The sequence below is a fragment of the Acinetobacter sp. ANC 3929 genome (assembly GCF_000369405.1).
Lineage (GTDB): Bacteria > Pseudomonadota > Gammaproteobacteria > Pseudomonadales > Moraxellaceae > Acinetobacter.
The window spans coordinates 403,699-461,369 of sequence record NZ_KB850000.1 but is presented as its reverse complement, the minus strand read 5'-3'; the positions used below and the strand labels follow the sequence as shown (position 1 = coordinate 461,369).

The window sequence follows — 57,671 nt, the reverse complement described above, 5'->3', positions numbered from 1 at the left end:
ATACATCTCGTATCGCTTCCATATCGAGGGTTTTATGTTGGAGATAGCAGTAATCTGGTAACTAAATTTCAATAACACATTGAAATTGGTTATCTACGCAAATTTTTTGGCTTCATGCCTAACTTTGCCTGTGATTATTTCTATCGGGATAACAACATGAACTTATCTAAGTCCGAACAACGGACACTACACGTCTTAGCTAAAGGCGGAAAAATCGTAAAACTTCGCAATGACCTTGGTCAAATCATCGCTGTAGAGTGCTACAGCCGAGAAGGTTTCCTGCTGTCCGATTGTAGCCTCGAGGTTTTTAACAAGCTAAGAAAGAAAAGATTGATTAAATCCATCAATGGACAGCCCTATCAGATCAATTTACAAGGGCTGAGATCCGTGCGCCCACAGTTAGACAATCGTTAACAAACAACCATCGCTTTGGATGAGCTCTGGTTGTGTATAGATGATGTCTGACACAAGCTGAGAACGGGTTTGTCCAAATTACAGATGGTTTATTTATGAGAAATAAAATGGAACTAGATGTCATTCAAACCCGCTTAGCATTTTTGCGCGAAGCAGAAAAATTGAAAAATGTGATCCGCTTTTCACACACCTCTAATGGCCGTCAAGAAAGTACAGCTGAACATAGCTGGCGTTTATGCTTGATGGCGATGATTTTTGCAGATCAATTTAAACAGATTGATTTTGAGAAGCTGCTCAAAATGTGCCTGATTCACGATCTAGGTGAAGCAATCCATGGTGATATTCCAGCCATTCTGAAAGATCAATTTCCTGATAAGCATCAACAGGAGAAACTAGATCTTTATCAATTGACAGAATATCTAGACCAACATCCACAGACATTGATTCGAACACTTTGGGAGGAATACGAAAATGCATCGACTCCTGAAGCAAAACTTGTCAAAGCTCTGGATAAGTTAGAGACCATTTTGCAGCACAATCAAGGCATTAATCCTGCTGATTTTGATTATGCCTTTAATCTCACTTATGGTGAAAAATACACAAATGCCTCACCCTTACTCAAACAGATTCGAGGCATTTTAAATCAAGAAACACAAGAGAAAATAAAGATGAACATACATATTCGAGATGAGAAACTTTCCGATATTCAAGCCATTTTTGACTTAACGCAAGCGGCTTTCGCAGACGCTGAACATTCGAGTCATACGGAACAATTTATTGTCGATGCTTTACGTAATTCAGGCCAATTGGGTTTATCTTTAGTTGCCATCAGCAATAACAAACTGATTGGACATATTGCATTTTCACCTGTCCAAATTTCTGATGGCACAGCAAGTTGGTATGGGCTTGGCCCAGTCTCTGTACTGCCAGAATATCAGAGTCAAGGTGTGGGTTCCAAACTGATACGTACTGGTATTGAAGCGCTTAAAGATTTGGATGCAGTGGGTTGTGTTTTATTGGGTGAGCCAGAATACTATGGTCGATTCGGCTTTAAACCCGATGCAAGACTCTTTTTAGCAGATGTCCCTGCTGAGTATTTTCAGATCTTGCCTTTCACTGAACATGTCCCGACTGGTGAAGTTGTTTATGCTGATGCATTCCATGCCACGGCATAGGCTTCTAGGCTAAATCACATTGAAATAGAAGTTCATATCAAATGGTGTGGGCTTCTCCTGCTTTAATGGGATAAAGCAGCTACTTCAGAAGCGTGTAAAGCTGTCTCAAATATCTCTGCATACCCAGCAATCAACTCAGCCTTATCCGTTCCATTAATAATTCTCCGAGCACCGATATAATCTTTGTGATTTTGATGGATGTAATCTGACAATTTTTTACCCGTAAACATGCCCTTTTTCATTCCAACAATCATGACACGGGCAGCGATATCCGCTTGTAAAGCCAGTTTTGGATTTTTGACCAGATCAACTTTGAGATAATCCCCCATTCGCTTATAGTTTGACAACCAAGTTAACTGTACATAACCATAGCCAATATAGGGATAATATTGCTTAGATCTTAAATATTTTTCGGAACCGTACTCAATCACAGGTTGCATGGTGTGTGCAGTTTCATGCCAAGCCGTTGCCAACATATAGGCAGCTTGGGGGCGTGTGATACCCGTGTCTTCATCTAAAACCGAAACCAAGAAATTAATCCCATCTACCTGAGACTGACTAAGTTTTCCAAATGTCTGACGCAAAATATCAAAACCGTCTTGTGTTATTTTCATGTCTTTTTCCTCTTTATAATAAAAAACCGCCCGAAGGCGGCATTGGATTTTTTTAGCTAAAATTTATCTTTAAAGTCCTTCACCTCTTTGGCAACATCCAAGATGGTCGAGTCTTCTCTTGCATTAATATAATTAAAAGTCCAACGAATGATCGCCCATACTGGCAATCCACAAAGAAAGTACAGGCCACCTAAGGCAAATGCGCCATAGGGGTTTTGACTCCACTCTTGCAAACCAAAGTGCTGAATCACAAAAGCACCTCCTGCGATACTGCCAACTGCGGTCGAAATGAGTGAAACCACCCATTCACGTCGAGACTTGGGTAGCCGAGTCATAATCACCACCATCCAAGCCAAAAGCATAAAAGTAAGCGCCATCATGACAATAAAAAATACTCCATAGGATTTAATAACGGCTGCAATCCCTGCACCCGTTGAAACAAACTCTGTCATTATTTTTCCTCCATAAATAGAAAGGCCTTAACTTATTCAAAGTTAAGGCCTAGATTGACGTTTTAAGCAAAACCACATCACATACTGCTCTCAATTCATTTTTATCACCTTCGCTTATCAATTTTCTTTAAATTCATACTATTGCGGATAATGCATCATTTCACTTTGCTGATGATGAAACTGAACAAAATCGCCAGCATTCACTTGCGAACCCAAGATTTCACCTTTACTGGTTAAGTGATAATAAACACCATCTTCGAGTTCAGATGGCATTTTATAATCCAAGCTGACATAGGCTTCTCGCAGATCAAAATCCAGCTGCTGTACATCAGCTTGTGCCACGATTTGATAATACTTTGGCAATTTCAGCGCATTGGTTGAATGCCATGTTCCAACGAGCTCGTAGTCAATAAAGACTTTCATCGATTGAACACCTGTAATCTCAAATGTCACAATCGGCTTTGCTGATGGATGCGCTTGAATGAAAGTGACATTATTTAAACTATTATATTCTCCCAAAGTCACCACAAATTTTTCATCCAAAAAATAACTATGGATCACAAAGCCATTTTCAATCTGGCTTAATGTCATTTTATATTCAGGTTGCTGATCCACACCTACGATGACCATTGAGCTTTGCGCTGTATCGGCACCGCTCAACGAAAATTGACCTTTCTGGGCTTGGAAAAATGCAGATACAGAAGCCTCGCATGTGTCCTTTACTTTGACAGAGCCCAATTGATCATTTCCTTCAATATATGCAATCGCCTTTAGATCGGTTGTCGTCTGCATGATCGCGGGCACAATATCTGCATAAGAAAGAAGGTCTAGGTGTTTGATTGAGCAAGAGCTTTGCATCATTTTATTTGTACAATTCATTTTAATCACCTTCAGTTATTTTTCGGCTTTTAAGTCGCTCATAATGGATGACGACTGCTAACCCGTAGATATAAAAAAAACTCGGCATCCATAAAGAACCGAGTTTTTAGGCAATAAAAAAGCCCATCTATTGATGAGCTTTTTAGTTAAGGTCAGATATATATAAATCGACCAGTATATTAAAACTATAACTTAGTTTCCTCGAAAATGGAATTATTAAATTAAGAGATCTTTGTAAATATTTCTTACTAAAATCGATTAACTCAAACAACAATACTCACCCTTATTAATCAAAGATAAATCATCAAATATTTTATATTCAATTTTGATATCAGTCTCTATCTAGAATCAAAACGACTAACGCAATATTTATAGTTTTCCTCTTTACTTACGTGCCCACCAATATGAACGCATGAGCAAAAATTTTCCATTTCATTGTATTTTATTGTTTTAGGTACATCAACGCCATAGCATCTAGAATCTAGAATCTATCCGAACAGGTTTTCTTGGAAAGAATGAGTTTGATCCATAAATTGAATAGAAAATTCCACCCAAGACAACAAAGATTAAAGTCAAAATTGATGAATTTTTTCTGAACATATTTAGCTTCCTTATCCTTGGATATTTTTTATCGTACTTACATATTAAAAGCCCACCTTAAAATGAGCTTTTAATAACAAATATTTAAACAATAAAATAAGAATAAATATAGCGCTTATAATTATACCTATAAAACATCATACCTTCATTACTTTATAAATATTTCTTCTATATTCTTCAATTGCTGCTTCAGCCTCATTAATTGCAGTTTCCAGTAGATTCCTCATTTGAATCTCGTAACCTTTCCATGTCTTTCTATAACAATCAACACTCATCTGATGCCGACTAATACCCGCATAGGCTAAACGACCTTTGGCTGTATAATTTTCTTCCAAATCTGGATCTAAAACAAAATCCAGCACCATACGTGATATCAACCAAGCCAGATGGTACATCGCAATACGTTCAGGTTCTCGTTTTCTATCTCGTACTGCTTGTTCAACAAATGCGTTAGCCAAGTGCTGACGAACCTCTTCATAATCCTGTTTGCTTTTATGTTCAAACACAATCAATGCGGTAACCGACTTGGCCAATTGACTTTGCATTGAGGTAATCGCCCCCAAACGATCCTCATAATCCAACGGTCTCTCACCTGTACCACGAACAAAAGGCTCTAAGTTTTGCGAACGCATTGTGAGCCCACGCATTAACCATTCAAATTTTTCAAACTTTACTATATTTGCATTCATACCTTCACCTCGTACTGACTTATATATTTTGTGATTTAACGATTATTGTTTTTGTCGCGTTTAGTGATACTTTTCTCTCGCTTCAACAATCTTCATGGCCTGATAAATTTCTTCAAATCGAGCTTTTGTACATGGCCGTGTTGCGCTTTTGATTTGAGAAATATAACTATGTGCACAACCTAGAATCTGCACCAATGCTTTTGCTCGTCCCTTGTGTGCATCTAACCACTGGCTGAGCATCTGAATTTGAGCTTCAGCTGCTTGATTAGCAGCGCGTTCAATTTTCTTTAATTCTTTTTGGTTTTTTTCTGGTGATACAAACTTAACAATATGACTTGGCCTTGCTTTCAAGCGCTGCTCATATGTATTTTGAATCTTTGTAATTACATTGCCTTGTGCCAACCATGCTTCAATTTCCGTATTGAGATTTTGCTTAATATGCATGTTGGGATTGATTGACTTATTCATACCGCACCTCTCGCATTTAACCGAATGAATAGATCAAATTATATTAGTAAACTAATATTAATTCAATAAGAATACTAATTTGACTTCACATTAGCTTGCTAATATTCTTAATTTATTGATTTAAGGTGTATTAAAATGCTTAAAGATCGGCTTAAAGAAGCAAGAAAAAATGCCAGGAAGTCGCAAAAAGATGTGGTTGCTGCGGTTGGCATTACACAATCTGCGCTCAGCCAGCTTGAAACGGGACTAGTCAGTTCATCATCACATTTAGCTTCGATTGCTAATTTTCTGGGTGTAGACGCCTATTGGCTACAAACAGGTCAAGGACATGCCACGCCGAAAGAATCAAATCATGAAGATGCTTCAAACATCTCACCTGTAAAAGCCAATATGGCTCCGGTACTCTCCTGGGTCCAAGCGGGTGTTTTCACCAATGTTGAATCGGTTGATATCACACAGGTTGAGGAATGGCTTCCACTACCAGATGATTGCGATGACTGCTTCTATTTAAAAGTACAAGGTCTGAGTAATTATCCTGTCTTTCATGAAGGCGATTACATCTTGGTTGATCCAACCGTGCAATATAGTGATATGCAGTCAGGTGATATGATTGTGGTGAGGAAGCATGAAGACGCAACGTTTAAGCGTCTAGTCATCGAAACTGATAATTCGAGATATTTACAGGCACTCAATCCTGAATTCAAACCTAATATCATTCCACTGGATGAAGAATGTATTTTTGTCGGTGAAGTGGTCGATTCGATTCGCTATATCTACCAATCAAAACGCAGATCAAAGATCAAACACAGCTGATGTTTATTTTTATTAGATTACTAATTTTTTACTAATATTAGAATTTTAATAAATGTATATTATCGAAATCAAAAAAAGCCTAGATGATGTGCTCATCTAGGCTTTTCCTTGAGCTTAATATTACTTCGCAGCAGTTGCTTCAGTTGTAATATTCACTGTGATCTTGTCACCCACGTTCGGCACATAGTTCCCGATACCGAATGCTGAACGGTTAAAGCTTGTTGTTGCATTAAAACCAATCGCAGGTACTTTCGCCATTGGATGCTCGCCTTGTTTATTTAGAACAGCATCTAATACCACTGGCTTGGTTACACCTTTAACAGTTAAATCGCCTGTGATTTTGAAGTGTTTCTTGTCTTTGGTTTCTACTTTGGTACTTTTAAAAGTAATGTTTGGATATTTCGCAGCATTAAACCAAGCTTCTTGTTGGAATTCTTTATCTAAAGCAGCAACATTTGTATTCACACTGCTTAAAGGAATCGTCACTTCCACAGATGAATTTGCAGGTTTTGCAGTATCCACTTTAATTGTGCCTTGAATATCAGTGAAATTTGCGCTTGGTGTAGAGAAGCCAAAGTGATTCCAGCTAAATACTGTCGCAGTATGTGTTGGGTCAATTTTATAATCTACAGGTGCTGCCAAAGCCACTGAACTTGCTAAAGCAACTGCTAAACCGAGGCTTAATGTTTTAAATTGCATTTTTCGTATCCTTGTTTGATATAGCACTTAGTGTATAGATCAAGTATTTTTATTCACCATTCTTTATAAAACGATATGTTTCATCCATGCAACAATAAAAGCGTTACAGTTATTATTTAAAGCGCCTATGATAAGACCATTCGGTACTCGACAATTGAGCATCAAAATAACATGATCAATTGATTCATTTAGATTTAAATTCTTAAAGATAAACAACAAGGTAGAATATGACTCATACAGTACAAGCCCTCAGTACATCAACACCTTATCGCGTTAGCTTGACAGATCCTGCTGGTCATACATGGTATGCAGATGAGCCAACAGACAAAGGTGGGCAAGATACCGCACCAAATCCAGTTCAGCTATTACTTTCCGCTTTAGGTGCATGTACCACCATTACTTTAGAAATGTATGCCAAGCATAAAGGCATTAAGCTAGAGCACGTTCAAGTGGATTTAGCACTGAATCCTAATGGTGAGCCTGAGTCAGGTCAAAATAATATTGAACGTAAAATTATTCTCAAAGGCGAATTTACCGAGGATCAGCACAAACGTTTGTTAAAAGTCGCAGAAAGCTGCCCGATTCATAAGTTGTTAACGTCTAATATTTCAATTCAGAGTGAATTAAGTATTGGATGAGTGACCTATTACATTAAATTTCAATTACATCCGTATACCATTCCAATGAGCCACTCATCGAAATATCTATTGCTAGGTCGACAATATTTGTGAGCTCATTTGGAATAAATGAATATAAATTTTCTCCATCGAAATGAATCCAAAACTCAGGTGGTGATGCATCACAACCGTCGATAAAGCCACCTGTTTCACCCTCACCCAAACTATCAAACATGGTTAAATTAACATTGAAAGCTAAAATTTTGCCTTCTAATTTTAATGATGATTTATTTATATCTAGCTTAAGTCTATTTTGAATTACTTTATCAAAATAGGAATGTAATCGAGAAGAATAGTTATCAACACTCTTTTTATGCTCCTTTATCTTTGAACTTTCGTGGAGAAAACGAATCAAAAAATCATATTCAGCATGTTGCCAAAATCTTTTATCTACGTTCAAATTAAAAAAGTATAAAGATTTGACATTATTTAATATTTCCTCAAAAGCATGAAGTTCGAACTCCTTTCTCATCACAATACCTCAAGTCTTTTAAGTTTCAATAAAGTACCACTGATCAGCTCTATAATTATCTGCTTCATCCATTGGATCAATATAATGAATAAGTATTCCTTGCTCCTTGATTTTCTCAGGAACGTTCAATCCCCATCTCCGAGATAAGCTCATGTCATCCGCTAAAAGATATTGAGGATCGTAACATTCTGCCGACAAAGTATGGGAGTTAAAATAATCTTCATCTAGATACAAACAAATTTCGCTAGCAAACATATCAGGCTGAATAATGACACATACGACTTTACAGAATTTCATGCCAACAGGTTTTGCCTCAATTAAATACTGACATGCATTAATTAGATGCTGGGCACACTGTGCCTTTATTTCTTGTTGAGCATGCTTTCCCTGCACTAGATTCATAGCTACAGGTATTTTCCAATTATAATATCTCTCTTCATACCCTTCTAAATCAGGGAAATACCCTTTAAAACTTTCACTCCAATACTTAAGATTTCTTAATTTACGTGGAATTCCCCGTTCTTTTTTATTTGATAATGCAAACCTTCTCATTTTTCTATTTATTCCTTTGTTTTATCATAAAAAAAGCGCCCTAATATGAGAGCGCTTTTTTTATACCACTTAATTCAATTAAGCAGTTAATTCTTTAACCGCAGCCACAACCGCTTCAGTGGTAATACCGAAGAATTGGAACAAGTCTTTGGCTGGAGCAGATTCGCCATAAGTCGTCATACCGATCACTTTGCCGTCTAAACCAACAAACTTCCACCAGTAATCAACGTGAGCCGCTTCAACTGCTACGCGTGCACGGATATGTGCAGGTAATACCGCTTCACGATATGCAGCATCTTGCTTCATGAACTCTTCAGCACACGGCATAGACACAACACGCACACCTTCAAGTTGTGCATATGCTTCCATGGCCAATGAAACTTCTGAACCTGTCGCGATGATAATTGCTTTTAATTCGCCTTTTTCTTCAGCAAGCACATAACCACCTTTCGCAACGTTTTGAATTTGAACTTCATTACGTGCTTGGAATGGCAAGTTTTGACGAGAGAAAATTAACGCTGATGGGCCATCTTTACGTTGAAGTGCAGATTTCCAAGAAACCGCTGCTTCAACTGTGTCACATGGGCGCCATGTATTTAAGTTTGGCGTACCGCGTAACGATGCAATTTGTTCGATTGGTTGATGCGTAGGGCCATCTTCACCCAAACCGATCGAGTCATGTGTATAAACATGAATCACACGTTGCTTCATCAATGCAGACATACGCACTGCATTACGTGCATATTCCATAAACATGAGGAATGTTGCAACGTAAGGAACAAAACCGCCGTGTAAAGCCACACCATTCGCAATTGCAGTCATACCGAATTCGCGAACGCCGTAATACACGTAGTTACCCGCTGGGTTTTCTTGTACGCCTTGGCAACCTTTCCAAAGTGTTAAGTTAGAACCTGCCAAGTCAGCCGAACCGCCTAATAATTCAGGAAGCAATGGACCGAATGCTTGCAAAGTATTTTGGCTTGCTTTACGTGTTGCAATGGTTTCTGCTTTTGCATTTGTTTCAGCAATAAATGCGTCGGCTTGCGCAGCAAATTCAGCTGGTAAATCGCCATTGATACGACGTAATAATTCAGCCGCTTCCGTTGGATATTTTGCTTGATATTGAGCAAATAATTCATTCCAAGCTGCTTCAGAGGTTTGACCTTTCGCTTTTGCATCCCAAGCTGCATATACATCTTCTGGGATAACAAATGAATCTTCTTTCCAGCCTAATGCTTCGCGCGTTAAAACGATTTCGTCTTTACCCAGTGGCGCACCGTGGCAATCTTCTTTACCTTGTTTGTTTGGTGAACCTAAACCAATAATCGTTTTACAGATAATGATGGTAGGTTTATTGCTTTCAGCTTTTGCTTCAATTGTTGCTTGGCGAATTGCAGCAGCATCATGACCGTCTACACGAAGGACTTGCCAACCGTAAGCTTTGAAACGTTGTTCAGTATCATCACTGAACCAGCCTTCAACTTCACCATCAATTGAAATACCGTTGTCATCATAATAAGCAATCAGCTTACCAAGACCTAAAGTACCTGCAAGTGAACATACTTCGTGAGAAATACCTTCCATCAAGCAGCCATCACCCAAGAAACAGTAAGTGAAGTGATCAACAACATTCAAACCGTCTTTGTTGAACTGAGCAGCTAAAGTTTTTTCTGCTAATGCAAAACCAACTGCATTTGCAATACCCTGGCCTAATGGACCAGTCGTTGTTTCGATACCAGGTGCATAACCATATTCTGGGTGACCTGGTGTTTTAGAATGTAATTGACGGAATTGTTTTAAATCTTCAATAGATAACTCATAACCTGTCAAATGCAATAATGCATATTGCAACATTGAGCCGTGACCATTCGACAATACGAAACGGTCGCGGTTCGCCCATTGTGGGTTCGTCGGGTTATGATTTAAAAATTCACGCCAAACCACATCAGCGATATCTGCCATCCCCATTGGAGCACCTGGATGCCCTGAGTTTGCTTGTTGCACAGCATCCATTGCCAAGACACGAATTGCATTTGCAATACGACGTTCATTTAAAGGGGTTGTCATAAGTCAGAATCCGATTAAATCAATAATATGAGAGAAGATGAGAAATCATCTTTCAAAAACTGCGACTATTGTCTTAAAAAAACGACAGTGGGTAAAGTGCAATACACGATATTTCTTACTTTTCCCGCATTCATTTGGCATTCTGTGGGTAAATGTTCAAGTCATAAACAGAACAATGCACAATCCAGAAAATTTTTCGACCGTCAATTACAGCTTTATTCATATAAAAAGCACCAAATATCAATTTTACTGATACACATATCAATAAAAACATAATGAAAATAGAATAAATTCCTGCTTTTTAGTCAGCTTGTGCTAGTCCTATCCGCCAAGTCGATGTAACATACTCTGTCTTTTTGAAAATACCAGTGATAGGACGTTCATGCGCGAGTATGCTGTTTTTACTTCAGAATCTGTAAGCGAAGGTCATCCAGATAAAATGGCTGACCAAATTAGCGATGCAATTTTAGATGCAATCCTAAAAGAAGACCCGTATGCGCGTGTCGCTTGTGAAACATTAGTAAAAACAGGTGCGGTTGTTCTTGCTGGTGAAATTACAACGACAGCAAACGTTGACTTTGAGGCAATTGTACGTCAAACCGTAAATGGAATTGGTTACCACCACTCTGATTTAGGTTTCGATGGTTCAACTTGTGCCGTGATCAATATGATCGGTAAACAATCTCCTGAGATCGCACAAGGTGTGGACCGCCAGAAACCTGAAGATCAAGGCGCAGGCGATCAAGGGCTCATGTTTGGTTACGCAAGCCGTGAAACTGATGTGCTGATGCCTGCACCAATTTCTTATGCGCACCGCCTAATGGAGCGTCAAGCAGAGTTACGTCGTTCAGGTGCATTATCGTGGTTACGCCCAGATGCGAAAAGCCAAGTAACTTTTGCTTATGAAAACGGTAAACCAGTACGTTTAGATGCAGTTGTATTATCAACTCAACACGACCCTGAAATTTCTCAGACTCAGCTGAAAGAAGCGATTATTGAAGAAATCGTGAAGCCAATCATCCCTGCTGAAATGTTTCATGCGGGCACCAAATTCCACATCAACCCAACAGGTATGTTTGTGATTGGCGGCCCTGTAGGTGACTGCGGTTTAACAGGCCGTAAAATTATTGTCGATACTTACGGCGGTATGGCGCGTCACGGTGGTGGTGCTTTCTCTGGTAAAGATCCATCGAAAGTTGACCGTTCTGCTGCCTATGCTGGCCGCTATGTGGCAAAAAACATTGTTGCTGCTGGTTTAGCAGATAAATGTGAAATCCAAGTCAGCTATGCAATTGGTGTTGCTGAACCAACTTCGATTTCAATCAATACTTTCAATACAGGTAAAGTATCTGACGAGTTGATTATTCAACTTGTTCGTGAACACTTCGACTTACGCCCATACGGCATCACACGTATGCTGAACCTGATTCAACCGATGTACAAGCAAACTGCAGCTTATGGTCACTTTGGCCGTGAAGGTTCAGACTCTGCCTTTACTTGGGAAAAAACAGATAAAGTTGAAACGCTTAAAGATGCAGCTGGATTATAATCCGAACTATTCTTCTGTAAAAAAGCTCGCAATTGCGAGCTTTTTTATGGCCCCGACATTATTTATTCGAATTGGTATTATCTTGTTTAAACATTTCAAACAATGAATTACTTTGAACCGGCTGATCTTCTTGATGATGCTGAGTATATAAATGTGCAAGTTTAATCACGACAACAACTGCAAGACAGGCCGCTACACAAAACATCCACATCCCATACGGACTACGGATATGATGAGAGCCACAATATGGACACTCTTTATCAGTTGATGCGACGACCTTGTCACAACATGCACAATGATATTGATATAACATCATTTATTCCTCCTACCACTTATTTTTTATTTTCTTTTTACAACATTTTCAAATGTCATACTTTTATCCTATGAGAAAAAAAATGAGAATTCAATCTAGTTTTCTGACCTATTCATTCAAATTAACAAATTTTTATGACAATTTGATTAGATTCTACATCCAAAGAAAATCTTTAAGTTATTAATATTATTTTGATCTTTCACATAATTTGATAAAATAATCTTTTCAAACATGTGGAATACATCATGACTGAATTAATTAATAAAGGTGGATTTCGCGAGCGAGCAAATCGTAGTCGTAAATACAAACAATCTGAAAATGAAATCACTACGCTCCGATCAAGCCAATATCAGCCCCAAAACAAAGAAGTAGATAAGCAAAAGCCCAATTCAGAGCAGATAGCGAATCAGCAAGAACAGAATGATCAGACATAAAAAAAGCACACTATAAAGTGTGCTTTTTTAAACGCATTAGATTAATTTACATCTTTAAATTCAATTTTCTTTTGATCAGGCTTCACTTCACGCGCCTCACCATCAATAATGGTTGAATCACGATATTGACCACCACCTTGTTGGTTCTGCATATCCTGCATTTGACGCATCAGATCAGCGAATGGATTTGGTCCAGCAGCACCTGCACCGCCGCCCATACCACCCATCATTTTATCCATCATCGCTTGCTGACGTTTCGCCATAGTTTTCATCAATGCATTACGAAATGCGCTTTGAACAGGGGGAATCAGTACCAATACCGCCAACACATCAGAAATCAAACCAGGGACCATTAACAAGAAACCAGCCATCGCGAGTGCAAGTTTTTTGGTTACCGCTGGATCACCACCCAATTGTCCTGTCATTTGCATTTGTTGTAACTGCGGCATAATACCGGAGGTACTTGAACGGACAAGGTTTAACCCAATAAAGAATGCGATAATGAACCAGAAAAAGACATACCACATACTTCCAACGAGGTCACCCACGCCAATCCAAACTAAAACTTCAGCAATTGTGCCAAATACCACGATAAGAAGTAGATTCATGTCAAATCTCAAAAAATTAAAACTTTGTGCAATATTGATGAAACAATCCTGACACAACAAATAAAATAAACTCAATACATTAATTGATGGGTACATTTCTCAATTTATCAAGTCTTATACGACAGCTTGTACAAAAAAGCTCCCAATTAAATTAAATCCAATTGAGAGCCCAGTAAACCTGCTTTAAAGATTAGCCACAGCTTGCTTGAGTAATCTTTTTAGACTGAGGGTCAATGGTTACTGTAACGCGGTTTTCACGATAGTCCATGGTTACAGGCTGGTTTGGTCCAACACTGCGCACTATCTCAGACTTGGTTTTTTGCTTGATTTGCGCTTCTGTTAAGCCAGACTGTCCAACCAACTTAGCTGCTTCATCAGCGATACATTTAGGTTGGCTCGCGCGGAAAAGCTCCCACTCTTCAACCACTTGACCATTTGGTAATTTACAGTAACCTACCTGACCATTGGCTTCATTTCGAATCTCTAACTGACCACCTTGCTCAACGCAATATTTGCTAGCAGGGTTTGCCATACCAATTTTGGGTGGCGTAGTGTCTTTATTCGGTGTTGCTGAACACGCTGCAAGTGACGTAAGAACCGCAGCTAAAAGTAAGATCTTTTTCATAATTTGAATTCTGATAAAGTGAAAAGGCAAAGATAGCAAAAAAAATGAAAGATTATGTCTATGATTTGAAACAAAAACATAGATTAAGTATATCTTGCATAGAAATACGGCAGAGAGAATCCCAATCGATACTAACGTGGAACGTCAATACAAACTGAATAAATTCGGAGTAGCTTAGATAAGACTATTGAATAATGAAATATTCCAGTCGAATTGCTTCATCAACCAAATAATGTTCTTTGATCACATAGAAATAAGGACGAGTCGCAACCCACTCATCCATCTCCAGAATTGCTTGTGTATACCCTGTCACTGCAGAAAAATCTTTGACTTGTATAATATCCATAGACTTCATCCTTTTACTTCACTGCATACATGATACTTATCCATATATAGAAAAAAATCAAATCAATCAATTTAATTGGCTCATTCAATTTCTATATATCATCACCATTAATCACGAAACAAGATAAAAAATGCCTCACATATAAGAGGCATTTTTATAGTACTTAATAATAAATGGATCACTAAAACGAAACCATTTTGCCCGGATTGAGCATCCCTGTAATGCCATACCAACCTTTTGACATTGGAATTGCCAATGGTGCCAACAAACGCCCAAATAGGATATCGCTATGCTGAATTTTAGCTAACATCGCATAATCCTGATTTGAACCAACAAAATCATCCGCAATCGCCTTACCGATACGCACTGTCTGTGCCACACCATGACCACTCCAGCCATGTACCGCATAAATTGGCAGTTTATTTCCAAACTTACGGCTATCAACCGCGCCATTCATGGTTAGGTCACTGACGCCACTCCAACAGAAATCCATCTCAACATTTTTTAGCTGCGGAAACACTTTATTCACTCGGCCTAGTAAATATTGATTAATGTGCCCCACACTCCAGCTTGTACCTGTTCCTTGCCCGCCGAAAAGCAATCTATTCTTTGAAACACCACGATAATAATCAATCTGTAATTGTGTATCGTAAACGGGATGATCCTGTGGTAATAATTCAGTCAGTGGCACATCCAATGGCGCCGTCACTGCAATATAAGTATGGAACGGAATCGCGGTTTGTTTCTTTTCAGGAAGTAATTTAAACGCGTTATGGTGTACCGCAATCACCACACTTTTACGTGCTTTTATCATGCCTGTGGCTGTTTGAACATAAATGCCATCTGCTTGCTCAGAAATTGAAGTGACTTCAGTTTGTTCAAAAACTTTCCCAGCATTTTTACAAAAGCCATGTACCAAAGCACGGTTTAAAGCCAAAGGATGAATATGTCCACCCAAGTCATCCACCAGACCACCTTTATATAGGTCAGATTTGATTAATTCCTTTAATTCATACTCACCCACAACTTTCGTATGATCTTCACCCAAATATTTCCGAGCATCTGCACCTTGAGTCAAAGCAATCAAATGCCCTTCATGCACTGCAGCGGTAATATGTCCACGCTTACGTGCTAAATTTACAGCATACTTTTCTTCAATCTGATCAATCAAGCTCATCGCTTCTGTAGAAGTAAAATGCCACAGTTTTTTAGCATCTTCATAACTGAAACGCTTAATCATTTCTTCAGCTTCCCACCGCGCCAGACCTGGAGTAAGCTGCCCGCCATTTCGACCTGAAGCGGCAGAACCAATTCGATTCTTTTCAACTAAAATCGTATCTACACCTTGTTCAGCCAGATGCAATGCTGTTGACGCGCCCAACAGCCCACCACCAATTACGACTACATCACATTCTTGATCAGTATTTAGAGCATCAAAACAAAACCAATCTTCCAAAGCGCTTTCATAGTAATTTGCAGGGTGGACAAACTCCCCAAGCTTTGGGTTGACCCAACTCCACTCATTAGAATTTTTATATGCTTTACTTTCTTTAAATACAACGTCATCTAAATGAATTGGTTTTTTTATATCGCGGTACATTTGAAATTCACCTAAAAACAGTTTCTTACTCAATAATGTACAAAGCTTATCCCAACAAGAATGAACAATAAAACTAGAATCTTTCAATAATTTTGATAGGTTAACACCCCTGAAAAAACATTAATCATTGATTAGCAATACATATTATTTTTGAATCTTAAATATAGTTTTTTGAATTGAGAAATTTACGAAAACAAAATGGACCCCAATTTAAAAAAGCACCCGAAGGTGCTTTTTTCTCTCATAAGCTCGTTGCAATCAATACGACAAAGCTGAATAACAACGTACCTAAAGATCTTTTACAATGTACATGAACTTCTTGCTCAAACCCTTGAGCATACGGCTCCAAGTTTTCCATAACTCTCACGCTCATTAAATGTACTACACTGATTAATTTGCCTAACAAATTAATACAAGTAAATTAGCAAAAAGTCGTATATCTCGCTAGTGCAATTTTTCAACCAAATGGTGAATTTATGACAAAAATCGACACTTAAGGCGGAATAATTAAAAAAAGTACTTGCCGCAAAGAAAATAAAATCTGAAGACCTAAAAAAAGCCCACCAAAGTGAGCTTTTTTTAAATATCGTGCTTCGTTTTAAGCGACGACTGTAATACCACTTGCTTGAGGGCCTTTTTTGCCTTCAGTAATTGTAAAAGACACACGTTGACCTTCGTGTAGAACTTTAAAACCACTGCTTTGGATTTCGCTGAAATGAGCGAAAACGTCTTGTCCAGAGTCTGCATGAATAAAGCCAAAACCCTTAGTTTCGTTGAACCACTTAACTGTACCAGTCACAGTATTAGACATATATTTAAACCTATTTTAAAAAATTTGGGGCGCTGAGCAGCGAGCAACTTGGAATCATAAACTCTGAGAGGAAATCTGATAAAACGAAAGGTTTATCTACAACTATGAGATGCAAGATTTTCTGAATCAACAGCGTTATTCTTCTAGTTAGCTTTTACTATACACGACTTTACATTTTTCACGCAATCTCAATCTTTGTTTAAACCTTTTATTCCAATACGAGACTAGACATTTAAAACGACCAAAATATTTAACTTTTATTTTAATTTTCATACACTTAAAAACATATCTTTTCTTTTTAAATTACAAAATCAGATGCTTATATAAAATTTTAACATATTATTTCATACCATTTTGACCTCAAATAGCAAACCATATTCTCATAATCCAGTTTCATTTTATACTTTTACACATATCTCCAGCCACAAAAAAAGCCCACATGTTGTGAGCTTTTTTTTCACTGGTCTAAAGTACTTAGATAACAGTAATAAGAGTTGCTTGTGGTCCTTTTTTACCTTGACCAAGAACAAACGAAACGCGTTGGCCTTCATTCAAAACTTTGAAGCCTTTGCTTTGGATTTCACTGAAATGAGCGAAAACATCTTCACCAGAATCAGCTTGAATGAAACCAAAACCTTTAGTTTCGTTGAACCACTTAACAGTACCAGTAACTGTATCAGACATACTTTTAAACCTTTTAAACTTTGTTCATTTATGAGTTAGATCAAAATTTTTCAATAATGATCTAACACAATCTATCGTTATTAGATAGATACTACAAGTGCAAGAACTGTTTATGTTAATCGATAAAGCTGATTAACATCCGTATAGAAGCTTTTCCCGTCCAAATTAAAGTCAATTTCTTGACCAGATTCCAACAGTACTTTCTTTCCAACCTCTACCCATTTAGAACCGTTCAACGTATTTTGCTGACGTTTCAATGGGATGATTCTCACACAAATTTCGTTGCCATTGCTGGCTTTGGCTACACGCCACTCATTAATAATTTTTAACACAAAATCACTCATTCCTGAGCTCAAGTGATCGATTTTGTTTACTATAACGCTAGACAGATGAGAGATAACAACTACATTTCTAGAATCTAATAATTTTTAGCTTTATTTAGGGTTATTTCAGCTAACTTCATTACCGTCTGTTCTTTTTAGACAGTAACTTTAAATACATCACAGAGCATAACTAATTTAATTCGGTTGGTAGCGGGAGCTGGATTTGAACCAACGACCTTCGGGTTATGAGCCCGACGAGCTACCAGACTGCTCCATCCCGCACCGACGAGTTAGCTTTATACGCACATCTAACCCACAATGCAAATTATTTTTATAAAAATCGCTTAATTTATCAATTAACGCCTAAATTACACACAAATCGATCAAAACTCACGCTCACTCAATGTGTCTGAGTGAAACTTGTAGCTGAGCGCTAAATATTTAGATCTTGAATAAATCACGCCAGATTCGTTCAATAAAACAACTATTTCTTTATAATTCAAAATTCTACAAAAATATTATGCAGTGAAAAGCCCAGTATGTAACAATATCAGTACCCTTTCTTTTATATAGTGCTTCATGTCATTAATTATTGGTATTGATCCAGGTTCACGCATAACGGGTTACGGAATTATCGAAAAAGATGGCAATAAGTTACGTTTTGTCGATGCAGGGACAATTCGTACTGAAACACAGGAAATGCCTGAACGTTTGAAGCGTATTTTTGCTGGTGTCGAACGTATCGTTAAATTTCATGGCCCGACTGAAGCAGCAGTAGAGCAAGTGTTTATGGCGCAGAACCCTGATTCAGCCTTAAAGCTCGGTCAGGCCCGTGGTGCGGCAATTGCTGCACTGGTCAATCTGGATTTACAGGTTGCAGAATATACCGCACGTCAAATCAAGCAGTCCGTTGTCGGTTATGGCGCGGCAGAAAAAGAACAAGTACAGCTGATGGTGATGCGTTTACTCAATTTAACTATACAACCGCAAGCAGATGCGGCAGATGCCCTTGCTGCGGCAATTTGCCATGCCCATGCTTCAGGCAGTATGAGCAAAATGGCAGTACTCAATGCATTAGGTGGTATGGCACGTGGGCGTAGCCGCTCAAGTAGCAGACGCCGTTAGTCGCCTTGATTCACCACTTGATAAATCATTTTCCCCATGTCTTGCGCTTGTAAGCCTCTCTCTCCATTCTCAGCTAAGAGATCACCTGCCTGCGCATGTAAACTCACGATTTCATTCAATGCAACTTGCTGATGAAATTGGGCTTTTAAACTGGCAATCATCCCTGCCAATACATCCCCCATTCCACCTGTGCCCATGCCTGCATTCCCCTGCGTACAGATAAATAACTTATCTTCTAAAATCAAACTCCCTGCACCTTTCAATACCCATTGACCTGCATATTTTTGTTGCAGTTGCTGAATCGCGGCAATACGATGCTGTTCAATATCAGCAGCCGTACTTCCCAATAAAGTTGCAGCTTCACCTGAATGTGGTGTGGCGTAGATATGAGCACCCAGTTGTTCTGAACTCTTTGCTAAAAACCAAAGTGCATCAGCATCCAGCACAACTTCTAAATGTGAATTCTGATTGAGCAAATTAAACCATTGCTGATAAATATGTTCAGCCCATTGATCCCGCCCTAAGCCCATACCAAAACATACGGCATCGACCTGTTTAAGTAACTTCTCAATATCTTCTTGATCTAAGCTGTTAATATCTCGCACCATAATATTGGGTGCACGCGCCAAAATCGCTTGATGATGTTTTGCATGACAGACTACGCTAACTTTACCAGCCCCTGCATGGAAGGCAGCTTCAGCTGACATAATGACCGCACCGCCCATGTCTTCATGTCCACCAACAACCAATACATGACCATAACTACCTTTATGCCCAAAAGCCTGACGTTTCGGTAAAATGATTTTTTCGGACGACAAATAAGCAAGTGCTTTTAATTCTGGGTCAACTGGAATCAAACTTAGTAAATGTAGCTTACCCACATATTCCTTAGCTTGACCAGTAAACAAACCTGCTTTGTAGCCCAGAATCGTAAAGGTTTGATCGGCTTGTACGGCACAGGGCAAAGCTTGCCCTGTATTGGCTTGCAAACCACTTGGAATATCGACTGAAACTTTTAAACCTGTTTGTGCATTGAAGAGTTGAATAATACCTTGCCAGTTTTGATCAAGTACTCGGTTTAATCCGATGCCAAACAAAGCATCAATATGGCAATCAAAAGTGGGAAGCTCTTGATGAACGGCATTTTCAGATAAAAGATAATCAACACTTTGAATATTCACTAGATGGTGCTGTGCATAATCTGCGGCATGTTGTAAATCTACAGATTGACCCAGTTGAGTTGCATAAACAGTAATACAAAATCCCTGTTGCTTTAGAAACGCAGCAATATAATATCCATCACCCGCATTATTCCCTTGTCCACACCAAACAGCGATCTTTTGAGTTTTGCCCTGCTTAAATTGCTCGATGAGCTGCTGTGATATTGTCCATGCCGCCTGCTGCATGAGTCCTAAAGATGAATTTTGCTGAGCAAACCAACGTTGCTCCCATGCTTGAATACTTTGGCTATGGTAAACTACACCTTGCATGTTTTCCCCTTTATTATCGGTTTATGGCTTCTAGCATCCCATCTCAAACACAGTCTCAAAAAATCGAGCTACAACAGCTTGACCCTGAGGCGCTTAAAGCATGGATAAAAACTCAGGCTTTAGACTTGGGCTTTTCTGATTGTGTCATTGCCAAACCAGATGCTCAAGATCAAATGCCTCGTTTCAAAGAATATTTAGAACGGGGTTATCATGCAGATATGCACTATTTAGAAGAAAACCTAGAAAAACGTGCTGACCCAACCTTGCTTGTGCCTGGGACTAAAAGCATTATTTGTGTGCGTATGAACTATCTTGTGGCATCCCCCAAGCCCCGTTATGTACCATTTGAACCAAATTCAGCCATTATTGCGCGCTACGCACGTGGCCGTGATTATCATAAAGTCATGCGTGGACGCTTAAAAACCTTAGCGACTCGTATCAAAGAAAAAGTCGGGGATTTTGAATCGCGTCCTTTTGCCGACTCTGCCCCTATTTTTGAAAAGTCTCTGGCTGAAAGTGCCGGTATGGGATGGACGGGTAAACATACCTTATTGATCCATAAAAAATCAGGGTCTTTTTTTGTTTTAGGCGAACTGTTTACTTCCCTAGAACTTCCTTTTGATCAGCCTGCGACTGCACATTGCGGTTCATGTACGGCCTGTATCGATATTTGCCCAACACAAGCAATTGTGGAACCATATATGTTAGATGCAAGAAGGTGTATTGCATACTTAACCATTGAATATAAAGGGATCATCCCTGAAGAATTACGCTCTGGCATTGGCAATCGTATTTTTGGTTGCGATGATTGTCAGTTGATTTGTCCTTGGAATAGCTTTGCAAAAAAGGCGTCTATTCCAGATTTCGACCCAAGACATAGCTTAGATGACATCAGCTTGTTAGAAATTTGGCAATGGGATGAAGCGACTTTCTTAACCAATACCGAAGGTAGTCCAATCCGTCGTACAGGTTATCAATCCTTTAAACGCAATATTGCAATCGGTCTGGGAAATGCTCCATACTCAGCTGAAATCGTCACTCAATTGCAAGATGCAAAAACGTTGCACGATGACATCGTCAATGTACATATTGATTGGGCAATTCAACAGCAATTGCAGCAAATAAAAGTACACTGAATAGAAAAATGGTGTTTTTTGCCCTTTGGCTTTGGCACGATTTCTGTATGATGAATCTCAATGTCTGTAATCAATCATCATGGATATAACAATGACTTTACGTAATGACTGGACTCGTGATGAAATCCAAGCCTTATATGACCAACCTTTTTTAGACTTAGTTTTTCAAGCACAAGGCGTTCATCGTCAACATTTCCAAGCAAATGCGATTCAGGTCAGTACCCTACTTTCGATTAAAACAGGGAAATGTCCAGAAGACTGTAAGTATTGCTCTCAATCTGCTCGTTACGATTCTAAGTTAGAAGCAGAAAAGCGTATTGCCGTTGATAAAGTCATTCGTGAAGCACTGGCAGCAAAAGAATCAGGTTCATCGCGTTTCTGTATGGGAGCTGCTTGGCGTAATCCACATGAGCGTGATATGCCTTACGTGCTTGAAATGGTGCGTGAAGTAAAAGCATTAGGTCTAGAAACCTGTATGACTTTAGGTATGCTTAACCAATCGCAAGCTGAACGCTTAAAAGATGCAGGCCTAGATTATTACAACCATAATTTAGATACATCTCGCGAATACTATTCTCATATCATCAGTACCCGTACTTTCGATGATCGTCTCGATACACTAGATCATGTACGTCAAGCAGGAATGAAAGTATGTAGTGGCGGTATTGTAGGTTTAGGTGAAAGCCGTAATGATCGTATTGGCTTGTTGCATGAACTTTCAACTATGCCAGTACACCCAGAGTCTGTACCAATTAATATGTTGGTTCCAATTGAGGGTACACCTTTGGCGAATGTCGAAAAGCTTGATGTGACTGAATGGATCCGTACCATTGCTGTTGCACGTATTATCATGCCACACAGTTATGTTCGCCTCTCTGCTGGCCGCGAATCATTGAGTGATTCTGACCAGGCCCTTGCGTTTATGGCGGGTGCAAACTCACTCTTCTCAGGTGATAAACTCCTTACGACGCCAAATGCGGGTGAAGGTAAAGATCAAGTTCTATTTGCCAAATTAGGTTTAACCGCAGAGAAACCAAAACCGACCATTGCTGAACTTTCCGTAGATGCCATGAGTGCATAAACCCAAAAAGCCTTGTCACATGACAAGGCTTTTTCTTTAGAAATGCTTAAATTGATGTCACCAAAATGCCATATTCAGCATTTAAAAACATTCCTATACGGATGATATCAACACCCGCTGCATGTGTGACTGATAGTTCTTGGCTATGCACATCAAAATGAAATGAATCAAAAATATCCTGATGATGCATCAACCATAACACTGTATCAGCAATATTTTCATCTACCGTATAGGTTTCCGACTTAAAATCTTTATCCATAACACTATGTATATCTTCATTGGATCTATACATCATAACGGATCAAGGAGTTTAACGCAGCTTGTAAAAAACACTTAGTAAAGGACATTACTCACCAAGTGTGTAAAACGAGAATACACCATTTAAATACTTAAGCCGCTTGCGGACTCATAATCGTTTGGCCAGCTTTTAAACTTTCAACAGCCTTTGTATTAAATGCTAAGGTCAGCACATGGTTATCTAAATGAACATGATAAGACTGAATCAATGACTGCTGCCCCTCATCTGTTTCAAGCACATATTCATCTGCAATATTTAAAATACCCTCTAAATTGGTCGTACTAGAGGCACGATCGTGGCTGAATAAATCATAGATCGTCTGCAAGTTGAAACTTGTCTGCTGTTCCGTAGGATGACTTTTTAAATAACTTTCTAGGAATAAAACAAACTTGTGCGCAAAGAAATAGTAGTTTGGTTTGTGGGTATAAAGCATGTTCATTGAAAGCTCCTTTCGGCGTTTTTTTCATCTAATCATGACTAAAAAACTAAGGATTTAACCTTAAAAGATTCTTAAAAGAACTTTGAGCTTTTTGTAAATACACTTAACAATCATTCTAAAAACTTGATTATTCATCTAAATTATTTTTTCAGTTTTGTTAAGCAAATCACATAAAAATACAATTTCCGCCAAATATTGATCAAAAAATAAGCATACAACCCATTTTTTATGAAAGGAAAAAACAATCAGTCTTAAGCAATTTTAAACAAACCAGTTGGTAAAATAAGTTTTGCATCAAGCAAAAACTTTTCATATCAACAACTTATTAACAATCGGAAAATTAGATTAAAAACCACCATAAAAATGTGATGTAGTTTGCATTTTTAAAACCTAGTGATATATATTTCGCACATTACTTGTTCAGCGCAAAAATCCAACTGAGAAGTAATTTTAATTCAAACTTTTAGCCGATGTGTTCGAGAAATTATTATGAAAAAACTTGCTTTGATCGCTACTCTTTCAGTTGTTGGTATTGCTAACGCTCAAGCTGCAGACGGAACGATTACAATTAATGGTCTAGTAACAGACAAAACTTGTGACATCGTGACTCCAGCGGGTAAAGACTTTACTGTAACGCTTCCTACTGTATCTAAGCAAACTCTTGCTAACGCAGGTGCTGTTGCTGGTCGTACACCATTCCAAATCAACTTAGGTAACTGTTCAGAAGGTAAAGTTGCAACTTACTTCGAACCAGGTGCAACTGTTGATTTCAATACTGGTCGTTTACTTAACCAAAACGCTGCTGGCGCGAAAAACGTTGATGTTCAATTACTCGGTAACAACAACCAAGTAATCCCAGTACTTGCTGCTGGTAGCAACGGTGCTCAAGCGAACTCTCAATGGGTTAACGTTGTAGAAGGCGGTACTGCAGACCTTAACTACTATGCTGAATACTATGCAACTGGCGCGTCTACTGCTGGTGAAGTAAATACTTCAGTTCAGTACACTATTATTTATCAATAATCTTTGATAAATGGTGCGAATTTCTAGGTTTCTAGAAATTCGCAGTTGTACACTTCACGCAATTATAGAGTAAATTTAAATGGCACTGAACAGTTACAATTTTTTGCTTGGTTTAACGATGTCATCGGCTTTAATCGCAAGTCAAACACATGCAGAAATTATTTTGCATGGTACTCGCGTTATTTATCCATCAGATGCTCGTGAAGTGACTTTGCAAGTCAGTAACAATGGTTCTAAGCCATCGCTTGTTCAGGCATGGATTGACGAAGGTGATGCTAAAAGTACACCCGATCAGTCTAAAGTTCCGTTTATGATTACGCCCCCTATTTCGCGTGTTGATCCAACGAAGAGCCAATCTCTTCGTATTACTGCATTACCAAATGCAGCTCAATTAAATCAAAAACAAGAAACAGTTTTTTGGCTGAATGTTTTAGATATTCCACCAAGACCTACAGCGAACAGTAAAGATGCTGTTCCTGATAATTTTTTACAGCTTGCGATTCGTTCACGCATCAAATTTTTCTATCGTCCAGCAAGCATTAAAGCAGATGCCAATCTCGCTGGTGAAAAATTGCAGTGGGCTAAAAGCGGTCAAACACTGATTGTAAAAAATCCAACGCCGTTTCACGTCACGATGACTGCGGTGTACCAGCAAAATGCAGGAAAGCCTGTTGACTTGCTGCCTAAAGGTTTGATGTTACCGCCTTTTTCAGAGGATAAGATCCAATTGAAAACAGGTAGTACTGAAAAACTCAGCTACGTGAATATCAATGATTACGGTGGTCGTATCGAACACCAGATCAAGCTTCAATAACAAACAAATTTATTTCCACTCAATAAGTGATTTTGTACCTATCCTTGAATAGGCGAACGGATTATGTCAAAGAAAAATGCAACAGCTAAATTCTTGAAGCGTCGTATTTGTTATTACCTTACTTCTGGGGTGGTCACAATCACGATGCCTATGGCTGTTTATGCAGTAGAACAGACAGCAGAACAAGCTCCACCAATGGAAGCAGAATTTGACTCTGTCTTCTTGATCGGTGATGCACAAAAAGTCGATATTTCTCGTTTTAAATACGGGAATCCAGTTTTGCCTGGTGAATATAACGTTGATGTTTATATCAATGGCAACTGGTTTGGCAAAAGAAGAATGATGTTCCGTTCAACTGAACAAAATAAAAATGCTTTTACCTGTTTCACTTCTAGCTCATTGCTTGAATATGGCGTAAAACAAGACGTTCTTGTCAATCGTACTGAATCTGCTGCGCCAAATGCTTGCTACAAAATCGAAGAATGGATCGAAAACGCATACTACGATTTCGACACTTCACGTTTACGTGTCGATATTTCGATTCCACAAATCGCCTTACAAAAAAATGCACAAGGCTATGTTGATCCGAGTATTTGGGATCGTGGTGTCAATGCTGGATTTTTATCGTATAGCGGTAGTGCCTATAAAACGTTTAACCGCTTAAATGACAATAAAGAAACCACCAATGCCTTCATGGCAATTACTGCAGGTGCCAATATTGCAGGTTGGCAACTTCGCCACAATGGTCAGTGGCAATGGCAAGATGGTGCCCAAAGTGAATTAGATTCAACGACTAAAAAGAAATCAAATTACGAGTCTACAAGCACCTATTTACAACGTGCTTTTCCTCAGTACCGAGGGGTTGTTACCTTAGGTGATAGCTTTACCAATGGTGAGCTATTTGACTCATTCGGTTACCGCGGTTTAGATTTTTCAAGCGATGACCGTATGCTACCAAATAGTATGCTTGGCTATGCGCCACGTATTCGCGGTAATGCAAAAACCAACGCGAAAGTAGAAGTTCGCCAACAAGGTCAGTTGATTTATCAAACCACGGTTGCGCCGGGTAGTTTTGAAATTAATGACCTCTACCCTACAGGTTTTGGTGGTGAACTCGAAGTTTCGATTATTGAATCAAATGGCGAAATACAAAAACTTGCCGTTCCTTATGCATCTGTTGTGCAAATGCTACGTCCAGGCCTAAGCCGCTACTCAGTGACTGCGGGTGAATTTCGCGACCGTGATATTGATTTAACACCGTGGGTAACACAAGGTAAATACCAACGCGGTATTAATAACTATTTGACGGGCTATACTGGTTTTCAATTAGCGGAAGACTATAGTGCGTTATTATTAGGTGCGGCCGTTGCAACACCAATTGGTGCAGTATCATTCGATATTACCCAGTCCAATACTGACTTTGACAAGCAAGGTTCTCAATCGGGACAAAGTTTCCGTTTAAGTTATAGCAAACTCATTTCGCCGACTAACACCAATTTAACTTTGGCAGCATATCGTTATTCGACCGAGAACTATTACAAGTTACGTGATGCCCTACTGATTCGTGATCTTGAAGATAAAGGCGTGAATACTTTTGCTGTAGGTAAACAGCGTAGCGAGTTCCAAATCACCCTAAACCAAGGTTTACCTGAAGGTTGGGGTAATATTTACATGGTTGGTTCTTGGAATGACTACTGGAACCGTAATGAGACCAGCCGCCAATATCAAATTGGTTATAGCAACAATTATCATGGCTTGACTTATGGTCTTTCTGCAACCAATCGTCAGATCGAATACAATTCAAGTAGCACGCAAACACGTGATACAGAATATTTGATGACTCTTTCTTTCCCAATCAATTTCAGAAAGAATTCGGTCAACGTCAATGCAAACGCATCTGAAAACAACCGCACAGTCGGTATGAGCGGCATGGTTGGCGATCGATTCAGCTACGGTGCTTCTGTATCTCATCAAGACAGACAAAACCCAAGTTTCAACGTTAACAGTCGTTATCGCACAAACTTTGCGACGGTGGGTGGTTCTTATAGCATCGCTGATTCATATCAACAAGCCATGCTTAGTGTTAGTGGTAGCGTTGTTGCTCATTCAGATGGCATCCTGTTTGGTCCTGAACAAGGTCAAACTATGGTCCTGGTATACGCGCCAGATGCTGCAGGTGCTAAAGTCAACAACACCGTTGGCCTCAGTGTCAATAAATCTGGTTATGCAGTTATTCCTTATGTAACACCATACCGTTTAAATGACATCACACTTGATCCTCAAGAAATGTCGACCAATGTTGAACTAGAAGAAACCAGCCAACGTATCGCGCCTTTTGCGGGTGCGATTGCAAAAGTTGATTTTTCAACCAAGAAAGGTTATGCCATTTACATCAATACCAAAACAGCAACGGGTGAAAGCTTACCATTCGCTGCACAGGTCTTTAATACTAAAGATGAATCTGTTGGTATCGTGGCACAAGGCAGCATGGTGTATTTACGTACGCAAGAGCCAAAAGGTGATTTGTATGTAAAATGGGGCGATGAAGCCAATGAACAGTGCCATTTCAGTTATGATGTTACAGCACAACTTTCTAACGACCAGCAAAGCATGATCATGTCTGAGGCAGTATGCAAATGAAAAAATTACTCTTAAATAGTGTTTTGCTTACCGCAGGTCTTGGTGTCTATAGTGAAGCGAATGCAGCTTGTCGCATGCCTACCTATACTGCAAATGATGTACTGATGTCAGTGGGCCGAGTCGTTGTTCGCCCGAGTGATGAAGTTGGTAAGATTCTGCGTAAAGCTACATTTCCAATTAGTTCTGTAGGTGGCAGAAATGCAACTGTAGTAGACAATTGTAATGCTAGTGATCGCTTAATCGCAGAGTTAAGTCAGGGTTATGGCCTTAGCTCACTTGGAAATAATATTTATACAACCAATATCCAAGGCATTGGTATTCGTCTGTACCGTGAAGCTGAAAATGCCAGTAATTTTTCTGGGTATTATCCTTATAGCCGTGGTGGCTTAACTTCTGGTACACGATACAATTTAGCATCAGGTTATTTTGTGGTTGAAATTGTTAAAATTGCAGAACAAACTGGATCTGGTGCGTTAGTGCCTGGACAATATAGTAGTTACTATGTACAGGGTTATGCAAACCGTCCATTCTTGACAAGTACTGTACTTGCTAATGCAATTACCATTGCCTCTTCCTCTTGTGAATTACAAGGTAATATCAATAAAGTTGTTCAACTTCCAACTGTGATGAAATCAGGCTTTAGTGGTGTTGGCTCAACCCAAGGTGAGCAATCCTTTGACTTAAATATCTTATGTAATGGTGGTAAAAACCCAACGGGATATGAAGAGAAAAACCAGATCAGTTTAGATTTTGATTTTCCACAAGATGGTACCAACAACCAAGTGATGTCCAATACAGCACCAAACTCAACCAAAGCCAATGGTGTTGGCGTTCAGTTACTTTGGAAGTATCAAAATAAAAATCAGGTCATTCGTAGAGGCGACAAACTCGATGTTGGTACAGTCAACTCCAACCAAACTGTACAGTACAACATTCCTCTGTCTGCTCGCTATTATCAAACAGCAACCAATGTCACTGCAGGCACAGTTCGTGCAATGGCAACAGTAACTATTCAATACGATTAACCTTTTATAAGACCTCTTCCCAAACGAGAGGTCTTTTTTTATAAAGCTCAAAAAATATAATTAAGTTATTAATTTTTAAAATTAATAACTCAAAAATACTCACATTTAATTTTTGATAAAAACCGTAAATAACACACCAGAGGAATAACCAATGAAAAAACTTGGCATATTTGCACTTAGCCTAGCCTTACTTGGCTGTGGTGAAAATCAAAATGGTTCACAACAAAATGCTACTTCTACTCAATCAACAACAGCAGCACCATCTTCGAGCTTTAGTTTGCGCAGTTTTAGCCAGTCACAAACATGTCAATATAACTTCGATGCAACACAACAAGACTATGAGGCATGGAACCTACAAAACCCAGGATATATCCCAGCCACACAATTTCCTGAAATCAATGGTCAAAAGTTCGGTTTCATTGTTAGCTCCACGCCTATCGAAGAAGAAGCTTACATTAATTACGTTGCAACCAGTAAAACTGCATTGGAACCAACAAACGATAATGGTGACTTCCCTCTACCTGCAACAGGCACTATTGCATTTGAAATGCAGCTAAAAATTCCAACACCACCACCTACAGGTGACTCGTCATACACCTCTTCATTCTGGATCAGAGGCATCACAGACAACGGCTATGCAATTCAATCAGATTTTGGCTTCCAGTCTGGTACATATGATCCTGACTTTGGGGAAAATCCACCTATTTTATTCAATTCGTTAAGATACCAATTAAGTGACGGGAGTGGACCAACCACTGTCGGTCACTATCAAAGAAACAAAATTACGAGTAGTACAAATAATTATCAACGTTTAGGTATCTATATCAATCAATCTACAAAACAGATTGGATTTATACTCAATGGCGTTGATCAAGGCTATCAATCTACTTTACCTGAAGCACTTAAAAACCTGAGTTTTAACATTTCTAGTAGCATTGCAATATATTCCAATTATCTTGATGGACAAGAACTATCATCTGAGTTGATCACTGACCGAAATGCCCTACAGTTTAGCTATCCACAAGGTACAACAGACATCTGCGGTAACGCAATTTAGTTCATTTAAAGCTGTAAAAGCCTAATCATTTGATTAGGCTTTTTATTTTACACAAATGGAAATGGCATAATTTTCCAGTTGTAATTGTATAGCTAAGTTCCATATTTGGATTTTAGAAAGACGTTACAGCGGCTATATAATGTATAACAGACAGGTCAAGTTTTAAATTCTCATTAAAATAAAAATATGTGACTTAATTAACAGAATAAAATAAATATATTAATTATCAATTTTAAAATAAAATTTTAAATACATCACACTTTAAATAAATATTTAATCAAAAATTTATTTAAACATTGCCTTAATAATAAATTCCATGTTAATTAATGCTTAATACATTTATAAAAGGCAATAAACATGTATAAAAACATTTATAAATCTGCCCTACTTTTATCATTAATGGCGTTTGCTTCGGTGAGTTATGCTGCAAGCACAATCCAGTTGAATGGAAGTATTGTAGAGGATACCTGTTCGCAGCAGCATCAAAACAATGACTGCCAGCAACTGAACGTTATACGCGAAAAAGTTGATACACAGTCTATTTCAATTAATGACTTAAATATCCAACCGCAAAAAAATAAGACCACAGATATTAGCTTCGAGCAGCTTTCTGACCAAAAAAGTGCTATCATTACTGCAAACTACTACTAGTTAATATATTTATTATTAAGATGTGAATTAATTAACACTTATATAAGATTCACATCTTTAATGATCAAATTTATTTAACAAAAGCTCAAATCTGTTTAGAATTAATTCACAATTAATTGCTAAAATATCACTATTCAATTTTTATAAATGATTATTCATAAGAAAAGCTTTTAAAAAAACTTAACTAAAACTTGATGCTTGAATTATTTCATTCCACTGCATACATATTGACCAATTAAGAAATTTTCTTTAGTTTCTTAAATAATGAAAATAATAAGGACAAAAGATGGTCCAGAATCTATGGAACACCAATGCAGAGCCTGACAAATCTCTATAAAATCGATTGTTGATGCAACAGATCATAGTGCTAAACTCATTTATCCAAATTATTAAAAGCGATGAAAATTGTCGCTATGCTTTTTTATCACCGAGAACACAGATGGTTAAATAGCCCATTTGGGAAACACATCAAATGCACACTGGCTCAAGGTTAGGTTAAATGACTAATCAATGTAAGAAGATCAATTAGACCAGCCCTCCTCCGCTTACACTCATTCAACAGGTATGGTCAAGTTACTCAGCGATTTATGCCAAGGAGAATATTAATGTCAGGTTTCATTCCATTGATACGTTTTAGTTTATTGTTTGCAATCACACCAATACTGATCAGTACCAGTGGATGTGCTTATCACCATTCAAAATCAAAAAATTTAACCAATACACATACAATTCCTTATCCAACCATTGATACAGGATTAGGTGAAAAACTACAGCCAAACGAGAATGTTCTGGCAGAACAAATTGCTGAGCAGATTGGACAAAGTATCCGTCAAAAGTATGTAGCAGGCCATGCGTTGCGAGATGCACATCCGAAAGCTCATGGTTGTGTTCGGGCAGAATTCCATGTGTCAAAATCATTACCATCAAACTTAGCTAAAGGTATTTTTATTCCTGATAAGACCTATTCAGCTTGGATTCGTTTCTCTAATGCTTCAGGAGATGCTAGACAAGCTGATAATAAAAAGGATGCTCGAGGTATGGCAATCAAAATTCTAGGGGTTCCAGGCAAAAAACTCATGGAAAATGATGATCAAGCAACGACTCAAGATTTTATTATGATTAACCATCCGGTATTTTTTGTGAACGAACCGCAGCGCTATTTATCATTTATAGAGGATGTAAATAGCAAAAGTACGCTCAAAAAATTGCAAATCCCTTTTACTCTTGGTTTTCAGGGAACCATGAATGCTTTTAGAGCGAGTAATTCAAAAATTTCTAATCCAATACAGGCCAGATATTGGTCTATGGTTCCCTACCAGTTAGGATTAGGCACTGACCGTCAAGCTGTTAAATATTCAGCAAGGCCTTGTACTCCCAATAGCGTTGAAATACCAAACAAACCTGACCACGATTTTTTAAGAGAAACTCTTCGAAAAAATTTACAAACAAGTGATGCATGTATGGAGTTTCTCATCCAACCTAGAACCACGAGTAAAATGCTTGTAGAAGACTCTATGACCGAATGGAAAGAATCACAAGCTCCATTTTATCAAGTAGCAACGATCCATATTCCTAAACAATTTTTTGATACGCCTGAGCAAAATAAGTTTTGCGAAAATCTTTCTTTTACACCTTGGCATGCTCTTCCTGAACATAGACCCCTAGGCGCAATCAATAGATTACGAAAAGTGATTTATGAGAATATTAGTACAATTCGACATGAAATGAATTCTACTGAAAGAAAAGAACCTCAATGAACCATTCTATTCATTAATCTTTTCCACTATCCAGAAATAGTAACCTCATTCTGACCATCTCTTGGGAATTTACATTCGCCTGTAAATTCTTGAGCATTTCCATGCTCATTTTCCGCACAAAACTCTAAGTAAAGATATACGTCTCCAGTTTTTTTATTTATATAATAATTACCGTTCAGACTATTATTAAAACTGACTGTATTTTTCTTCCTTACATAGGAAATCACTAAGGATTTGCACTCTTCAATTAACTTCTCTTTATTTAAGTTAATTTCTGATATCCGTATAAAAGAAGAGCTTTTACTCAAATTGCTTTCATCATCTTGATTAACATTCTCAATTAAATTTTGCTCTAAACCACTTATAATATTAGAGTCTTTACTCTTATAATCTTCAAAACTTTCACATCCTAGTAAACATAGAAGCATGATGAAAGCTAAGATATTCTTCACTTAAATAATCTATAAAATTAAAAAGTGTAAGATAGCAAAAATAATAAGAGATGACAAAATAAAAATAACTAAGGATGCTCTCCTTTATAAAATCTGGTTATTTCAGGGTTCGTACGATGATAGGAAAAATTAAACTCTATTCAAAATATCAAATATTAATTTTTTATCCCTCTAGCTAATATTCTCAAATATTAGGTTTCATTTCCTTTTTTTCATCTAAATCAGATGCACCATTTAATGCATTTAATTATGTAAATTTCCATAAAAAATTATCATCTTATTATTCGTTATTTATTCCTAATTGATAATAGTTAAATCTTCAATCGATGGCTAAATATTTATTTGTACATATTTACTTTATTTTTTAATAACATAATCATTATTGATGGATGAATCATCCTATCTGATTTTATGACTGGTATCACCAACGTTTTATATTTCTTTGAATGTCATACTTTCTAAACCATAACGACTGTAGTGGCTAGATTAGCCGCTACGCCAACGTCGCTGACGAAAAATGCCTATTCCCCTACTTGAGCTATCAGTTTTAATGCTACATAAATCTAGCCATAAAAAAACCACTTAGGATTAATGCACCTAAGTGGTTGTTTTATATGGTGGGCCCACCGTGACTTGAACACGGGACCAACGGATTATGAGTCCGCTGCTCTAACCAACTGAGCTATAGGCCCTAAACTTAAATCATATTTATGTATGATTAATGCTGCCTGATTTTAGTCAAATTTAACTTAAGTTACAAGCAGATGATTTTATCAAATTACTGAAAATAATGTTAAAAATCATAAACTGCGCTGATTCTATATGATCTTTGCAGCTTGAGTAAAGATCATATTGCAATATTTTGATCATTAAAAAGACATCCAAATTTCTTTTCATCTGGTGTTTTCGGATATGTATTTTCCTGAAAACTCGTATTACACTGCTGCCATTTATTGCCTATGATGACGAATATGAGAAAAATTTTAGGAAAATCTATTTTTAAAGCAACAGGTTGGGAATATAAAGTTGACCCAAGCATTTTAGAAAAAAAACAAGTCATTATTGGCTTTGAGCATACCTCAAATCTGGATACCATCCTCTCCCTTGCCCTATTTGAAATTTTAGAACTTAAAATTCATACCCTAATCAAAAAAGAATTATTCAAAGGCCCATTAAAACCAATCTTAGAACGTATAGGCGGCATTCCTGTCGACCGTAAAGCCAATAAAGATATCGTAACGCAAATGGTTGAGCTATTTAACCAAAACGACAGCTTTAATCTAGTGATTGCGCCTGAAGCAACACGTGCAAAAGATGGTGAAGAGCGCAAACCCATCCGCACAGGCTTTTGGCATATCGCCAAAGCGGCCAATGTACCCATCATTTTGATGTATGCCAATGCCCGTACCAAACAAGGTGGCATCTTGGGTAAAATCTACCCAACGGATCTGCAAGAGGATCTGAAAAAAATCAAAGCACTTTACGCTGAATATGATATTGATGTGAAAATTAACTAAATCATTTAGTCTATTTGATCATTTTTTGAAACTTGATCAAGATTTTAAATTTTGAATTTGGGGTGCGAGAGTTTTCAACAAAACCATCGCTATGCTAATATTCCTGCACTTTTTTAAGTTTTAATTTTTTGGAGTTACTTCCATGGCGGGTCATTCTAAATGGGCCAATATTAAGCATCGTAAAGCGAAACAAGATGCGAGTCGCGGTAAAGTTTTCACTAAATACATCCGTGAAATCGTGACTGCTGCAAGATTAGGCGGTCCAGACGCAGCGAGTAATCCTCGTTTGCGTGCTGTTGTTGAAAAAGCACTTTCAGTGAATATGACACGCGACACGATTAATCGTGCAATTCAACGTGGTGCTGGTGGTGAAGATAATGATGATTTAAAAGAAATCACTTATGAAGGTTATGGTGTTGGTGGTGTTGCGGTTATTGTTGAAACAATGACTGATAACTTAAACCGTACTGTTCCAGATGTGCGTCACTGTTTCAGCAAAACCAATGGTAATTTGGGGACCAATGGTTCTGTTGCCTACTTGTTTACCAAGCGTGGCGAAATTTCTTTTGAAGATGTTTCTTTAGAAGACAAAATCATGGACATCGCATTAGAAGCGGGTGCTGATGATATCGAGATTGATGAAGATAGCATCTTGGTTATCACTAGCCCAGAAAGCTTTGGTGATGTTCAGGATGCACTTACAGCAGCAGGTTTAAAATCTGACAATGCTGAAGTTGTGATGAGCCCATCGACTAAAGCTGAAATCACTGATATCGATCAAGCAAAACAAATCTTGAAAATGATTGATATGCTTGAAGATCTTGATGATGTTCAAAACGTTTATACCAACGTTGAATTCTCTGAAGAAGTATTAGCACAACTTGATGCTTGATACTTTCTGATGATCAAAAAAATGCATCTTTTTAGATGCATTTTTTATAGCTTATTTAAAAGTTTATAGCAGTTAAATACATTATATTCTTTGATCACGAAACTTGAATGTAGTGCGACTACACTATCAATCTTACCAATACGACGTAATAGAATTTCACTATAGTCGTCCATATTGCGCGCTACCAATTCCAAAATAAAATCTGCGCTCTGCCCAGTCACTAAAAAGGCATTGGTCACTTCTGGAATATCTTCAATTTCTTGTAAGAATTTATCAAAGGTTTCGCTGTCATGCTTGCTCAATGAAACCTGCAAAAGAATATGTAAGCTAAAGCCAAGTTTATTAAAATTAATTTCTCGTTTGAGCTGTCCCATTACTTGGGATTCAATCAGGTTTTTAATGCGCCGATGCACTGAACTAACCGAAAGATTAATACGTTCTGATAGCTCATTCAGATTGACATCTTCATGGGTCAAAATTTCAAGAATTTGTTTATCAAAACGATCCAATTCCATTCTACAGTCCTTACTCTGAATTTATGATTTTATCGGAACTGTTCACTCAGTAATTTTTAAGGGTCAAGGGAAAACATTCGTTTAACTTTTGACAATGCCGCATGGATAACGCAAACATGATTCCGATAAACTTTTGGTTTATCTTTGTCTCAAAGCCGAAACAAGACCTTTTGAGCAACTGTTCAACTGATCTCCCAATAGTTGAACACTTGTTTCGATCCCCATCACACCCTGAAACATAAGATAACAAAGCCTTTTCACAATTATTTCCCTCTTTTCAGTTTTTTTAAAGTAAATTTGGCAATAATTTCTAATATTTTCTGCTTAAAACGAATTTTCTTTTAAAAATTAATTTTATTCTCTAGTTATTTTTTACTTTATTGGCTAGTTTTCCATTTTCTTTCCCATAAAAAAGCCCCGATTACTTTCAATCAGGGCTTTTCTTGCAGAATGCTTTACAAACCTCGCCAATCAACTCGTGCATTACGTTCAGTGGCATAAATACGCTGAACGTATTGTCCAATCGGCAGATCTGATAAATAGTCATAATATTGTTTCAATTCGCCATCAAACTGTTCAATATCATCATTCTCGAGTTCCCACGGCGTACCTTTGATTACCAATAATGGTGCAAGAATAGAACAGACTGAAATATCCGCTAAACCAAGACGATCGCCCACCATATAACGCCCTTGGTTATCAATCAAACGCTGGTTCAGATCGCTAATCAAATCGCTCATACGCAACTTGGATTGAGCAACTTTTTCAGGACTCAATTTATAGTTAGTCGAAACCAGACTTTTTAATATCGGTTTAGAAATCTTCTCAAACTGACGTAAATAGCCTTGTTCACCCATCATGATTTCTAGCGGATGATCACCCACTGACAGTGCATGTGCCAATGACCAACGCCTTACATGTACACCAAGTTCATCAGTCAATTTATCGATTTCTAAAGCTTGCTCGCGTAACTGCTCATCACGTCTCAATAACGCATGTTCAGGATATGTCGTATCAAGATATAAAGCGATTTGTGTTGAATCAGCAACCCAGCGCTTATCATCTTTCAGCATAGGTAATAAATATTGCCCAGACTTTAAATAGGTAAAAGCGCGATGGAAACCTGGAATTAAATTATGTGCTACATAGTCCAACTCCTTATGATCTAACAACCAGCGAGCTTTTTCACAATAGTGAGACAAAGGAAATTGGTATAAAACCCGCATAAACTCTCCAAATTTATTTTTCTATTCGATCAAACATAAGGTTTTCCCTACTTTAGAAGTAAAAGTTAATGAATACAATGTCCTTTTCGTTCGATCTTTTTTTAATTTTGGCGAAGTCTCTTTATAAATTTTCATGGTGAGAATATTCCTCTCATTCATAGAAAATGGATTTTCATACTGTTTGATAAATTAAAAATAAATTCAAGATACTGTTTTATATAAGTATTTAATATTATTTTTTTTGTTATTTTTCTCATAAAAAATGCTTAGGAATTATTGTGATATACAAGCCATAACTGATGGTTTAGTTGAAAAGTAAAACTTTTGTAAAGTATCTCTTATCTATTAGAGGTGCTCACATGTCCAGTAATCAATCAGTGATTCAAGTTCAAACACAACTGATTTCAAATGATCAGCAGGCCATCAATGCTGCCTATCAAGTTGCTGACTTTGCATTAGAAGATCGAAATGATCGAGATCAAAATCGTGTTTTACCCATCGAACAAATTATTCAGTTTAGCCAAAAAGGTCTCGGTGGAATCCGTGTACCGCAACAATATGGTGGTGCTTTTGTCTCCAATAAGACATTAGCCCATGTGTTTCGTATTTTAAGTAAAGCCGACGCCAATGTTGGACAAATTCCACAAAACCAATTCGGCCTTTTAAATTTTATTAATATCGTTGGTTCAGATGCACAAAAGCAGTTTATCTACGCTGAAATACTCGCAGGCAAACGCATTGCCAATGGTGGACCTGAAAAAAATTCTAAAGATACTAAAGCCATTCAAACCACTCTAACATTGAAAAATGGTCAATACTTTTTAAATGGGGAAAAGTTTTATTCGACTGGAACCAGCTTTGCAGACTGGCTGGCCATTCGTGCCTTGCATCCAGATGGCTATAGCGTACTGGCGATCGTTGACCGACAGGCTGCTGGTGTTGAAGTGATTAATGACTGGAATGGCTTTGGTCAACGTACTACAGCAAGTGGCACGGTAAAACTACACAACGTTGTCGTTGATTCTGCTCTATTTTTTGATGAGCGCATTATTGCTGAAACCCCAAATGTTCGCGGTGCGTATTCTCAACTTTTACAGGTTGCAATTGATGTTGGCATTGCCGAAGCAGCTTTTGATGACACCTTGTCCAGTATTCGTAAAGCACGCCCCATTATTGATGCAGGCGTAGAAAAAGCCAGTGAAGAACATTACACCCTGCAAGAGGTCGGTAAGCTCAATATCCTGCTTGATGCATCCATTTTATTACTCGATGATGCTGCCGAATATCTGGATGAGCTAGATCAACTCCCTGAAATCTCTGCCGAGCAAGCTGCTCGCGTCTCAATTTTAGTGGCTGAAGCAAAGATCTATGCCAATGATGCAGCCCTGCATATCTCCGAGAAATTACTGGAACTTGGAGGCAGCCGCGCCAGTCTGAGCCAGCACAATCTTGATCAACACTGGCGCAATGCCCGTGTACACACCTTACACGATCCTGTGCGTTGGAAATTCCATGCCATCGGTGACTATTACCTCAATGGTACGCACCCTGCCCGCCATGCCTGGATTTAAGGAGCACATCATCATGACGTCATATCAAGAATTACAAGGTTTTGCCAAAACCAATTTTAAAGCAGCACATATTATCCAAAGTGATGCCGAAGCCCTAGAAATTGCTACCCAGCTCAGTCAACAGTTTAAACAAGCGGCTGTTGAACGCGATGCAAATCGAAATTTGCCATTTACTGAAATCGAAACCTATAGTCAGTCAGGTTTATGGGCGATTACCGTACCTAAGCAGTATGGTGGTGCAGAAGTTTCAAGCTTAACCGTTGCCAAAGTGATTGCTCTGTTTAGTGGTGCGGATGGTTCAATCGGCCAGATTCCACAAAACCATTTTTATGCATTGGAAGTATTGCGGAATACAGGGACAGAACAGCAAAAGAAACGCCTCTATCAAGAAGTATTACAAGGTGCGCGGTTTGGTAATGCATTAGCCGAATTTAAAACCCGCACTTCTGCACATAAACAAACCACCTTAATTCCACGCGAAAATGGCTATCTGATTCAAGGGGAAAAGTTTTATTGCACAGGCAGTTTATTCGCTCATCGTATTCCAACCTTAGTGGTGGATGAATCAGGCAATGAGTTTTTGGCTTTTGTACAACGCGACAGCCAAGGATTAGAACTCATTGATGACTGGTCTGGCTTTGGGCAACGCACCACGGGCAGCGGCACAGTCAAGTTTAATCAGGTCTTCGTTGCCAAAGAGGATGTCATTCCTTTTGATACCGCTTTCAAGCAGTTGTCTTTGGTCGGCCCATTTGCTCAAATCATGCATGCTGCGATTGAAGTCGGGATTGCTCGTGCTGCCTTTGAGGAAACACTGGAGCGTGTGCGTGTTGCCCGCCCTTGGATTGATGCCAATATTGATTCCGCCACTCAAGACCCCTTAACCCTCTCTGAACTGGGTCGTGTGGCAACCGATGTCAAAGCCAGTGAATTACTACTCAAACAAGCAGCTCAATCAGTTGATATCGCTAAGCAAGAACTGAATGCAGAGAACTTAGCCAAAGCCTCAATTGATGTCGCCAAAGTCCGTGCGCATAGTACAGAAACTGCTTTAAAGGCATCATCAAAACTGATTGAACTGGCTGGCAGCCGTGGTAGTCAACGTGCGGATGGTCTTGATCGTCACTGGCGTAATGCACGTGTACATACATTGCATGATGCTGCACGCTGGAAATATTATTTTATTGGCAATTATGTCCTGAACGGTATTTTACCACCACGTCGGGGAACTTTGTAATGAGCCAAACGACTGCTAAAAGAATCTTATTAAATGCCTTTGATATGAACTGTGTCGGTCATATCAATCATGGCTTATGGACGCATCCTCGGGATCAATCACATCGCTTTAATGAATTGAGTTATTGGACTGAATTGGCACAAACCTTAGAACAAGGTTTGTTTGATGGTTTATTTCTCGCGGATATTACGGGGGTTTATGATGTCTATCAAAATGGGATCGATCTGACCTTAAAAGAGTCGATCCAGTTGCCCAGTCATGATCCTTCCACCTTAATTTCGGCCATGGCTTTGGTGACACAGAATTTAAGCTTTGGCGTGACCGTCAATCTCAGCTATGAACAACCCTATCAATTTGCACGCCGTTTTGCCAGTCTTGATCATTTAACCCAAGGTCGTCTCGGATGGAATATTGTCACAGGTTATCTGGACAGTGCCGAACGGCTGATTGGGCAAAAAGGCTTAAAAGATCATGATGCGCGTTATGATCAAGCCGAGGAGTTCCTACAGCTTTGCTATAAATATTGGGAAGGTTCTTGGGAAAATGATGCTTTGAAGAAAGACAAGCAACAACGTATTTTCACTGATCCACACAAAGTCCACTCGATTCATCATCAAGGCCAATATTACCAAAGCCAAGGTGTGTTTCAGGTAGCGCCCTCGGTACAACGCACACCAACCTTATTTCAGGCCGGTGCTTCGCCGAAAGGATTACAGTTCGCTACCCGTCATGCAGAATGTATTTTTATTGGTGGTGATCAACCTGAAAAAATTCGTCAGCAAGTCAATAAGATACGACAGCAAGCAACACAGCAAGGTCGTGATGCGCATGACATTAAGATCTTTGTCGGGATTACCGTTGTTGTGGCCGAAACTCACGAACTCGCACAGCAAAAACTGGCTGAATATCGCCAATATGCTAGCCCTGAAGCAGGTTTAGCCCATTATGCCAGTTCAGTTGGTATTGACCTTGCCAAGTTTACTGATGATGAAGCGATTCCCTATCAAAAAAGCAACAGCATTGCTTCCGTCAATGAAAAGTTTAAAGAACAACGCATCAGTAAAAATGACCTGAAAGCACAGCATGTTCTCGGTGGACGTTATCCGCTGATTGTAGGGAGTGGTGCTGAAGTTGCTGAGTATCTCATTGAACTGCTTGATCAGACAGGCATTGATGGTTTTAACCTAACGCGTACCGTTGCGCCTGAATCACATCATGATTTTATTCGCCTGGTGATTCCAGAATTACAACAACGTGGACGCTATAAAACCGAATACGCAACAGGTTCACTACGCAACAAACTGTTTGCTCAAGGTGACCATTTAGCTGCCAGCCATCCTGCCGATCAGTTCCGATGGAGATCGCAGAACAACGCACAAGATCTAAAAACAATTGAAGAAATTAGTGCCTAGCACTTAAACGTTTAAGAATAGAATTGGAGAAATAAATGGCTCAAACTGCCTCAAAAAAATGGTTGGGTATTGGCCTTGTCGTTGTTATCGCAATTATCGCGCTATTCATTTGGAATAAACAAAGACACAGTAACAGTAGTGAACTAGTGATTGGTATTAGCCCTTCGTTTGCACATCCTTTACAAGTCGCTGCGGATGAAGCGAAACAACAAGGTTTAAATGTGAAATTGGTGGAATTTTCCGATTGGAATACGCCTAACATTACCTTAAATCATGGTGACATTGATGCGAACTTTTTCCAGCATCAACCCTTCTTGGATAATGCGATTAAGGAAACTGGTTATAAATTAAAATCCTTTGCTGCAGGTGCGGCTTCGCATGTAGGACTGTATTCCAAAAAATATAAAAGCTTTGATGAGCTCCCAAATGGTGCAACTGTTGCCATTCCCAATGATCCCGTGAATCAAGGTCGTGCACTACTGCTTTTACAACAAGCGAAGCTGATTGAACTTAAAGACAGCAATAATCATCTTTCTGCACTGAAAGACATTACCGCAAATCCGAAAAATCTGAAATTTACCGAAGTTGAAGGTCCTCAAACTGCACGTGCGATTGATGATGTTGATTTAGCGTTTGGTTATCCGCATTACTTACGCTTGGCAAAAACAGCTGATCCTGAAAGTGCCTTATTGTTTGATGACAATACCAACAAACGTTATGCCATTTTATTTGTGGTGCGTGATGACTATCAGGATAAGGACAACAAACTACAGAAATTTGTCGAGATTTATCAAAACTCATCAAAAGTTAAAGCTGCCTTAGATAGCGATTTCGGCCCAACGCTCTGGTTCCCAGGTTGGAAATAAGGAGAACAATGATGGTGAGTTTTGGTTCACAAGTTGATTTTTCAGTTCCACATCTGAAAATACGCGGTCTAAATAAATTTTATGACGTACAGGGCCAACGCTTACACGCCTTAAAAGACATTGACCTCGATATTCCCAAAGCACAGATTGTTGGGATTATTGGAAAAAGCGGTGCAGGTAAATCTTCCTTGCTCCGCACTTTAAATGGATTAGAGTCAATTGATACAGGCAGTATTTTAATTCATCAACAAAATATTGCTGATTTGAGTCATGCCGAGTTGATCAAAACTCGGCAAAAAATTGGCATGATTTTTCAGCATTTCAATTTAATGTCCGCCAAAACTGTGTGGGAAAACGTGGCTTTACCGCTACGTATTGCAGGCTATGAAAAGACAGAGATTGAACAACGGGTTAATGATGTACTGAAGCTAGTTGGATTAGAAGCAAAGCGAAATGATTACCCATCTCAACTGTCTGGTGGACAGAAACAACGTGTCGGTATCGCCCGTGCTTTGGTTTCTGAGCCTGAAATCCTGCTTTGTGATGAAGCAACATCGGCACTTGATCCTGAGAGTACTGCCAATATTCTGTCCTTATTAAAACAGATCAACCAAGACTTGGGTTTAACTATTGTCTTGATCACACATGAAATGCAGGTCATACAGGAGATTTGCGATCAAGTCGTGGTGATTGATCATGGTGAAATCATCGAATTTGGGCAAGTTTGGTCGGTATTTTCCGATCCACAACAACAAATCACGCAAGAATTACTCAATCTTGAAAAAGTGAATTTACCCTTTGAACTGAGCCAAACCGTTGATCAGAACAACACTACCCATCAGATTTTAAAATTGAAATACGCAAGTGAATCGAAATCGGTTCCTGATTTATACGACTTGCTGAGTGGTTTTAATAGCTCAATTCAAGTCTATTACAGTCAAGTGGATACTATTCAACAACGAACAATTGGCTCGCTGGTCATTGGTAATCGCAATCTAGAATTTGACTTAAATGACGCACAATTTGAAAAACATCATGCAATTACACAACTTGAGGTGATCGGTTATGCACAATCAGCTCATTGATTTACTACTGACAGGAACAATCGATACTTTAGTCATGGTGGGTGTTTCAGCCATCTTTGCCTTTTTGATTGGTTTACCAATTGCGTTGATTCTAGTCAGTACTGCTGATTTTGGAATTTATCCTTCAAAGAAAATCAATCAGTCATTAGGCTGGGTCATTAACATTACCCGTTCTGTCCCCTTCCTGATTTTAATGGTGGCATTGATTCCATTTACCCGATGGATCGTCGGCACCAGCTATGGGGTGTTGGCTGCAATTGTGCCCTTAACCATTGCCGCGATTCCGTTCTTCGCCCGTATTGCTGAGGTCAGTCTGCGTGAAGTCGACCAAGGGTTGATTGAAGCTGCACAAGCGATGGGCTGTAATCGTAAACAAATTCTTTGGCATGTGTTACTTCCTGAAGCTTTGCCAGGAATTATTGCAGGCTTTACTGTGACTATTGTCACCATGATCAGTTCTTCTGCCATTGCAGGTGCGATTGGTGCAGGTGGACTTGGTGATATTGCCTATCGTTATGGCTATCAGCGTTTTGATATGCAAGTGATGTTGGCCGTCATTTTGGTATTAATTGTCTTGGTCATGCTCGTCCAAAGTACCGGCGATAATATTGCCAAACAGCTTGATAAACGCAAAGTTTAATGTCGAATTGATAATCCGCACTCGCCATGACCTGACTTTGTCATGGCTTTCATGTAAAATCAGCAGCAATTTTTAAATAACACATTTGTGAGTGGTTTCATGGGTTTTAATTGCGGTATTGTTGGTCTGCCAAACGTAGGTAAATCTACATTGTTTAATGCATTAACAAAGGCAGCGATTGCAGCTGAAAACTTTCCTTTCTGTACCATTGAACCCAATACAGGTATTGTTCCTGTTCCAGACCCACGCTTAGATAAACTTACAACAATTGTTAAACCGCAACGTGTTATCCCGACCACAATGGAATTTGTTGATATCGCAGGTTTGGTTGCTGGTGCATCAAAAGGTGAAGGTTTGGGAAACCAATTCCTTGCTAACATCCGTGAAACTGATGCAATTGCACACGTTGTTCGTTGTTTTGAAGATGAAAACGTGATTCATGTAAATGGTAAAATTGACCCATTAGATGACATCGCAACCATCAATACTGAACTTGCACTTGCTGACCTCGATACCGTTGCAAAAGCTTTGTTACGTTTGACTAAGGCAGCAAAAGGTGGCGATAAAGAAGCACTTGCAACCAAAGCAGTTTTAGAAAAAATCCAGCCTTTACTTGATGAAGGTAAGCCAGCACGCGCAGCTGATCTTTCTGATGATGAACGTAAAGCTGTTCGTGGTTTCGGTTTAATGACGCTTAAACCAACCATGTATATTGCGAACGTAGCAGAAGATGGTTTTGAAAATAATCCACATCTTGATGCAGTAAAAAAACTTGCTGCTGAAGAAAATGCCATTGTCGTTCCACTTTGCAACCAGATCGAAGCTGAGATTTCATTATTAGAAGATGAAGATCGCGCTGAATTCTTAGAAGCGATGGGTATGGAAGAACCTGGTCTAAATGTGGTGATTCGTGCAGGTTATAGCTTACTTGGGTTGCAGACTTACTTCACAGCAGGTGTACAAGAAGTTCGTGCTTGGACCGTTAAAGTCGGTGCAACTGCGCCACAAGCAGCTGGCGTCATTCACACAGACTTTGAGAAAGGTTTTATCCGTGCAGAATGTGTTGCATATGATGACTTCATTCAATACAACGGTGAAAATGGTGCCAAAGAAGCAGGTAAATGGCGTTTAGAAGGTAAAACCTATGTTGTTCAAGACGGCGATGTATTACACTTCCGTTTTAATGTATAAATCAGTTTTCTGATTTCCAAACCGCCAATGATGACCTTATTGGCGGTTTTTTTTATTTAAGCCTTTTCCTTGGTGTACCACTAGCTATTGGGTTCCGAAATTGGTCGTTAAAATCGGATTTACAGAGATTATCCTCTAAATTGCTGATCATGTATGTCGAACATGATGCATATAGTAGTCTATAACAACCCAAACGATTGGCTGGATACACCCACACTGAAACGTACATTATCCCCCAGTGTGGACACTCCCTCCCCGAGAGCATTCAAAATTAGTCATCAAGACGATTCAAATATTTATTGATCAACATTAATCAATCGTTTTCAAAAGAGTTCCGATATCACGAGCAATCCGTGCTCTTTTATCCAAATCAAAAAAGTCGATCCGTATTGATATCGGTTTTTTACATCAAACTAACTTAAGACACTGTTTGTGGCTTCATATCCATTGCAGCGCGTTTCATTTGCGCTTCTTTTAAAATACGCTCATGTAAAGGCTTGCGGAATCCGAGCAAGAAAACAAACTCTGCCAGCACAAATAATGGTCCAATGGCCAAACCAATCAAATCATCAACAAAGGCAGGCTTTTTCTTCTCAAAATAATGACCGATAAATTGAAATACCCACCCCACCACAAAAATACCGATACTGGCGCCTAGCCAACTCCACATTGGTAAAGCTGCAATTTTGACAGCCAATGGATAAGCCAAGATAAATAAAATCAGCATCAGAATGCCGAATAGTTTATCTAGAGAAATATAATAGAGTGTACTCAGAACGATCAGTGCCACTGCTAAGGTGATTGAGACACCTGAGATGTCCACACCTGCACGGGCAGTTAAGCATAAAATGGAAAAAACAATTAACGGAATCCCCACAAAATGGGTCACTATATTACTTCGATCTAAGTGATAAGCCGCATACTGGCTGAGTAGACGTTCCAAATTTGTCATTTATCATTCCTCATATAATTCGTTTATGCTGTTAATCTATAAGAAATATACATGTGAAGTTGTCATGTAGCTGACAAATGGATCTATTTTTAACAAAGGAAATGTTGTGCTAGACCCAATTTACATCAAACATTTGCAACAAAACGCTTGGTTTAGTCATTTGGCAGAACCCTTTCAAAAATTTATTATTGAGCATGGCAAAAAGCATTTCATTGAAAAAAATGCCGCGGTATTTAATGCTCAAGATACTTTTGACGGAGTTTATGGTGTTTTGGACGGTTCCATCAGCCTGGGTTATATCGACGTAAATGGCAATGAAGCGATTGCCGCTATTGCAGAGCCGATCATGTGGTTTGGTGAAATTTCCCTCATCGACCAGCAACCCCGCTCACATGATGCCATTGCATTGAAGAAAAGTGTGGTTCTGCAAATACCAGCGCAACCACTGAACGATTTCTTGCTACAAAATCCGTATTACTGGTACTACTTTGCCTTGCTAACCAGTCAAAAACTGCGCTATGTATTTTTAGAGCAAATTGCGATTCAAACGCAGAGCATTAGTCAACGTCTGGCACAACGCTTACTGTTTATTTTAGAGGGTTATGGCAATCGTTCGTTTATTCAGGATTTTAGCATTCAAATCTCACAAGACCAACTGGCCAATATGCTAACCATATCAAGACAAACAGTGAATCAGGAACTGAACCTGTTCGAGCAACAAGGAGTCATTCATTTAGGATTTAAAAAAATTGAAGTGATTGATCTTGATCTGCTCAGAAAGCTGGCAACAGTAGGTCATCTCAAAGAATAAGCATAGTGTCTTTTTATTTTAAATCGCTAAGCAATCCAATTTCTGCAATATGCTTCTAAGCTTAAACATAAATTAAAAGACAAACTCTTACTATAAAATGCTACGCATGCTCTAAAATATTTCACAAAATCAATCTGCTTTATTGACTTCAATCCATCTACATTAAAGCTAAGCACTATCGCTTATCCGATGCAGATGACAATCATGAGAAAAATTGCAACGATTCTAACCGCAGGTTTATTTACAGTACTCAGTGCTAGCGCATTTGCCTGCCCGAAAGGAACTCAAATTCAAGGTGGCACAGGACCAAATCATAAAGGCGGCAAATGTGTTGCAACAAGTGTGGTAAAAACCAAAAAAGAAGCAAGCAAAACAACCGATACTGCAAAACATGACATGACAAAAATGAAGGATACGGCCAAACACGACGCAAGCAAAGCAAAACCAGAAGCAACCAAAACGGTCAAAACCTCATAAGCGTTTGATGACTTTAACCATAAAAAAGCGAGATTCATGATCTCGCTTTTTTATTGCTATCGAGTTATTTAGGAGAGGTATTTCCTAAAGCAGGATTATCAATTGCATCCTTACACTGAGCTTTATCACGCTCATAATCAGCCTGCTTTTGAGTCGAGACATTAGCAGTGTCTTTTACATCACGTGCCCATGTATCCAAACTGGTCAATGCTTTACGGCAAAGTGCATATTTCCCTTCCGTCACGGAATCGGTCATTTTGACATTGATACGCCAATCGGTACTGAGTTGACGTAACGGTTTTCTGACTTTTTCTTCAATCTCAGCTACTTGCTGATCATAAACAATCGAATCAATGTCATTGATCAACTTCCATGCTGCATTGGCATAGGTTGTGGCATCATTATTGAGTTTCGGTGCAGGTTTGATTTCTACCTTTTCTTTTGGCCCATTATTTGAGTTTCCGCAAGCAGCCAATAAAAACACACTGCATAACAGGATTGCAGCTACAGGAGAGTTTGAATTAAACATAGCAAATCGCCGAGGAAACATTTGGCCATTATGCTAGTCAATTTGGGGATAATTCTCAATGCTTGTTACTTATTTACCCAACAGAATCCATTTTATTCTAAGTAGTTGATTTTATGCTCTTGTTCAGCATACTGTCAGACTTGTCCATATATAAAAAATTAAAATTTCAAGAAGGAAGAAATCAACAATGTCACAAATCAAAATTTACGCCTTACAAACTACCATCGAGCAGTTTAGGGTTCAACTTTCTCATGCCATCCATCAGGCTTTGGTTGAAAGTTTGAACTACCCCATTGAAAAGAAATTTCAGCGTTTTATTTCTTTGGCTAAAGAAGACTTTAGCTATCCGAATGATCGAAGTCAGCATTATCTAATTATAGAAATTTCAATGTTTGAGGGTAGAACCACCGAGGCAAAAAAGCGTTTGATTCAAAGCATTTTCAATTATATTGAACAGCAATGTGGAATTTCAGTACAAGATATTGAAATTACTATTTTTGAAACACCTAAATGTAATTGGGGGATTCGCGGACAAAATGCAGATGACTTACAACTCAATTATCAGGTTAATGTTTAAACAGACAAATACCGTCCCAAGTGCTATTTTCTGTCTAACAAAAAGCATGTTTTTTGTGTCAGATTAGCTTAATTCAGCAAAAAGTTCTGCTATGCTTAAACGCAAATTACTCAGGATAGGATTATTCGCATGAGCGTCACTCTTGGAACTCCACTTCAATCTTCTGCATTTAAGGTTTTACTGTTAGGTTCTGGAGAGCTAGGTAAAGAAGTTGTGATTTCTTTACAACGCTTGGGTGTCGAAGTTCATGCTGCAGATCGCTATGATCATGCACCTGCCATGCAAGTAGCTCATTATGCTTATACCCTGAATATGGCGGATCCAACTGAGTTAAAGCAACTGATTGAAAAGATCAAACCCAATTTAATTGTTCCTGAAATTGAAGCAATTGAGACTGAAGTTTTAGTTGAAATTGAACAGAGCCAAACGGCAACAGTGATCCCATCTGCTAAAGCAGTCAACCTCACCATGAACCGTGAAGGGATTCGTCGTTTAGCAGCAGAAGAACTTGGCTTACCGACCTCAGCCTACCGCTTTGCTAATACTCTGGAAAGCTTCCGCGCTGCATGTGATGACATCGGCTATCCAAACTTTGTAAAACCTGTGATGTCTTCTTCAGGAAAAGGTCAATCACGTGTAAAAAGTTTTGATGAAGTGGATGCTGCATGGGAATATGCAATGCAAGGCGGTCGCGTCAATCAAGGTACGGTGATTATTGAATCGCAGATTGATTTTGATTTTGAAATTACCCTTCTCACGGTTCGTGCCAAAAATCCAGAAACGGGTGAAATCGAAACACATTTTTGTGATCCGATTGGACACCGCCAAGATTCAGGCGACTATGTCGAAAGCTGGCAGCCACAATTGATGACACCTGCTGCCCTACAAGAATCAAAACGCATTGCCAATAAAGTCACTGTTGCTTTAGGCGGTTGTGGTATCTTCGGTGTAGAGCTTTTTATTAAAGGCGATAAAGTTTGGTTTAGTGAAGTTTCTCCTCGTCCACATGACACAGGTTTGGTGACTCTAGCATCACAATTCCAAAGTGAATTTGAATTACATGCCCGTGCAATTCTCGGTCTGCCTGTCAATACAGCACGCCATAGTGTCGCTGCTAGTGCTGTGATTTATGCAGGTGTTGATGCTAAAAACTTGAGTTTCACTGGCTTGAATCTTGCTTTAGCCAATCCAAACACAGACTTACGTTTATTTGGTAAACCAGAAGGTTTTAAACGCCGCCGTATGGGTGTTGCAACTGCCCGTGCCGAAACAACTGATCTTGCGCGTGAATTGGCTCAGCAGGCTGCAGACCAAGTGAGTGTACAAACCAACGCTTAAGATGACCTTTAGGTTATTACCATCACAACTTCCCCTCTTATTTAGAGGGGCTTTGATAGAAGACCCAGCTTTATGATCAAGACCTCTCCTTTGTTGAACTACGTCACCAGTCTTCATGATATTCAAGCCATTAATCAATGGCGTACAGATGTAGAAAAGCAATTACAGGAGAGCTATGAAAATGGTCAACCTATTCGTGAAGTGATTGGCGCACGTTCAGACTCTATTGATGAAGCCCTGATCTTTCTTTGGAATCATGCAGGTTTAGACCAAACTGAACTGGGCTTATTTGCAGTGGGTGGTTATGGTCGTCATGAAATGCTGCCCTATTCAGATACCGATATCATGATTTTGTCTGAGGATGAAATCAGTGAAGAACAAGAAAAACTCATTTCTACCTTCATTTCATCTTTATGGGATGTCGGTAATTTCAAACCTGGGATCAGCGTTCGTACCATTCAAAACTGTGTTGAACAAGCCATTAATGATTTAACTGTCGCGACTACGTTGATTGAAGCACGTTTAATTACAGGCAATCAGCAACTGGCAAAATGGCCGCGCCGTATTGTGGCGCAAACATGGACAGATCAAACCTTCTATGATGCCAAGATGGCTGAACAAGCCAAACGTTATGCGCAACACAATAATACCGAGAGCAATTTAGAACCTGATATTAAAAATGCCCCAGGTGGTATTCGTGATATCAACCAGATTGGTTGGATTGCTAAACGCCATTTCCGTGTCAATCGTATTTATGATTTAGTTCACTTGGGTTTTATCACTGAATTTGAATTGGGTGTTCTGGAAGAAGCTGAAAGCTTTTTGTGGGAAATCCGCACCCATTTACACCGCTTAGCAAAGCGTGATGAAAACCGCCTATTGTTTGAATATCAACGTGATATTGCAGCAAAATTTGGTTATGTCCGTGAAGAAGGCCAACCCGTTAATTTTGCGGTTGAACAATTCATGAAGCGTTATTATCGAACTGCACAACAAGTCTCAACGCTAAATGAAATGCTACTTGCCTATTTCAATGAGTCGGTAATCACCCCGCGTCTGCCTGAATATGAACGTCACATCATTGAGATTAATGAGCGTTTTAAAATTGTCGATGGCAAACTTGCTGTTCAGCATCATAAAGTATTTTCAGAAGAGCCAAGCGCGATTTTAGAATTGTTCTATCTGTTGGCAAACCGCTCAGAAATTACGGGGATTCGTGCCCGTACTTTGCGTCTTCTTGTCCTTGCAGCAAAACGAATTGACCAACGTTTCCGCGATAATCCAGAACATCAAGCTTTATTTATGTCGATTATTCGCTCGCCGCACCTCTATGACACGATGGTGGCCATGAAGCGCTACGGTGTTCTTGGCAATTACATCCCTGCATTTGGACAGATTACAGGATTAATGCAATACGACTTATTCCATATATATACAGTCGATGCACATACTCTTCTGCTACTTCGTAATTTAAGTCGTTTTAAAGAACCTGAATTTGCTAAAGAATTCCCTGTAGTGAGTTCGGTATTCCAACGTATTACCCGTCATGACATCGTGTATATGGCTGCAATTTTCCATGACATTGCCAAAGGTCGTGGCGGTGATCATAGTGAACTTGGGGCGCTCGATGCGATTGAGTTCTGCCGTACCCATGGTTTCACTGAACGTGAATGCAAACTCGTTGCATGGCTGATTAACAATCACCTGCTGATGTCACTTACTGCACAGAAAAAAGATATTTCCGACCCTGATGAAGTCAGAGACTTTGCAGAAAAAGTCGGTGATATGGAGCATTTAGATTATCTCTATACCCTAACTGTAGCCGATATTAATGCGACCAATCCAAAACTGTGGAATACATGGCGAGCTTCGTTAATGCGTCAGCTATATACCTATGCGCGTGACGTGATCCGTTCAGGTTTAGGCCGCCCAGTCGACTATCAAATGCTGATTGAAGATACCAAATTTGCTGCTAGTGAACTATTGGTCAATAACTTCTCTCTGGCCGAAGTTGAGAAAGTCTGGCAAGAGCTGGGCGATGAATACTTTGTTAAAGAGTCAGCCAATGAAATCGCATGGCATACTCAAGCAATCTTACAGCACGGCGATAATCCAGAACCTTTGGTTTTATTACGTGCGCATCGTAATGCTGCCGATGATGCGGTTCAGATCTTTATCTATACCCGTGACCAACCAAACTTATTTGCAACGACGGTTGCGGTACTGGATCGGATGAATCTTGATGTTCAAGATGCACGAATTATTACCGCTTCTACCTCATTCAGCTTAGATACCTACTTGGTACTTGATCGTTTTGGTACCTTGTTGACTGATCCTGACCGCGAAAGCAAAGTGAAAGCCGCATTGGTTGATGCATTGAGCCATTCAGATCAATATCCGGGGATTATGCAACGCCGTATCCCACGTCATTTACGCCATTTTGATGTGCAGAATACCGTGGATATTGTCCTCAATCCGACCTTACAGCAACACATGGTCGAAATCTCCACCCTCGATCACCCTGGTCTACTGGCGCGTATTGGTGGCCTATTTATGCTGCAAGGCTTAGATATTCATTCAGCCAGAATTGCGACACTGGGTGAGCGTGCAGAGGATATTTTCTTTGTCACCAAGAAAAATGGTGTCTTGTTGACCGATGAAGAAGTAAAAACTTTTGCGGCAAGCTTAAAAGCCGCTTTAGATGAAGCATCGAATCAAATTTGTAATCCGTCTTAAATTTATTGTTTGGTAACTGTTTAAATGAACACTAGCTTGTCTTTATTGCACCCTTATCCTTTTGAAAAGTTAAATCAACTTTTTAAAGATGTGCAACCTGCCAATTTACCATTGATTCCTTTATCAATTGGTGAACCAAAACATCCTGCACCAGAGTTTGTTAAACAAGCAATTATTGATAACTTTGCTCATCTATCAACCTACCCAAACAGTAAAGGCTTACCCGAACTACGCCAAAGTATTGCACAGTGGCTCACAAATCGCTTCCAGTTGAATCAGATTAGTGCAGAAGATCATATTCTTCCTGTTTCTGGTACTCGTGAAGGCATCTTTTCGTTTGTTCAAGCACTGATTAAGCGTGAAGATGCACCATATGTGGTGATGCCAAATCCGTTCTATCAAATTTATGAAGGTGCAGCCCTGCTTGCAGGTGCAAAACCTTATTTCATTAACTGTACTGAAGAAAATGGTTACTTAGGTGACTTTGATGCAGTTCCAGCAGAAGTGTGGGAAAAGACAGCATTACTATTTGTATGTACTCCTGGTAATCCAACAGGAACCGTTCTTTCAAAACAACAGTTTAAAAAGTTGATTGCCCTGTCTGATCAATATGGTTTCGTGATTGCATCCGATGAATGTTATTCGGAACTTTGGTTTGATCAAGCACCCATCGGACTTTTAGAAGTCTGTGCCGAAATGGGACGTGATGATTATAAAAATTGTATCGTCTTCCATTCACTTTCTAAACGTTCAAACTTACCAGGCATGCGTTCTGGTTTTGTTGCGGGTGATGCTGCCCTATTAAAACCATATTTGCAATACCGCACTTATCATGGTGCTGCAATGCCTGTACAAAATCAACTGGCTTCTATTGCAGCATGGAATGATGAAACGCACGTTGAAGAAAACCGTCAACAGTATCGTGCCAAATTTGATTTATTCCAGTCTGAACTAGGCCACCTATTACCGTTACAAAAACCAGATGCAGGCTTCTATTATTGGTTAAAAGTAGATAATGATGAGACTTTTGCCAAAATATTGATGGAAAAAGCACATATCAAGGTTTTACCAGGTCGTTATCTGTCTCGTGATACTGAACAAGGTAATCCGGGCGAAGGTCATGTCAGAATGGCACTTGTTGCAGATTTGGCACAGTGTGAAGAAGTGGTCAAACGATTAAAATTGGTTTTATAACGCACTCCCCGAATATTCGGGGTTTTTTATTTATAAAAATCGTTGAGTTTTAAATTTGTCCAATAAATAAGATCACCGCGATGCCCATCATCAGCCCTCCAGAAATACGACTGACCACTTGCACTGCAAAAGGTCGGGTTCTCAGTAATTTCTTTGCTGCAATACCAACCAATACATACACCACAGCACAACTCAACAAATGAATCAGTCCTAATGAAATAATCTGAGCCGTCGGAGAAAATGCCATTTTCGGCTGGATAAATGGAGGTAACAAAGCAAAAAATAGCAATAACACTTTTGGGTTTAAACCACTGATGCCTACCCCTTTAATCAACCATGAACGTGCTGAATCTAAAGATTGTATTTCATTGTGATCATTCGAAATTGTCGCTGGACGTATAAATAGATTGATTCCCATCCATAACAAATAACACGCACCTAAAATCGTCATTGTAGTCAACAAGATCGGATAATGCTGTACCAACGCACCTACACCCGCTGCCACACATAAAATTGCAATTAAATGCCCAAGTACCAGACCTGTAACAGCATTCAAAATAAACTTACCTTTGATGCCAGCAAGAATAGCGTAGGCCCAGTCTGCACCTGGTGTGAGTACAAATAAAATTGAAACACACCAAAAAGCAAAAATCACACTAAGTTCCATAAGCGAAGCCCTTCCTACATCACCAACGCTATTTTTTAATAGCCTGCTTTTTCACCATTTGGTGAAGATTGTTGAGAAAGGATATGCTTTAATGGTGAAAATGTTATTCCAAATACTTCTATATCTTCAAAGCCCATAGGGAGATTCTTCTAAATGGATCGCATTGATAAGAAAATTATTGCTGAGTTACAAGCAAATGGGCGATTATCTATTACAGAATTGGCAGAACGAATTGGTTTAAGCCTGTCTCCATGCCATCGCCGTGTTAAAGCTTTGGAAGAAACTGGTGTGATCAAGGGTTACCATGCTGATCTGGAAGCCTCAAAAATCGGTCTCAATTTCTCGGCAATTATCTTTGTGACTTTAAAAGATGGGGATAAAAAAGCCCTGTCCAGCTTTGAAGAAAAAGTCACTGAAATTGCCAATGTTATTCAGGCACAACGTTTATTTGGAAATCCCGATTATTTACTTCATGTTGTTGCTAAAGATTTGGCAAGTTTCCAGAAACTCTATGACGATAGTCTGTCAGCCTTACCCAATGTACAGCGACTCACCTCAACCATCGTCATGAAAAATGTGGTCTCGAATCGTTTACTGCCACTTTGAGTAATAATTATCATTTTGGGAAAAGCTAAAATGCATCAATATGAATAAATTCACATCTTTTCTTTACTCAAAGGTAATAAAGATGAGCAACTCTATTAATTTTTTTATCTGTCTGTTTGTATTGACCAACTGTTGAAATCTTCGTCTATACTTAGCCATCAAAACTTGATGACTATGGAAAGATGACTTCTCAAACTCCCAAGAAAATAAAGAAAAAGGGTTGGCTCATTTTAGCAATTGTTGTTGCACTTTTAATTGTTGCAATCGGAATTTGGCAGACTGGAACTGCTAAAAAATCAACAGGTGCAGACAAAGCTAAAAATGCAGAAACCACTGCACAAAAAGCAGCGCTCACCGTTACTGTCGTTTCTCCACAGCAACAGGACTGGAAACAGACTTTCACTGCAAATGGCAATATTGCTGCATGGCAAGAAGTGGTGATTGGCAGTGAACTCTCAGGCCAGCGTCTCACCCGTGTGAATGTGAATGTCGGTGATGACGTTCGACGTGGTCAGGTTTTGGCTGAAATTAACAGTGAAACCATCCGTGCCGATCTTGCGGCAGCGAAAGCAAGTTATGCCGAGGCACAAGCCGTTCTTGCAGATGCAATCACCAACAACAAACGCATCCAGCAGCTTAAAAATACAGGTGCAATTTCAGCACAGGAATCCACCCAATATCAAACCTCTCAAGCCACGGCCCAAGCACGTCTTGATGCAGCCAAAGCACAGATCGAAAGTAATCAATTACGTTTAGCGCAGACTCAAGTGGTTTCACCAGATAATGGCGTAATTTCGGCTCGCACTGCAACCGTCGGCTCTTTAGCGCAAACAGGACAAGAGCTTTTCCGCTTGATCCGCGATCATCGTTTAGAGTGGCGTGCGGAAGTCACAACTTCTGACTTATACAAACTTAAACAAGGCATGACCGCGCATATCGTTTCACCTGATCCTGCCCAACCCGCAGTGACAGGCAAAGTGAGAATGATTGCACCTGTAATTGACCCACAAACTCGTTATGGCTTGGTCTATGTAGATATTCCAACGACTCAGGCAGTCCGTATGGGTATGTTTGTTAAAGGTGAATTTGATTTAGGGCAAAAGCTTGCATTGACAGTTCCTCAAACTGCCCTGCTATTACGCGATGGTTTTTCCTATGTCTTTATTGTCAATGACAAAAATCGTGTGACTCAACAGAAAGTCAATGTGGGTCGCCGTTTAGGAGATCGTGTCGAACTCTTGAATTTACCTGCGAATGTAAAAGTGGTTTCTTCAGGTACAGGTTTCTTAACCGATGGTGATTTGGTCAGTATCGCTAAAGATATTCCAGAGACTCCGCTTAGCAAACAACTTGTGACCACACAGGAGAAATAATATGAATTTCTCTGCTTGGTCGATCCGAAACCCGATTCCTGGCATTCTCTTGTTTATTATGCTCGGTTTGGCAGGATTGTTATGTTTTAAATGGATGAAAATTCAGCAGTTTCCAGACATCGAACTACCGATGGTGACGGTCACAGCCGCACTTCCTGGTGCTGCACCACCTCAGCTTGAAACTGAAGTTGCGCGCAAGATTGAAAACTCGATTGCAACCTTGCAAGGCCTGCGAAATCAATACACCAATATTCAAGATGGTGTTGTCACTGTCACTGCGGAGTTTCAACTAGAAAAACCACTGCAAGAAGCAGTTGATGATGTGCGCAATGCAGTGTCACAAGTCCGTTCGGATTTACCTGCTGATCTACGAGATCCAATTGTCAGCAAGATTAATCTTTCAGGCTCTCCGATTTTAACCTACACCATCCAATCGCCAAAGATGGATGAAGAATCTTTGTCATGGTTTGTTGATTATGATATTGCTCGTGCAATGTTACAGGTCAAAGGCGTTGGTGCTGTCGCTCGTGTCGGTGGTGTTACTCGTCAGGTAGTGGTTGAGCTCGATCCCGAAAAGCTCTTGGCTCTAAATGCAACTGCAACCGATATTACCCGTCAATTACGTTTGATTCAGCAAGATGCTTCTGGTGGCCAAACCAAGATCGGTGGAAGTGAACAATCCATTCGTACCATAGCGACAGTAAAAACAGCGGATGAAATTGGCACAATGGATATTGCATTGAGTGATGGCCGACATATTCGTCTGGATCAGGTTGCCACTGTTCGCGATGGTATTGCAGAGAGACGCTCTACAGCTTTGTTAAATGGCCAACCTGTCATTGGCTTCGAGATTACGCGAAGCAAAGGTGCCAGTGAGGTTGATGTAGAAAAAGGTGTCGTCATCGCATTAGATAAACTCAAAGCAGCACATCCCGATATTAAAATCAACGAAGCCTTTAACTTTGTAAAGCCTGTCGAGGATAACTATGAAGGTTCTATGTCACTGTTGTATGAAGGTGCGATATTAGCGATCTTGGTGGTGTGGCTATTCTTACGTGACTGGCGTGCCACCATCATTGCTGCAACTGCCCTGCCATTATCGATTTTACCTGCCTTAATTGGTATGTATTTCTTTGGCTTTACCCTCAATACAGTTACGCTTTTAGCCATGTCATTGGTGGTTGGTATTCTGGTCGATGATGCCATTGTTGAGATTGAAAATATCATACGGCATTTACGCATGGGGAAAACGCCCTATGAGGCGGCTATGGAAGCCGCCGATGAAATTGGTCTGGCCGTGATTGCCACGACTTTCACATTAATTGCAGTATTCCTACCCACTGCCTTTATGAGTGGTATCGCAGGTAAATTTTTCGTTCAGTTTGGTTGGACAGCGGCTCTTGCTAT

Annotated in this window: 60 protein-coding genes and 2 tRNA genes (1 of these 62 running past the window's edge); 34 read left to right on the top strand and 28 right to left on the bottom strand. The window is 39.2% G+C overall.

The window, feature by feature from the left end; translation table 11 throughout:
* The first annotated feature begins 156 nt into the window (after nt 1-156).
* Nucleotides 157-414: a YjhX family toxin gene (locus tag F909_RS06260; protein ID WP_005152387.1), complete on the top strand. Its 258-nt coding sequence runs from the start codon at nt 157-159 to the stop codon at nt 412-414.
* Nucleotides 415-521: 107 nt separating this feature from the next.
* On the top strand, nt 522-1,589 hold the full coding sequence (locus tag F909_RS20890; RefSeq protein ID WP_005152385.1) for a bifunctional HD family hydrolase/N-acetyltransferase: 1,068 nt from the start codon (nt 522-524) through the stop codon (nt 1,587-1,589).
* 62 nt (nt 1,590-1,651) lie between these two features.
* Here the strand turns inward: F909_RS20890 and F909_RS06265 are convergent, their stop codons facing one another.
* The 5 genes from F909_RS06265 to F909_RS06285 form a co-directional block, all read right to left on the bottom strand.
* The gene (locus F909_RS06265) at nt 1,652-2,203 is read right to left on the bottom strand and encodes a hypothetical protein (protein ID WP_005152383.1); all 552 of its coding nucleotides are present in this window, start codon (nt 2,201-2,203) and stop codon (nt 1,652-1,654) included.
* Nucleotides 2,204-2,259: 56 nt separating this feature from the next.
* The gene (locus F909_RS06270; RefSeq protein ID WP_005152381.1) at nt 2,260-2,655 is read right to left on the bottom strand and encodes a hypothetical protein; all 396 of its coding nucleotides are present in this window, start codon (nt 2,653-2,655) and stop codon (nt 2,260-2,262) included.
* A gap of 138 nt (nt 2,656-2,793) precedes the next feature.
* On the bottom strand, nt 2,794-3,534 hold the full coding sequence (locus F909_RS06275; RefSeq protein WP_005152380.1) for a hypothetical protein: 741 nt from the start codon (nt 3,532-3,534) through the stop codon (nt 2,794-2,796).
* Nucleotides 3,535-4,271: 737 nt separating this feature from the next.
* A complete protein-coding gene (locus F909_RS06280; RefSeq protein WP_005152378.1) occupies nt 4,272-4,823 on the bottom strand; it encodes a hypothetical protein in 552 nt (183 codons plus the stop codon).
* Nucleotides 4,824-4,883: 60 nt separating this feature from the next.
* A complete protein-coding gene (locus F909_RS06285; RefSeq protein WP_005152377.1) occupies nt 4,884-5,291 on the bottom strand; it encodes a hypothetical protein in 408 nt (135 codons plus the stop codon).
* A gap of 135 nt (nt 5,292-5,426) precedes the next feature.
* Between F909_RS06285 and F909_RS06290 the strand changes: the two genes are divergently transcribed.
* On the top strand, nt 5,427-6,104 hold the full coding sequence (locus F909_RS06290) for a LexA family protein (protein WP_005152375.1): 678 nt from the start codon (nt 5,427-5,429) through the stop codon (nt 6,102-6,104).
* Between the two features lie 120 nt (nt 6,105-6,224).
* On the opposite strand, the gene F909_RS06295 is transcribed toward F909_RS06290, so the two are convergent.
* Nucleotides 6,225-6,803 (bottom strand): YceI family protein, encoded by a 579-nt coding sequence (locus F909_RS06295; RefSeq protein ID WP_005152371.1) that lies wholly within the window; start codon nt 6,801-6,803, stop codon nt 6,225-6,227.
* Between the two features lie 227 nt (nt 6,804-7,030).
* On the opposite strand from F909_RS06295, the gene F909_RS06300 reads away from it, so the two are divergent.
* Nucleotides 7,031-7,441 carry an OsmC family protein gene (locus tag F909_RS06300; protein ID WP_005152368.1) on the top strand — a complete coding sequence of 137 codons (411 nt, stop codon included), beginning with the start codon at nt 7,031-7,033 and terminating at the stop codon, nt 7,439-7,441.
* Between the two features lie 13 nt (nt 7,442-7,454).
* Here the strand turns inward: F909_RS06300 and F909_RS06305 are convergent, their stop codons facing one another.
* From F909_RS06305 to tkt, 3 genes are all read right to left on the bottom strand, one after another.
* Complete coding sequence (locus F909_RS06305) at nt 7,455-7,952, bottom strand: hypothetical protein (protein WP_005152367.1); 498 nt, start codon at nt 7,950-7,952, stop codon at nt 7,455-7,457.
* A gap of 18 nt (nt 7,953-7,970) precedes the next feature.
* The gene (locus F909_RS06310; protein WP_005152366.1) at nt 7,971-8,504 is read right to left on the bottom strand and encodes a DUF3916 domain-containing protein; all 534 of its coding nucleotides are present in this window, start codon (nt 8,502-8,504) and stop codon (nt 7,971-7,973) included.
* A 78-nt stretch (nt 8,505-8,582) separates the two neighbouring features.
* Complete coding sequence (gene tkt / locus F909_RS06315) at nt 8,583-10,571, bottom strand: transketolase (RefSeq protein ID WP_005152365.1); 1,989 nt, start codon at nt 10,569-10,571, stop codon at nt 8,583-8,585.
* A 382-nt stretch (nt 10,572-10,953) separates the two neighbouring features.
* On the opposite strand from tkt, the gene metK reads away from it, so the two are divergent.
* A complete protein-coding gene (metK, locus tag F909_RS06320; RefSeq protein ID WP_005152364.1) occupies nt 10,954-12,120 on the top strand; it encodes a methionine adenosyltransferase in 1,167 nt (388 codons plus the stop codon).
* Nucleotides 12,121-12,178: 58 nt separating this feature from the next.
* Here metK and F909_RS06325 read toward each other — a convergent pair whose 3' ends face one another.
* On the bottom strand, nt 12,179-12,436 hold the full coding sequence (locus F909_RS06325; protein WP_005152363.1) for a hypothetical protein: 258 nt from the start codon (nt 12,434-12,436) through the stop codon (nt 12,179-12,181).
* Between the two features lie 242 nt (nt 12,437-12,678).
* On the opposite strand from F909_RS06325, the gene F909_RS06330 reads away from it, so the two are divergent.
* Entirely contained in the window at nt 12,679-12,867 is a 189-nt protein-coding gene (locus F909_RS06330; RefSeq protein ID WP_005152361.1) for a hypothetical protein, read from the top strand.
* Between the two features lie 41 nt (nt 12,868-12,908).
* On the opposite strand, the gene F909_RS06335 is transcribed toward F909_RS06330, so the two are convergent.
* The 8 genes from F909_RS06335 to F909_RS06365 all read right to left on the bottom strand — a co-directional run bounded on the left by F909_RS06335 (nt 12,909) and on the right by F909_RS06365 (nt 18,146).
* Nucleotides 12,909-13,475, bottom strand: a complete 567-nt coding sequence (locus F909_RS06335) for an FxsA family protein (protein ID WP_005152360.1) — start codon at nt 13,473-13,475, stop codon at nt 12,909-12,911.
* A gap of 190 nt (nt 13,476-13,665) precedes the next feature.
* Complete coding sequence (locus tag F909_RS06340; protein WP_005152359.1) at nt 13,666-14,100, bottom strand: I78 family peptidase inhibitor; 435 nt, start codon at nt 14,098-14,100, stop codon at nt 13,666-13,668.
* A gap of 184 nt (nt 14,101-14,284) precedes the next feature.
* The gene (locus tag F909_RS21285; RefSeq protein WP_005152358.1) at nt 14,285-14,446 is read right to left on the bottom strand and encodes a hypothetical protein; all 162 of its coding nucleotides are present in this window, start codon (nt 14,444-14,446) and stop codon (nt 14,285-14,287) included.
* A 181-nt stretch (nt 14,447-14,627) separates the two neighbouring features.
* Nucleotides 14,628-16,046 (bottom strand): NAD(P)/FAD-dependent oxidoreductase, encoded by a 1,419-nt coding sequence (locus tag F909_RS06345; protein ID WP_005152357.1) that lies wholly within the window; start codon nt 16,044-16,046, stop codon nt 14,628-14,630.
* Between the two features lie 598 nt (nt 16,047-16,644).
* Nucleotides 16,645-16,857 (bottom strand): cold-shock protein, encoded by a 213-nt coding sequence (locus F909_RS06350; protein WP_004807774.1) that lies wholly within the window; start codon nt 16,855-16,857, stop codon nt 16,645-16,647.
* Between the two features lie 474 nt (nt 16,858-17,331).
* Nucleotides 17,332-17,541: a cold-shock protein gene (locus tag F909_RS06355; protein ID WP_004653101.1), complete on the bottom strand. Its 210-nt coding sequence runs from the start codon at nt 17,539-17,541 to the stop codon at nt 17,332-17,334.
* A gap of 110 nt (nt 17,542-17,651) precedes the next feature.
* The gene (locus F909_RS06360) at nt 17,652-17,885 is read right to left on the bottom strand and encodes a hypothetical protein (protein WP_005152356.1); all 234 of its coding nucleotides are present in this window, start codon (nt 17,883-17,885) and stop codon (nt 17,652-17,654) included.
* Between the two features lie 184 nt (nt 17,886-18,069).
* Nucleotides 18,070-18,146 (bottom strand) — tRNA-Met (locus F909_RS06365).
* 297 nt (nt 18,147-18,443) lie between these two features.
* On the opposite strand from F909_RS06365, the gene ruvC reads away from it, so the two are divergent.
* A complete protein-coding gene (gene ruvC / locus F909_RS06370; RefSeq protein WP_005152354.1) occupies nt 18,444-18,989 on the top strand; it encodes a crossover junction endodeoxyribonuclease RuvC in 546 nt (181 codons plus the stop codon).
* On the opposite strand, the gene F909_RS06375 is transcribed toward ruvC, so the two are convergent.
* On the bottom strand, nt 18,986-20,479 hold the full coding sequence (locus F909_RS06375) for a bifunctional ADP-dependent NAD(P)H-hydrate dehydratase/NAD(P)H-hydrate epimerase (protein WP_005152352.1): 1,494 nt from the start codon (nt 20,477-20,479) through the stop codon (nt 18,986-18,988). The genes ruvC and F909_RS06375 overlap by 4 nt on opposite strands.
* A gap of 23 nt (nt 20,480-20,502) precedes the next feature.
* Between F909_RS06375 and queG the strand changes: the two genes are divergently transcribed.
* Nucleotides 20,503-21,615: a tRNA epoxyqueuosine(34) reductase QueG gene (gene queG / locus F909_RS06380; protein WP_005152351.1), complete on the top strand. Its 1,113-nt coding sequence runs from the start codon at nt 20,503-20,505 to the stop codon at nt 21,613-21,615.
* 91 nt (nt 21,616-21,706) lie between these two features.
* A complete protein-coding gene (gene bioB, locus F909_RS06385; protein WP_005152350.1) occupies nt 21,707-22,696 on the top strand; it encodes a biotin synthase BioB in 990 nt (329 codons plus the stop codon).
* Between the two features lie 46 nt (nt 22,697-22,742).
* Here the strand turns inward: bioB and F909_RS06390 are convergent, their stop codons facing one another.
* Together F909_RS06390 and F909_RS06395 are read right to left on the bottom strand one after the other, a co-directional pair.
* Nucleotides 22,743-22,955 carry a hypothetical protein gene (locus F909_RS06390; RefSeq protein WP_032862832.1) on the bottom strand — a complete coding sequence of 71 codons (213 nt, stop codon included), beginning with the start codon at nt 22,953-22,955 and terminating at the stop codon, nt 22,743-22,745.
* Nucleotides 22,956-23,085: 130 nt separating this feature from the next.
* Complete coding sequence (locus tag F909_RS06395; RefSeq protein WP_005152338.1) at nt 23,086-23,433, bottom strand: hypothetical protein; 348 nt, start codon at nt 23,431-23,433, stop codon at nt 23,086-23,088.
* A gap of 489 nt (nt 23,434-23,922) precedes the next feature.
* Here F909_RS06395 and F909_RS06400 point away from each other — a divergent pair, with 489 nt between their 5' ends.
* The 7 genes from F909_RS06400 to F909_RS06430 all read left to right on the top strand — a co-directional run bounded on the left by F909_RS06400 (nt 23,923) and on the right by F909_RS06430 (nt 32,400).
* Nucleotides 23,923-24,456: a fimbrial protein gene (locus tag F909_RS06400; protein WP_005152336.1), complete on the top strand. Its 534-nt coding sequence runs from the start codon at nt 23,923-23,925 to the stop codon at nt 24,454-24,456.
* 79 nt (nt 24,457-24,535) lie between these two features.
* A complete protein-coding gene (locus tag F909_RS06405) occupies nt 24,536-25,270 on the top strand; it encodes a fimbrial biogenesis chaperone (protein ID WP_005152334.1) in 735 nt (244 codons plus the stop codon).
* 63 nt (nt 25,271-25,333) lie between these two features.
* Complete coding sequence (locus F909_RS06410) at nt 25,334-27,910, top strand: fimbria/pilus outer membrane usher protein (protein ID WP_005152331.1); 2,577 nt, start codon at nt 25,334-25,336, stop codon at nt 27,908-27,910.
* Complete coding sequence (locus tag F909_RS06415; RefSeq protein WP_005152324.1) at nt 27,907-28,935, top strand: fimbrial protein; 1,029 nt, start codon at nt 27,907-27,909, stop codon at nt 28,933-28,935. Before F909_RS06410 ends, F909_RS06415 begins: the two co-directional genes overlap by 4 nt.
* Before the next feature lie 151 nt (nt 28,936-29,086).
* Nucleotides 29,087-29,992, top strand: coding sequence for a DUF4882 family protein (locus F909_RS06420; RefSeq protein ID WP_005152322.1), 906 nt, complete (start codon nt 29,087-29,089; stop codon nt 29,990-29,992).
* Between the two features lie 357 nt (nt 29,993-30,349).
* Nucleotides 30,350-30,643, top strand: coding sequence for a hypothetical protein (locus F909_RS06425; protein ID WP_005152320.1), 294 nt, complete (start codon nt 30,350-30,352; stop codon nt 30,641-30,643).
* Nucleotides 30,644-31,248: 605 nt separating this feature from the next.
* Entirely contained in the window at nt 31,249-32,400 is a 1,152-nt protein-coding gene (locus tag F909_RS06430) for a catalase family protein (protein WP_005152318.1), read from the top strand.
* A gap of 26 nt (nt 32,401-32,426) precedes the next feature.
* Here the strand turns inward: F909_RS06430 and F909_RS06435 are convergent, their stop codons facing one another.
* Nucleotides 32,427-32,828, bottom strand: coding sequence for a hypothetical protein (locus tag F909_RS06435; protein WP_005152314.1), 402 nt, complete (start codon nt 32,826-32,828; stop codon nt 32,427-32,429).
* Between the two features lie 639 nt (nt 32,829-33,467).
* Nucleotides 33,468-33,544: transfer RNA gene (locus F909_RS06440), tRNA-Ile, on the bottom strand.
* Between the two features lie 267 nt (nt 33,545-33,811).
* Between F909_RS06440 and F909_RS06445 the strand changes: the two genes are divergently transcribed.
* Together F909_RS06445 and F909_RS06450 are read left to right on the top strand one after the other, a co-directional pair.
* A complete protein-coding gene (locus tag F909_RS06445; protein WP_005152312.1) occupies nt 33,812-34,369 on the top strand; it encodes a 1-acyl-sn-glycerol-3-phosphate acyltransferase in 558 nt (185 codons plus the stop codon).
* A 142-nt stretch (nt 34,370-34,511) separates the two neighbouring features.
* Nucleotides 34,512-35,261 carry a YebC/PmpR family DNA-binding transcriptional regulator gene (locus F909_RS06450; RefSeq protein WP_004807814.1) on the top strand — a complete coding sequence of 250 codons (750 nt, stop codon included), beginning with the start codon at nt 34,512-34,514 and terminating at the stop codon, nt 35,259-35,261.
* A gap of 44 nt (nt 35,262-35,305) precedes the next feature.
* Here F909_RS06450 and F909_RS06455 read toward each other — a convergent pair whose 3' ends face one another.
* Together F909_RS06455 and F909_RS06460 are read right to left on the bottom strand one after the other, a co-directional pair.
* On the bottom strand, nt 35,306-35,776 hold the full coding sequence (locus F909_RS06455) for an Lrp/AsnC family transcriptional regulator (RefSeq protein ID WP_004661600.1): 471 nt from the start codon (nt 35,774-35,776) through the stop codon (nt 35,306-35,308).
* Between the two features lie 455 nt (nt 35,777-36,231).
* Nucleotides 36,232-37,002, bottom strand: a complete 771-nt coding sequence (locus F909_RS06460; protein WP_005152310.1) for a glutathione S-transferase family protein — start codon at nt 37,000-37,002, stop codon at nt 36,232-36,234.
* A gap of 359 nt (nt 37,003-37,361) precedes the next feature.
* On the opposite strand from F909_RS06460, the gene F909_RS06465 reads away from it, so the two are divergent.
* The 7 genes from F909_RS06465 to ychF all read left to right on the top strand — a co-directional run bounded on the left by F909_RS06465 (nt 37,362) and on the right by ychF (nt 45,004).
* Entirely contained in the window at nt 37,362-38,573 is a 1,212-nt protein-coding gene (locus tag F909_RS06465) for an SfnB family sulfur acquisition oxidoreductase (RefSeq protein WP_005152303.1), read from the top strand.
* Nucleotides 38,574-38,586: 13 nt separating this feature from the next.
* On the top strand, nt 38,587-39,810 hold the full coding sequence (locus F909_RS06470) for an SfnB family sulfur acquisition oxidoreductase (protein ID WP_005152301.1): 1,224 nt from the start codon (nt 38,587-38,589) through the stop codon (nt 39,808-39,810).
* Entirely contained in the window at nt 39,810-41,222 is a 1,413-nt protein-coding gene (locus tag F909_RS06475; RefSeq protein ID WP_005152299.1) for an LLM class flavin-dependent oxidoreductase, read from the top strand. Before F909_RS06470 ends, F909_RS06475 begins: the two co-directional genes overlap by 1 nt.
* A gap of 35 nt (nt 41,223-41,257) precedes the next feature.
* A complete protein-coding gene (locus F909_RS06480) occupies nt 41,258-42,088 on the top strand; it encodes a MetQ/NlpA family ABC transporter substrate-binding protein (protein WP_005152298.1) in 831 nt (276 codons plus the stop codon).
* A gap of 11 nt (nt 42,089-42,099) precedes the next feature.
* On the top strand, nt 42,100-43,173 hold the full coding sequence (locus F909_RS06485; protein WP_005152296.1) for a methionine ABC transporter ATP-binding protein: 1,074 nt from the start codon (nt 42,100-42,102) through the stop codon (nt 43,171-43,173).
* The gene (locus tag F909_RS06490) at nt 43,154-43,813 is read left to right on the top strand and encodes a methionine ABC transporter permease (protein ID WP_005152295.1); all 660 of its coding nucleotides are present in this window, start codon (nt 43,154-43,156) and stop codon (nt 43,811-43,813) included. The genes F909_RS06485 and F909_RS06490 overlap by 20 nt, the downstream gene beginning before the upstream one ends.
* Nucleotides 43,814-43,912: 99 nt before the next feature.
* Nucleotides 43,913-45,004 carry a redox-regulated ATPase YchF gene (gene ychF / locus F909_RS06495; RefSeq protein WP_005152292.1) on the top strand — a complete coding sequence of 364 codons (1,092 nt, stop codon included), beginning with the start codon at nt 43,913-43,915 and terminating at the stop codon, nt 45,002-45,004.
* Nucleotides 45,005-45,422: 418 nt separating this feature from the next.
* Here the strand turns inward: ychF and F909_RS06500 are convergent, their stop codons facing one another.
* Nucleotides 45,423-45,956 (bottom strand): Mpo1 family 2-hydroxy fatty acid dioxygenase, encoded by a 534-nt coding sequence (locus F909_RS06500; RefSeq protein WP_005152290.1) that lies wholly within the window; start codon nt 45,954-45,956, stop codon nt 45,423-45,425.
* A 106-nt stretch (nt 45,957-46,062) separates the two neighbouring features.
* Here F909_RS06500 and F909_RS06505 point away from each other — a divergent pair, with 106 nt between their 5' ends.
* Nucleotides 46,063-46,767, top strand: a complete 705-nt coding sequence (locus F909_RS06505; protein ID WP_005152288.1) for a Crp/Fnr family transcriptional regulator — start codon at nt 46,063-46,065, stop codon at nt 46,765-46,767.
* A 204-nt stretch (nt 46,768-46,971) separates the two neighbouring features.
* A complete protein-coding gene (locus F909_RS06510; RefSeq protein ID WP_032878047.1) occupies nt 46,972-47,244 on the top strand; it encodes a hypothetical protein in 273 nt (90 codons plus the stop codon).
* A 64-nt stretch (nt 47,245-47,308) separates the two neighbouring features.
* On the opposite strand, the gene F909_RS06515 is transcribed toward F909_RS06510, so the two are convergent.
* Nucleotides 47,309-47,773, bottom strand: coding sequence for a hypothetical protein (locus F909_RS06515; RefSeq protein WP_005152275.1), 465 nt, complete (start codon nt 47,771-47,773; stop codon nt 47,309-47,311).
* Nucleotides 47,774-47,960: 187 nt separating this feature from the next.
* On the opposite strand from F909_RS06515, the gene F909_RS06520 reads away from it, so the two are divergent.
* The 4 genes from F909_RS06520 (at nt 47,961) to dapC (ending at nt 53,618) form a co-directional block, all read left to right on the top strand.
* Nucleotides 47,961-48,350: a tautomerase family protein gene (locus F909_RS06520; RefSeq protein ID WP_005152272.1), complete on the top strand. Its 390-nt coding sequence runs from the start codon at nt 47,961-47,963 to the stop codon at nt 48,348-48,350.
* A gap of 120 nt (nt 48,351-48,470) precedes the next feature.
* The gene (gene purT / locus F909_RS06525; RefSeq protein ID WP_171067341.1) at nt 48,471-49,688 is read left to right on the top strand and encodes a formate-dependent phosphoribosylglycinamide formyltransferase; all 1,218 of its coding nucleotides are present in this window, start codon (nt 48,471-48,473) and stop codon (nt 49,686-49,688) included.
* A 72-nt stretch (nt 49,689-49,760) separates the two neighbouring features.
* On the top strand, nt 49,761-52,424 hold the full coding sequence (gene glnD / locus F909_RS06530; protein WP_005152268.1) for a [protein-PII] uridylyltransferase: 2,664 nt from the start codon (nt 49,761-49,763) through the stop codon (nt 52,422-52,424).
* A 24-nt stretch (nt 52,425-52,448) separates the two neighbouring features.
* Nucleotides 52,449-53,618, top strand: a complete 1,170-nt coding sequence (dapC, locus tag F909_RS06535) for a succinyldiaminopimelate transaminase (protein ID WP_005152267.1) — start codon at nt 52,449-52,451, stop codon at nt 53,616-53,618.
* A 49-nt stretch (nt 53,619-53,667) separates the two neighbouring features.
* Here the strand turns inward: dapC and F909_RS06540 are convergent, their stop codons facing one another.
* Nucleotides 53,668-54,285, bottom strand: a complete 618-nt coding sequence (locus F909_RS06540) for a LysE family translocator (RefSeq protein ID WP_005152266.1) — start codon at nt 54,283-54,285, stop codon at nt 53,668-53,670.
* A gap of 153 nt (nt 54,286-54,438) precedes the next feature.
* On the opposite strand from F909_RS06540, the gene F909_RS06545 reads away from it, so the two are divergent.
* From F909_RS06545 to F909_RS06555, 3 genes are all read left to right on the top strand, one after another.
* Nucleotides 54,439-54,891 carry an Lrp/AsnC family transcriptional regulator gene (locus F909_RS06545; protein WP_005152264.1) on the top strand — a complete coding sequence of 151 codons (453 nt, stop codon included), beginning with the start codon at nt 54,439-54,441 and terminating at the stop codon, nt 54,889-54,891.
* Nucleotides 54,892-55,073: 182 nt separating this feature from the next.
* Nucleotides 55,074-56,264, top strand: a complete 1,191-nt coding sequence (locus tag F909_RS06550; protein ID WP_005152262.1) for an efflux RND transporter periplasmic adaptor subunit — start codon at nt 55,074-55,076, stop codon at nt 56,262-56,264.
* A 1-nt stretch (nt 56,265) separates the two neighbouring features.
* Nucleotides 56,266-57,671 carry the 5' portion of an efflux RND transporter permease subunit gene (locus F909_RS06555; protein WP_005152261.1) on the top strand. Its footprint extends 1,747 nt past the window's final position, so 1,406 of the gene's 3,153 nt are visible here — the first part of the coding sequence; it begins with the start codon at nt 56,266-56,268; the stop codon falls past the right edge of the window.

What these genes read in the sequence shown, in the direction of transcription:
- F909_RS06450 (WP_004807814.1), top strand. Translation starts at nt 34,512, where the DNA reads ATGGCGGGTCATTCTAAATGGGCCAATATTAAGCATCGTAAAGCGAAA.
- F909_RS06270 (WP_005152381.1), bottom strand. Translation starts at nt 2,655, where the DNA reads ATGACAGAGTTTGTTTCAACGGGTGCAGGGATTGCAGCCGTTATTAAA.
- F909_RS06445 (WP_005152312.1), top strand. Translation starts at nt 33,812, where the DNA reads ATGATGACGAATATGAGAAAAATTTTAGGAAAATCTATTTTTAAAGCA.
- tkt (WP_005152365.1), bottom strand. Translation starts at nt 10,571, where the DNA reads ATGACAACCCCTTTAAATGAACGTCGTATTGCAAATGCAATTCGTGTC.
- F909_RS06310 (WP_005152366.1), bottom strand. Translation starts at nt 8,504, where the DNA reads ATGAGAAGGTTTGCATTATCAAATAAAAAAGAACGGGGAATTCCACGT.
- F909_RS06490 (WP_005152295.1), top strand. Translation starts at nt 43,154, where the DNA reads ATGCACAATCAGCTCATTGATTTACTACTGACAGGAACAATCGATACT.
- F909_RS06415 (WP_005152324.1), top strand. Translation starts at nt 27,907, where the DNA reads ATGAAAAAATTACTCTTAAATAGTGTTTTGCTTACCGCAGGTCTTGGT.
- F909_RS06340 (WP_005152359.1), bottom strand. Translation starts at nt 14,100, where the DNA reads ATGAAAAAGATCTTACTTTTAGCTGCGGTTCTTACGTCACTTGCAGCG.
- F909_RS06400 (WP_005152336.1), top strand. Translation starts at nt 23,923, where the DNA reads ATGAAAAAACTTGCTTTGATCGCTACTCTTTCAGTTGTTGGTATTGCT.
- F909_RS06345 (WP_005152357.1), bottom strand. Translation starts at nt 16,046, where the DNA reads ATGTACCGCGATATAAAAAAACCAATTCATTTAGATGACGTTGTATTT.
- F909_RS06480 (WP_005152298.1), top strand. Translation starts at nt 41,258, where the DNA reads ATGGCTCAAACTGCCTCAAAAAAATGGTTGGGTATTGGCCTTGTCGTT.
- F909_RS06290 (WP_005152375.1), top strand. Translation starts at nt 5,427, where the DNA reads ATGCTTAAAGATCGGCTTAAAGAAGCAAGAAAAAATGCCAGGAAGTCG.
- F909_RS06510 (WP_032878047.1), top strand. Translation starts at nt 46,972, where the DNA reads ATGAGAAAAATTGCAACGATTCTAACCGCAGGTTTATTTACAGTACTC.
- F909_RS06470 (WP_005152301.1), top strand. Translation starts at nt 38,587, where the DNA reads ATGACGTCATATCAAGAATTACAAGGTTTTGCCAAAACCAATTTTAAA.
- F909_RS06420 (WP_005152322.1), top strand. Translation starts at nt 29,087, where the DNA reads ATGAAAAAACTTGGCATATTTGCACTTAGCCTAGCCTTACTTGGCTGT.
- F909_RS06305 (WP_005152367.1), bottom strand. Translation starts at nt 7,952, where the DNA reads ATGAGAAAGGAGTTCGAACTTCATGCTTTTGAGGAAATATTAAATAAT.
- queG (WP_005152351.1), top strand. Translation starts at nt 20,503, where the DNA reads ATGGCTTCTAGCATCCCATCTCAAACACAGTCTCAAAAAATCGAGCTA.
- F909_RS06330 (WP_005152361.1), top strand. Translation starts at nt 12,679, where the DNA reads ATGACTGAATTAATTAATAAAGGTGGATTTCGCGAGCGAGCAAATCGT.
- F909_RS20890 (WP_005152385.1), top strand. Translation starts at nt 522, where the DNA reads ATGGAACTAGATGTCATTCAAACCCGCTTAGCATTTTTGCGCGAAGCA.
- F909_RS06410 (WP_005152331.1), top strand. Translation starts at nt 25,334, where the DNA reads ATGTCAAAGAAAAATGCAACAGCTAAATTCTTGAAGCGTCGTATTTGT.
- F909_RS06435 (WP_005152314.1), bottom strand. Translation starts at nt 32,828, where the DNA reads ATGCTTCTATGTTTACTAGGATGTGAAAGTTTTGAAGATTATAAGAGT.
- F909_RS06500 (WP_005152290.1), bottom strand. Translation starts at nt 45,956, where the DNA reads ATGACAAATTTGGAACGTCTACTCAGCCAGTATGCGGCTTATCACTTA.
- F909_RS21285 (WP_005152358.1), bottom strand. Translation starts at nt 14,446, where the DNA reads ATGGATATTATACAAGTCAAAGATTTTTCTGCAGTGACAGGGTATACA.
- F909_RS06515 (WP_005152275.1), bottom strand. Translation starts at nt 47,773, where the DNA reads ATGTTTAATTCAAACTCTCCTGTAGCTGCAATCCTGTTATGCAGTGTG.
- F909_RS06475 (WP_005152299.1), top strand. Translation starts at nt 39,810, where the DNA reads ATGAGCCAAACGACTGCTAAAAGAATCTTATTAAATGCCTTTGATATG.
- F909_RS06390 (WP_032862832.1), bottom strand. Translation starts at nt 22,955, where the DNA reads ATGGATAAAGATTTTAAGTCGGAAACCTATACGGTAGATGAAAATATT.
- F909_RS06545 (WP_005152264.1), top strand. Translation starts at nt 54,439, where the DNA reads ATGGATCGCATTGATAAGAAAATTATTGCTGAGTTACAAGCAAATGGG.
- dapC (WP_005152267.1), top strand. Translation starts at nt 52,449, where the DNA reads ATGAACACTAGCTTGTCTTTATTGCACCCTTATCCTTTTGAAAAGTTA.
- F909_RS06260 (WP_005152387.1), top strand. Translation starts at nt 157, where the DNA reads ATGAACTTATCTAAGTCCGAACAACGGACACTACACGTCTTAGCTAAA.
- F909_RS06300 (WP_005152368.1), top strand. Translation starts at nt 7,031, where the DNA reads ATGACTCATACAGTACAAGCCCTCAGTACATCAACACCTTATCGCGTT.
- F909_RS06465 (WP_005152303.1), top strand. Translation starts at nt 37,362, where the DNA reads ATGTCCAGTAATCAATCAGTGATTCAAGTTCAAACACAACTGATTTCA.
- F909_RS06285 (WP_005152377.1), bottom strand. Translation starts at nt 5,291, where the DNA reads ATGAATAAGTCAATCAATCCCAACATGCATATTAAGCAAAATCTCAAT.
- F909_RS06550 (WP_005152262.1), top strand. Translation starts at nt 55,074, where the DNA reads ATGACTTCTCAAACTCCCAAGAAAATAAAGAAAAAGGGTTGGCTCATT.
- ychF (WP_005152292.1), top strand. Translation starts at nt 43,913, where the DNA reads ATGGGTTTTAATTGCGGTATTGTTGGTCTGCCAAACGTAGGTAAATCT.
- F909_RS06360 (WP_005152356.1), bottom strand. Translation starts at nt 17,885, where the DNA reads ATGAGTGATTTTGTGTTAAAAATTATTAATGAGTGGCGTGTAGCCAAA.
- F909_RS06280 (WP_005152378.1), bottom strand. Translation starts at nt 4,823, where the DNA reads ATGAATGCAAATATAGTAAAGTTTGAAAAATTTGAATGGTTAATGCGT.
- F909_RS06325 (WP_005152363.1), bottom strand. Translation starts at nt 12,436, where the DNA reads ATGATGTTATATCAATATCATTGTGCATGTTGTGACAAGGTCGTCGCA.
- F909_RS06430 (WP_005152318.1), top strand. Translation starts at nt 31,249, where the DNA reads ATGTCAGGTTTCATTCCATTGATACGTTTTAGTTTATTGTTTGCAATC.
- F909_RS06460 (WP_005152310.1), bottom strand. Translation starts at nt 37,002, where the DNA reads ATGCGGGTTTTATACCAATTTCCTTTGTCTCACTATTGTGAAAAAGCT.
- F909_RS06295 (WP_005152371.1), bottom strand. Translation starts at nt 6,803, where the DNA reads ATGCAATTTAAAACATTAAGCCTCGGTTTAGCAGTTGCTTTAGCAAGT.
- F909_RS06265 (WP_005152383.1), bottom strand. Translation starts at nt 2,203, where the DNA reads ATGAAAATAACACAAGACGGTTTTGATATTTTGCGTCAGACATTTGGA.
- F909_RS06395 (WP_005152338.1), bottom strand. Translation starts at nt 23,433, where the DNA reads ATGAACATGCTTTATACCCACAAACCAAACTACTATTTCTTTGCGCAC.
- F909_RS06275 (WP_005152380.1), bottom strand. Translation starts at nt 3,534, where the DNA reads ATGAATTGTACAAATAAAATGATGCAAAGCTCTTGCTCAATCAAACAC.
- F909_RS06455 (WP_004661600.1), bottom strand. Translation starts at nt 35,776, where the DNA reads ATGGAATTGGATCGTTTTGATAAACAAATTCTTGAAATTTTGACCCAT.
- ruvC (WP_005152354.1), top strand. Translation starts at nt 18,444, where the DNA reads ATGTCATTAATTATTGGTATTGATCCAGGTTCACGCATAACGGGTTAC.
- metK (WP_005152364.1), top strand. Translation starts at nt 10,954, where the DNA reads ATGCGCGAGTATGCTGTTTTTACTTCAGAATCTGTAAGCGAAGGTCAT.
- F909_RS06405 (WP_005152334.1), top strand. Translation starts at nt 24,536, where the DNA reads ATGGCACTGAACAGTTACAATTTTTTGCTTGGTTTAACGATGTCATCG.
- bioB (WP_005152350.1), top strand. Translation starts at nt 21,707, where the DNA reads ATGACTTTACGTAATGACTGGACTCGTGATGAAATCCAAGCCTTATAT.
- F909_RS06425 (WP_005152320.1), top strand. Translation starts at nt 30,350, where the DNA reads ATGTATAAAAACATTTATAAATCTGCCCTACTTTTATCATTAATGGCG.
- F909_RS06375 (WP_005152352.1), bottom strand. Translation starts at nt 20,479, where the DNA reads ATGCAAGGTGTAGTTTACCATAGCCAAAGTATTCAAGCATGGGAGCAA.
- F909_RS06485 (WP_005152296.1), top strand. Translation starts at nt 42,100, where the DNA reads ATGGTGAGTTTTGGTTCACAAGTTGATTTTTCAGTTCCACATCTGAAA.
- F909_RS06350 (WP_004807774.1), bottom strand. Translation starts at nt 16,857, where the DNA reads ATGTCTAATACTGTGACTGGTACAGTTAAGTGGTTCAACGAAACTAAG.
- F909_RS06335 (WP_005152360.1), bottom strand. Translation starts at nt 13,475, where the DNA reads ATGAATCTACTTCTTATCGTGGTATTTGGCACAATTGCTGAAGTTTTA.
- F909_RS06540 (WP_005152266.1), bottom strand. Translation starts at nt 54,285, where the DNA reads ATGGAACTTAGTGTGATTTTTGCTTTTTGGTGTGTTTCAATTTTATTT.
- glnD (WP_005152268.1), top strand. Translation starts at nt 49,761, where the DNA reads ATGATCAAGACCTCTCCTTTGTTGAACTACGTCACCAGTCTTCATGAT.
- F909_RS06520 (WP_005152272.1), top strand. Translation starts at nt 47,961, where the DNA reads ATGTCACAAATCAAAATTTACGCCTTACAAACTACCATCGAGCAGTTT.
- F909_RS06355 (WP_004653101.1), bottom strand. Translation starts at nt 17,541, where the DNA reads ATGTCTGATACAGTTACTGGTACTGTTAAGTGGTTCAACGAAACTAAA.